Source organism: Wenzhouxiangella sp. XN79A, assembly GCF_012272825.1.
Lineage (GTDB): Bacteria > Pseudomonadota > Gammaproteobacteria > Xanthomonadales > Wenzhouxiangellaceae.
This window is the reverse complement of sequence record NZ_JAAWWS010000153.1, coordinates 1-56586: the sequence shown is the minus strand read 5'-3', so window position 1 is coordinate 56586 and position 56586 is coordinate 1. Positions and strand designations below refer to the sequence as shown.

53 protein-coding genes (1 of these 53 only partly in view) are annotated in these 56586 nt (G+C 67.7%); 43 read left to right on the top strand and 10 right to left on the bottom strand.

All coding sequences use genetic code 11. The features are described 5' to 3' along the window. The 3 genes from HFP89_RS10105 to HFP89_RS10095 form a co-directional block, all read left to right on the top strand. On the top strand, nt 1-2113 hold the 3' portion of the coding sequence (locus tag HFP89_RS10105) for an NAD-glutamate dehydrogenase (protein WP_168717540.1). 2759 nt of this gene lie to the left of the window's left edge; the window shows 2113 of its 4872 coding nt (coding positions 2760-4872); its start codon lies off the left edge, out of view; it ends in the stop codon at nt 2111-2113. Between the two features lie 4 nt (nt 2114-2117). Next, a complete protein-coding gene (locus HFP89_RS10100) occupies nt 2118-2891 on the top strand; it encodes an NAD kinase (RefSeq protein ID WP_168717539.1) in 774 nt (257 codons plus the stop codon). Nucleotides 2892-3232: 341 nt separating this feature from the next. Beyond that, nucleotides 3233-4225, top strand: coding sequence for a hypothetical protein (locus tag HFP89_RS10095; RefSeq protein WP_168717538.1), 993 nt, complete (start codon nt 3233-3235; stop codon nt 4223-4225). Between the two features lie 254 nt (nt 4226-4479). Here HFP89_RS10095 and HFP89_RS10090 read toward each other — a convergent pair whose 3' ends face one another. The 3 genes from HFP89_RS10090 to HFP89_RS16325 are packed head-to-tail and all read right to left on the bottom strand — an operon-like array spanning nt 4480 to nt 6427. Beyond that, nucleotides 4480-5301, bottom strand: a complete 822-nt coding sequence (locus tag HFP89_RS10090) for a sterol desaturase family protein (protein WP_168717537.1) — start codon at nt 5299-5301, stop codon at nt 4480-4482. After that, nucleotides 5298-5972 carry a DUF2064 domain-containing protein gene (locus tag HFP89_RS16170; RefSeq protein ID WP_168717536.1) on the bottom strand — a complete coding sequence of 225 codons (675 nt, stop codon included), beginning with the start codon at nt 5970-5972 and terminating at the stop codon, nt 5298-5300. Before HFP89_RS16170 ends, HFP89_RS10090 begins: the two co-directional genes overlap by 4 nt. Beyond that, a complete protein-coding gene (locus HFP89_RS16325) occupies nt 5969-6427 on the bottom strand; it encodes a hypothetical protein (RefSeq protein ID WP_168717535.1) in 459 nt (152 codons plus the stop codon). The genes HFP89_RS16170 and HFP89_RS16325 overlap by 4 nt, the downstream gene beginning before the upstream one ends. A 329-nt stretch (nt 6428-6756) precedes the next feature. Here HFP89_RS16325 and HFP89_RS10075 point away from each other — a divergent pair, with 329 nt between their 5' ends. After that, the gene (locus HFP89_RS10075; protein WP_168717534.1) at nt 6757-7338 is read left to right on the top strand and encodes a lipocalin family protein; all 582 of its coding nucleotides are present in this window, start codon (nt 6757-6759) and stop codon (nt 7336-7338) included. Between the two features lie 13 nt (nt 7339-7351). Here the strand turns inward: HFP89_RS10075 and HFP89_RS10070 are convergent, their stop codons facing one another. Then, nucleotides 7352-9517 (bottom strand): bifunctional TVP38/TMEM64 family protein/FAD-dependent oxidoreductase, encoded by a 2166-nt coding sequence (locus HFP89_RS10070; RefSeq protein WP_168717533.1) that lies wholly within the window; start codon nt 9515-9517, stop codon nt 7352-7354. A 156-nt stretch (nt 9518-9673) separates the two neighbouring features. Beyond that, the gene (locus HFP89_RS10065; RefSeq protein ID WP_168717532.1) at nt 9674-10723 is read right to left on the bottom strand and encodes a hypothetical protein; all 1050 of its coding nucleotides are present in this window, start codon (nt 10721-10723) and stop codon (nt 9674-9676) included. Between the two features lie 132 nt (nt 10724-10855). Here HFP89_RS10065 and HFP89_RS10060 point away from each other — a divergent pair, with 132 nt between their 5' ends. Genes HFP89_RS10060 through ruvA form a run of 3 tightly spaced genes read left to right on the top strand, consistent with a single transcriptional unit; the run spans nt 10856 to nt 12703 of the window. Further along, complete coding sequence (locus HFP89_RS10060) at nt 10856-11596, top strand: YebC/PmpR family DNA-binding transcriptional regulator (RefSeq protein ID WP_168717531.1); 741 nt, start codon at nt 10856-10858, stop codon at nt 11594-11596. Beyond that, a complete protein-coding gene (ruvC, locus tag HFP89_RS10055; protein ID WP_168717530.1) occupies nt 11596-12084 on the top strand; it encodes a crossover junction endodeoxyribonuclease RuvC in 489 nt (162 codons plus the stop codon). The genes HFP89_RS10060 and ruvC overlap by 1 nt, the downstream gene beginning before the upstream one ends. Nucleotides 12085-12109: 25 nt before the next feature. Then, nucleotides 12110-12703 (top strand): Holliday junction branch migration protein RuvA, encoded by a 594-nt coding sequence (gene ruvA / locus HFP89_RS10050; protein WP_168717529.1) that lies wholly within the window; start codon nt 12110-12112, stop codon nt 12701-12703. Here the strand turns inward: ruvA and HFP89_RS10045 are convergent. Continuing rightward, a complete protein-coding gene (locus tag HFP89_RS10045; RefSeq protein WP_168717528.1) occupies nt 12666-13808 on the bottom strand; it encodes a hypothetical protein in 1143 nt (380 codons plus the stop codon). The two genes, ruvA and HFP89_RS10045, sit on opposite strands and share 38 nt — an antisense overlap. 216 nt (nt 13809-14024) lie before the next feature. On the opposite strand from HFP89_RS10045, the gene ruvB reads away from it, so the two are divergent. From ruvB to queE, 9 genes are all read left to right on the top strand, one after another. Beyond that, nucleotides 14025-15095 carry a Holliday junction branch migration DNA helicase RuvB gene (ruvB, locus tag HFP89_RS10040; protein ID WP_168717527.1) on the top strand — a complete coding sequence of 357 codons (1071 nt, stop codon included), beginning with the start codon at nt 14025-14027 and terminating at the stop codon, nt 15093-15095. Beyond that, entirely contained in the window at nt 15092-15550 is a 459-nt protein-coding gene (gene ybgC, locus HFP89_RS10035; RefSeq protein ID WP_168717526.1) for a tol-pal system-associated acyl-CoA thioesterase, read from the top strand. The genes ruvB and ybgC overlap by 4 nt, the downstream gene beginning before the upstream one ends. Nucleotides 15551-15696: 146 nt before the next feature. Next, nucleotides 15697-16383 (top strand): protein TolQ, encoded by a 687-nt coding sequence (gene tolQ / locus HFP89_RS10030; RefSeq protein WP_168717525.1) that lies wholly within the window; start codon nt 15697-15699, stop codon nt 16381-16383. Nucleotide 16384: 1 nt separating this feature from the next. Then, nucleotides 16385-16813 (top strand): ExbD/TolR family protein, encoded by a 429-nt coding sequence (locus HFP89_RS10025; protein ID WP_168717524.1) that lies wholly within the window; start codon nt 16385-16387, stop codon nt 16811-16813. Further along, on the top strand, nt 16810-17742 hold the full coding sequence (locus HFP89_RS10020; protein ID WP_168717523.1) for a cell envelope integrity protein TolA: 933 nt from the start codon (nt 16810-16812) through the stop codon (nt 17740-17742). Before HFP89_RS10025 ends, HFP89_RS10020 begins: the two co-directional genes overlap by 4 nt. Continuing rightward, nucleotides 17708-19027: a Tol-Pal system beta propeller repeat protein TolB gene (gene tolB, locus HFP89_RS10015; protein ID WP_346775224.1), complete on the top strand. Its 1320-nt coding sequence runs from the start codon at nt 17708-17710 to the stop codon at nt 19025-19027. The genes HFP89_RS10020 and tolB overlap by 35 nt, the downstream gene beginning before the upstream one ends. Nucleotides 19028-19167: 140 nt before the next feature. After that, the gene (gene pal, locus HFP89_RS10010) at nt 19168-19701 is read left to right on the top strand and encodes a peptidoglycan-associated lipoprotein Pal (RefSeq protein ID WP_168717522.1); all 534 of its coding nucleotides are present in this window, start codon (nt 19168-19170) and stop codon (nt 19699-19701) included. Between the two features lie 28 nt (nt 19702-19729). Next, nucleotides 19730-20653, top strand: coding sequence for a tol-pal system protein YbgF (ybgF, locus tag HFP89_RS10005; protein ID WP_206212314.1), 924 nt, complete (start codon nt 19730-19732; stop codon nt 20651-20653). A 124-nt stretch (nt 20654-20777) separates the two neighbouring features. Then, nucleotides 20778-21449: a 7-carboxy-7-deazaguanine synthase QueE gene (gene queE, locus HFP89_RS10000; protein WP_168717521.1), complete on the top strand. Its 672-nt coding sequence runs from the start codon at nt 20778-20780 to the stop codon at nt 21447-21449. 326 nt (nt 21450-21775) lie between these two features. Here queE and mutS read toward each other — a convergent pair whose 3' ends face one another. Then, the gene (mutS, locus tag HFP89_RS09995; RefSeq protein WP_168717520.1) at nt 21776-24367 is read right to left on the bottom strand and encodes a DNA mismatch repair protein MutS; all 2592 of its coding nucleotides are present in this window, start codon (nt 24365-24367) and stop codon (nt 21776-21778) included. A gap of 89 nt (nt 24368-24456) precedes the next feature. On the opposite strand from mutS, the gene pncC reads away from it, so the two are divergent. The 7 genes from pncC (at nt 24457) to HFP89_RS09960 (ending at nt 32039) form a co-directional block, all read left to right on the top strand. After that, nucleotides 24457-24966, top strand: coding sequence for a nicotinamide-nucleotide amidase (pncC, locus tag HFP89_RS09990; RefSeq protein ID WP_168717519.1), 510 nt, complete (start codon nt 24457-24459; stop codon nt 24964-24966). After that, nucleotides 24963-25493, top strand: a complete 531-nt coding sequence (gene thpR, locus HFP89_RS09985; protein WP_168717518.1) for an RNA 2',3'-cyclic phosphodiesterase — start codon at nt 24963-24965, stop codon at nt 25491-25493. Before pncC ends, thpR begins: the two co-directional genes overlap by 4 nt. Before the next feature lie 169 nt (nt 25494-25662). Then, on the top strand, nt 25663-26706 hold the full coding sequence (gene recA, locus HFP89_RS09980; protein ID WP_168717517.1) for a recombinase RecA: 1044 nt from the start codon (nt 25663-25665) through the stop codon (nt 26704-26706). An 8-nt stretch (nt 26707-26714) separates the two neighbouring features. Next, nucleotides 26715-27209, top strand: a complete 495-nt coding sequence (locus tag HFP89_RS09975; protein ID WP_168717516.1) for a regulatory protein RecX — start codon at nt 26715-26717, stop codon at nt 27207-27209. Nucleotides 27210-27953: 744 nt separating this feature from the next. Next, nucleotides 27954-30605 (top strand): alanine--tRNA ligase, encoded by a 2652-nt coding sequence (gene alaS, locus HFP89_RS09970; RefSeq protein WP_168717515.1) that lies wholly within the window; start codon nt 27954-27956, stop codon nt 30603-30605. Nucleotides 30606-30679: 74 nt separating this feature from the next. Continuing rightward, on the top strand, nt 30680-31252 hold the full coding sequence (locus HFP89_RS09965; RefSeq protein ID WP_168717514.1) for a DUF1043 family protein: 573 nt from the start codon (nt 30680-30682) through the stop codon (nt 31250-31252). A 145-nt stretch (nt 31253-31397) separates the two neighbouring features. Continuing rightward, nucleotides 31398-32039 (top strand): response regulator, encoded by a 642-nt coding sequence (locus tag HFP89_RS09960; RefSeq protein ID WP_168717513.1) that lies wholly within the window; start codon nt 31398-31400, stop codon nt 32037-32039. A 57-nt stretch (nt 32040-32096) separates the two neighbouring features. Here HFP89_RS09960 and HFP89_RS09955 read toward each other — a convergent pair whose 3' ends face one another. Next, nucleotides 32097-34742 (bottom strand): Rne/Rng family ribonuclease, encoded by a 2646-nt coding sequence (locus HFP89_RS09955; RefSeq protein ID WP_168717512.1) that lies wholly within the window; start codon nt 34740-34742, stop codon nt 32097-32099. 478 nt (nt 34743-35220) lie between these two features. Between HFP89_RS09955 and HFP89_RS09950 the strand changes: the two genes are divergently transcribed. The 13 genes from HFP89_RS09950 (at nt 35221) to HFP89_RS09890 (ending at nt 49440) form a co-directional block, all read left to right on the top strand. Then, nucleotides 35221-36126, top strand: coding sequence for an RluA family pseudouridine synthase (locus HFP89_RS09950; RefSeq protein WP_168717511.1), 906 nt, complete (start codon nt 35221-35223; stop codon nt 36124-36126). A 36-nt stretch (nt 36127-36162) separates the two neighbouring features. Next, entirely contained in the window at nt 36163-37407 is a 1245-nt protein-coding gene (locus HFP89_RS09945; protein ID WP_168717510.1) for a lipoprotein-releasing ABC transporter permease subunit, read from the top strand. Continuing rightward, complete coding sequence (gene lolD / locus HFP89_RS09940) at nt 37400-38083, top strand: lipoprotein-releasing ABC transporter ATP-binding protein LolD (RefSeq protein ID WP_168717509.1); 684 nt, start codon at nt 37400-37402, stop codon at nt 38081-38083. Before HFP89_RS09945 ends, lolD begins: the two co-directional genes overlap by 8 nt. Next, nucleotides 38083-40434, top strand: coding sequence for a DNA internalization-related competence protein ComEC/Rec2 (locus tag HFP89_RS09935; protein ID WP_168717508.1), 2352 nt, complete (start codon nt 38083-38085; stop codon nt 40432-40434). Before lolD ends, HFP89_RS09935 begins: the two co-directional genes overlap by 1 nt. Before the next feature lie 81 nt (nt 40435-40515). Continuing rightward, nucleotides 40516-41154: a MotA/TolQ/ExbB proton channel family protein gene (locus HFP89_RS09930; RefSeq protein ID WP_168717507.1), complete on the top strand. Its 639-nt coding sequence runs from the start codon at nt 40516-40518 to the stop codon at nt 41152-41154. Nucleotides 41155-41167: 13 nt separating this feature from the next. Then, the gene (locus HFP89_RS09925) at nt 41168-41593 is read left to right on the top strand and encodes a biopolymer transporter ExbD (RefSeq protein ID WP_168717506.1); all 426 of its coding nucleotides are present in this window, start codon (nt 41168-41170) and stop codon (nt 41591-41593) included. Then, on the top strand, nt 41590-43347 hold the full coding sequence (gene msbA, locus HFP89_RS09920; RefSeq protein WP_168717505.1) for a lipid A export permease/ATP-binding protein MsbA: 1758 nt from the start codon (nt 41590-41592) through the stop codon (nt 43345-43347). Before HFP89_RS09925 ends, msbA begins: the two co-directional genes overlap by 4 nt. Continuing rightward, nucleotides 43344-44333 carry a tetraacyldisaccharide 4'-kinase gene (gene lpxK / locus HFP89_RS09915; protein WP_206212312.1) on the top strand — a complete coding sequence of 330 codons (990 nt, stop codon included), beginning with the start codon at nt 43344-43346 and terminating at the stop codon, nt 44331-44333. The genes msbA and lpxK overlap by 4 nt, the downstream gene beginning before the upstream one ends. Beyond that, nucleotides 44330-45106, top strand: a complete 777-nt coding sequence (gene kdsB, locus HFP89_RS09910) for a 3-deoxy-manno-octulosonate cytidylyltransferase (protein ID WP_168717504.1) — start codon at nt 44330-44332, stop codon at nt 45104-45106. Before lpxK ends, kdsB begins: the two co-directional genes overlap by 4 nt. 288 nt (nt 45107-45394) lie before the next feature. Then, nucleotides 45395-45886: a low molecular weight protein-tyrosine-phosphatase gene (locus HFP89_RS09905; protein WP_168717503.1), complete on the top strand. Its 492-nt coding sequence runs from the start codon at nt 45395-45397 to the stop codon at nt 45884-45886. Then, nucleotides 45883-47706, top strand: a complete 1824-nt coding sequence (gene uvrC, locus HFP89_RS09900; protein ID WP_168717502.1) for an excinuclease ABC subunit UvrC — start codon at nt 45883-45885, stop codon at nt 47704-47706. The genes HFP89_RS09905 and uvrC overlap by 4 nt, the downstream gene beginning before the upstream one ends. Before the next feature lie 65 nt (nt 47707-47771). Then, the gene (pgsA, locus tag HFP89_RS09895; protein ID WP_168717501.1) at nt 47772-48335 is read left to right on the top strand and encodes a CDP-diacylglycerol--glycerol-3-phosphate 3-phosphatidyltransferase; all 564 of its coding nucleotides are present in this window, start codon (nt 47772-47774) and stop codon (nt 48333-48335) included. A gap of 283 nt (nt 48336-48618) precedes the next feature. Further along, nucleotides 48619-49440 carry a class I SAM-dependent methyltransferase gene (locus HFP89_RS09890; protein WP_168717500.1) on the top strand — a complete coding sequence of 274 codons (822 nt, stop codon included), beginning with the start codon at nt 48619-48621 and terminating at the stop codon, nt 49438-49440. 112 nt (nt 49441-49552) lie between these two features. Here HFP89_RS09890 and HFP89_RS09885 read toward each other — a convergent pair whose 3' ends face one another. Beyond that, nucleotides 49553-50290, bottom strand: a complete 738-nt coding sequence (locus tag HFP89_RS09885) for a PhnD/SsuA/transferrin family substrate-binding protein (RefSeq protein WP_168717499.1) — start codon at nt 50288-50290, stop codon at nt 49553-49555. Between the two features lie 250 nt (nt 50291-50540). Then, entirely contained in the window at nt 50541-51356 is an 816-nt protein-coding gene (locus tag HFP89_RS09880; protein ID WP_168717498.1) for a folate-binding protein YgfZ, read from the bottom strand. Between the two features lie 41 nt (nt 51357-51397). Here HFP89_RS09880 and HFP89_RS09875 point away from each other — a divergent pair, with 41 nt between their 5' ends. The 7 genes from HFP89_RS09875 (at nt 51398) to HFP89_RS09845 (ending at nt 55918) form a co-directional block, all read left to right on the top strand. Then, nucleotides 51398-51619: a succinate dehydrogenase assembly factor 4 gene (locus HFP89_RS09875; protein ID WP_168717497.1), complete on the top strand. Its 222-nt coding sequence runs from the start codon at nt 51398-51400 to the stop codon at nt 51617-51619. A 103-nt stretch (nt 51620-51722) separates the two neighbouring features. After that, complete coding sequence (gene sdhC, locus HFP89_RS09870) at nt 51723-52127, top strand: succinate dehydrogenase, cytochrome b556 subunit (protein ID WP_168717496.1); 405 nt, start codon at nt 51723-51725, stop codon at nt 52125-52127. Continuing rightward, nucleotides 52124-52507, top strand: coding sequence for a succinate dehydrogenase, hydrophobic membrane anchor protein (gene sdhD, locus HFP89_RS09865; protein ID WP_168717495.1), 384 nt, complete (start codon nt 52124-52126; stop codon nt 52505-52507). Before sdhC ends, sdhD begins: the two co-directional genes overlap by 4 nt. Nucleotides 52508-52583: 76 nt before the next feature. After that, a complete protein-coding gene (gene sdhA, locus HFP89_RS09860; RefSeq protein ID WP_168717494.1) occupies nt 52584-54374 on the top strand; it encodes a succinate dehydrogenase flavoprotein subunit in 1791 nt (596 codons plus the stop codon). Nucleotides 54375-54413: 39 nt separating this feature from the next. Continuing rightward, nucleotides 54414-55199 carry a succinate dehydrogenase iron-sulfur subunit gene (locus HFP89_RS09855; protein ID WP_168717493.1) on the top strand — a complete coding sequence of 262 codons (786 nt, stop codon included), beginning with the start codon at nt 54414-54416 and terminating at the stop codon, nt 55197-55199. Nucleotides 55200-55276: 77 nt separating this feature from the next. After that, nucleotides 55277-55531: a succinate dehydrogenase assembly factor 2 gene (locus HFP89_RS09850; protein ID WP_168717492.1), complete on the top strand. Its 255-nt coding sequence runs from the start codon at nt 55277-55279 to the stop codon at nt 55529-55531. Between the two features lie 3 nt (nt 55532-55534). Next, a complete protein-coding gene (locus HFP89_RS09845; RefSeq protein WP_168717491.1) occupies nt 55535-55918 on the top strand; it encodes a protein YgfX in 384 nt (127 codons plus the stop codon). Nucleotides 55919-56586 lie beyond the last annotated feature (668 nt).

Sequence of the window (56586 nt, the reverse complement as noted above, 5' to 3'; positions counted from 1 at the left end):
CTACCTGGTCGTGGCTGCCGACAAGGGCACGGCCACCTTCTCCGACATCGCCAACGCGATCTCGGCCGAACACGAATTCTGGCTCGGCGACGCGTTCGCCTCCGGCGGCTCGAACGGCTACGACCACAAGGGCATGGGCATCACCGCCAAGGGCGCCTGGGAGTCGGTCAAGCGTCATTTCCGTGAGCTGGGGCTGGATACCCAGAGCGAGGGCTTCGACGTCGTCGGCATCGGCGACATGTCCGGCGACGTGTTCGGCAACGGCATGCTGCTCTCGAAACACATCCGCTTGAAGGCCGCCTTCAATCACATGCACATCTTCCTCGACCCGGATCCGGACCCGGAGGTCTCGTTCGAGGAGCGCCGGCGGATGTTCGCGCTGCCGCGCTCGAGCTGGAGCGATTACGACCGCGAGAAGATCTCGGCCGGCGGCGGCGTGTTCTCGCGCCTGTCCAAGACCATCCCGCTGTCGCCGCAGGTGCGCGAGTGGCTCGGTGTCGAGGTCGGGGAACTGGCGCCGCAGGCCCTGATCCGACTGCTGCTGACTGCCGAGTACGACCTGTTGTGGAACGGCGGCATCGGGACCTACGTGAAGGCCGCCAGCGAGTCGCATTCCGACGTCGGCGACCTGGCCAACAACCCGGTCCGGGTCGATGGACGCGATCTGCGTTGCCGGGTGGTCGGCGAGGGCGGCAACCTGGGGCTCACCCAGCGCGGCCGGATCGAGTTCGCCTTGAACGGCGGCCGGATCAATACCGACTTCATCGACAACTCCGCCGGCGTGGACTGCTCGGACCACGAGGTCAACATCAAGATCCTGCTGAACCAGGCCGTCGGCGCCGGTCGTCTGGACGTCGAACAGCGCAACCGGCTGCTGCGAGAGATGACCGACGAGGTCGAGGAGCTGGTGCTGCGCTCCAACTACCTTCAGACCCAGGCAATCAGCATGATGGAGTCGATGACTTCCAAGCGCCTCGGCGCGGAGGCGCACTTCATCACCATGCTCGAACACCAGGGCGTGATCGACCGCGACCTCGAGGACCTGCCGGACGAAGAAGAACTGCGCGAGCGCGTGGCCCGCGGCCTGGGGCTGACCCGGCCGGAACTGGCCGTGCTGTTCTCGTTCAGCAAGATCACCCTCTATCAGGACCTGGTCGCCTCGGAGGTGCCCGAAGACCCCTACCTGTCGCGCGAGCTCGAGGACTACTTCCCGAAACCGCTGCGCGAATCCTACGCCGAGCTGATGCAGCAGCACCGGCTGAAGCGCGAGATCATCGCCACGCGTGTGACCAACAACCTGGTCAACCGCATGGGCGCCTACTTCGCGACCCGGATCAAGGAAGACACCGGTGCCAGCTCCGCGATCGTGGCCAAGGCCTTCACCGTCGCGCGGGAGATCTTCGAGGCCCGGCCGATCTGGCACGCGCTGGAGAAGCTCGACAACGAGGTCGACGCCGAAGTCCAGAACCGGGTCTATCTCGAGCTGTGGAACCTGTTGCGCCAGACCACCCGCCGATTGATCATGCTGCCCGGCGGCTACGACCTGGACATCTCCAGCAAGGTCCATCGCTTCGCGCCGGGCATGGCGGATTTCCGCAATGCGCTGGAACGCATGCTGACCGAAGAAGAGCTCGACGCCATGCGTACGCGCACCGCCGAGTACGAGACCGAGGGGTTCGAGCCGGAATTCGCGCGCCGCTGCGCCTCGCTGGGCTGGATGTATTCCTCGCTGGACGTCGTCGACGAGGCGCGCAATCTCGACCTGGACGTCGAGCGCGTGGGCCGGATCTACTTCTGCCTGTTCGACGAGTTGTGCCTGCGCTGGCTGCGCGACAGCGTCGAGGACCTGTCGGTCGAGAAGCAATGGCACGCCCACGCCCGCGGCAACCTGCGCGACGAGTTGTTCAGCCACCACCGAACGCTGGCCCGACGCATCCTCACCGAGCACCGCGACGCCGACGACCCGATTTCCGCGTGGTTCGAGCAACACCATGAAGCGGTTGCTCGCACCCGCGTGATGCTGGAAGAAATGCAGGCCACCGCGGTGCAGGACTACCCGACCCTGCAGGTCGCCATCCACGGCCTCGGCCAGCTGCTCAACGCGACGGACTGATCGAATGCCCTCCGACCGGCCCCTTCGCATCGCGTTCCTGAACAGCGAGCGACCGGCCGCGCGCGATGCGGCCCAGCGCCTGGTCGATCGCTACGGCACCTGCCCGCGCGAGGAAGCCGACGTGCTGGTCGTGCTCGGCGGCGACGGCTTCATGCTGCACACGCTGCACGAGAACAGCGACCGCAAGGTGCCGGTGTTCGGCCTGCACTTCGGCGAGGTCGGCTTCCTGATGAACCGATTCAGCGAAGACGACCTGGTCGAGCGCATCCGCAAGGCCGCGTCGTTCACGCTGAAGCCGCTGCGGATGCGCGTGACCACGCTCGACGGCGCGGTCCACACGGGGCTGGCGATCAACGAGGTCGCGCTGCTGCGCCAGTCCAGCCAGGCCGCGCACCTGGTCATCCACGTCAACGGCCGCCAGCGTGTCGCGCGCCTGATCGCCGACGGCGCGCTGGTCGCCACCGCCGCCGGCTCCACCGCCTACAACCTCTCGGCCCACGGTCCTATCCTGCCGCTGGGCACGGACGCCGTCGTCCTGACCCCGATCAGCCCGTTCCGTCCCCGGCGCTGGCGCGGCGCCGTTCTGCCGTCGGCGGCGACGATCGAGTTCGAGGTCCTGAACCCGGAACGCCGCCCGGTCAGCGCAACGGCCGATTACGACGAGGTCCGCGACGTCGTGAAGGTGGAGGTCGAACAGGCCGACGACGCCGAGCACGTGCTGTTGTTCGACCCGGAGCATTCGCTGGACGAACGGATCCTGGCCGAGCAGTTTTTGTAGGCCGCGCCCTTGGGGTGCTGCGCTACTGCGGCGACGCGCTCGTCGCTGTCTCCGCCAGCGCATTCTTGTTGGGTCAGCCTTTTCGTTTTGCTGCCTTTTGTAAGTCGATGCTCAAGTGGGCTGCTGCCAGAAATTCGATGCCGGCTATGGCTGGATGGCCAAAAATAGCCTGATCATCACTTTCCTGTCTGTGTTGTAGGAAATTTCCTACAGAAGAAAAATCCGATTTCCTACCCATTCGCGTTCTTGGAGATCTTGACCGCGGTTATTTTTTTGGACTAGCCTTTTGGTTGCGCATAACCAATAGCGCGGTTGGCGAACTTGCAATGGAGGAACCTGTAATGAGAGTGGTTTTGTTTGCTTTATGTGTTGTCAGTTTTATCGGGTGGACCAATGGCGATTCCTTGGCTCAAGAATCGACCTGGACGGATTCAAGTGAGTTGGTGCAGGGGCTGTTCGATTCTGCCTATGATCGATCTCACGCAGAGAGGGTCGTAGTTGTTGATCGGAGTTTTTTTTCCGAAACAGAAAGCGTGGATGTGGCCGTCATTCTTGGTTTGGAATCGACCCGATTTTGTGATTCTTTGAATGTGCAGTTGCTCTCCGACCTGATTCATCAGGGCAGAGTTTCCGGACGCTTGGAGGGCTGCCGGGTCAAGTGGATTTCTATGGTTGCGTCGGAGTCTGAGCTGGAGCTAGGCTCCAGTGCTGTGATGGATGATGCCAAAGTCATTGCAGACCCTCTCTTGGGAATGTTGTTCATTGATTACGGGTCGGCAGGAAAATCTCCGTATTTTCTTCTGGACGAAAGATCTCGGCGAGTGAACGCTATGGATTTGATCGCAGATGCGTCAATCGGAGCTGGTGTCAACTTCGCGGAAGCAGACCTGCAGCAGGTGGTTTTTGCCCATCACCGTCAAGAGTGGCTGGAAGATGAGCGTCCGCCTCTGAAGGGCATCCGCAATCTGATTCAAGGTTCGTTAAACGCTCTTTTTGGAAAAAGGCCCTCGTCTTCTTCTGATGTGAAGGTGGGCCAGTCAGGCGAAAACTGCGACAAGGAGTCGGGCTCGGAAAAGCTGTTTGGTTTTTGTAATAGCTGTCGAAATGGTGGGCCAGGCACTGAGTCATGCGCTTGTACGAATTCAGCTGGTGCTTCTTGTGTCGCGTCGTGTTTTTCGCATATGTACGCTTGTTGCGAGTGCGGCCCGATTATGCAACCTCGTTGTACTTGTTGCACCAGTGGTGGTGGAGGTGGTGGCGTCGGCAGCCCGAGCCTTCCACCCCTTCCAGGAGGCCCCGGAGATGACGATGATGATGACGAAGATGGTTATTAGCTGCGGGCGCTACTGAGCGCTGACTGTTATTCGACTGGGGCAACTCTATGCCCCAGTCTTGCAAGATTCAACTATCGTTGGGTTCGATACGACAGTGATTCTGGGTTCCGCCATAATGCTGGATTTTTCAGAGCGCCAGAGATGCGGAACAAAGTTCTTGCTGCCTGCCGGATACTCCGACAGTCATCCTTGGGCCTGGAAGGCGAGAAGGTTCCAGAAACGTATTCTGCAATCAGATGAAAGCCCGTCAGCGCTTATTTTGGAGTCGTCTTGCGATCAGTGGCGAATCGGAACGGGTTTGACAGCAGTGCGAGCAATCTCTGGTGCCGATCGTCCATGTACTCGTCAAGCCCGATCGGCATGTCGGTCTCCGGCTGCTTCGGTTCGCTGCGGTAGCTGCGGAAGACGCGGTCCCAGATCGACAGGTGGAAGCCGTAGTTGCTGTCGGTTTCCGGCTGCCATGTCGAGTGATGGATGCGGTGCATGCTCGGGGTGACCAACAGCCAGCGGGCGGCGCGGTCGATGGGTTTCGGCAGGGCGATGTCGGTGTGGGTCCACAGCGATCCGAGGCTGAGCATCAGCTCGAAGGTCAGCACGGCCAGCGGGTCGGGGCCGAGCAGGCGGATCACGACCAGCTTCAGGCCCATCGACAGGGCGATTTCCAGCGGGTGGAAGCGCACGGCGGTGGTCACGTCGAAGCCACGGTCGGCGTGGTGGACGCGGTGCATGCGCCAGAGCAGCGGAATGCGGTGCATCAGCCGGTGCTGCCAGTAGATCACCAGGTCCAGCACGAGCACGGCCAGTACGAAGCCGAGGAGCGGATGCAGGTCCAGCCGGCCGAGCAGGCCGGCGTCCCGGCCGGCGACGTCGACGGCCCAGGCCACGGCCAGCACCGGGAAGCCGAAGCGCAGCACCAGCGTATCGATGACGCCCATGGCCAGGTTGACGCCCTGGCGCCGGGACAAGCGCCCGTCTCCGCGCAGCGCGAAGCGCCACTGCAGCACCAGCAGCAGGCCACCGACCGCCAGGAAGGCGATCAGCCGGATCGGTCCATCGTTGGCAAGCACATCGGTCATCCGTCGATGATGCCCTGCAGGCGGTCACGAAATCGTTGCTGTGCGGCGGTCGGCGCGTCCAGCGCGGTCAGTTCCCGACAGACGGCAGCCAGGTCGGTCGATTCGTCCAGATCGGTCCGGGTCGGCAGCTTCAGCCAGGCCTCGGCCGATCCGCCGATGGTTGCGCGGAACTGCGCGGCAGTGTCCGGTCGGCTGTAGGGCAGGCCGGGCCAGCCGCTGGTCGGGTTATGGGCCGAGCTGCCGTACAGCCAGAAGCCGCCGTCGGCTGCGGGACCCATGACGTGGCGATCGGGAACGGTGAGCCAGTCGGCGGCGCGACCCAGCAGGGCCGGATCGAGCTGGGGCAGGTCGCCACCGATCAACAGCACGGCCGGCGCGCGGGCGCGCAGCGCGATGAACACGCCGGCCATGCGCGTGCCCAGGTCGCCGGCCGGCTGCGCCTGGCACGGTGCGTCTGCCCACGGTGCACGATCGGCGGCCCCGGATTCGGCCACGGCCCAGGCGCGCGGGAGTCGGGACCGGTCGACCGATTCGCGCACGCAGTCCACGGCATCGAGATACAGCGACTCGGCCCGTTCGCGGCCGAGATCGCGGGCCAGGCGGGTCTTGATCGACGATCGGCCGGGCGTCTTGACGAAGATCGCGACCACGGGCCGGGTCCACGAAGTCACGACGCGAGTCTTCGCCGGCTGTCTCGCCACAGCGTCCAGGTCAGGCCGACGTAGCGCACGGTGGTCGGCCACCAGCCGGCGTCGGCATAGCGTCTGGGCGAGGTCGCCAGGGGCGGGCGACGGCGCGCAAGGCGGACGCCGGCGGCACGGGCGCGGACGACGAAGTCCAGGTCTTCGCCGGGGCGCACGCCGGGATCGAAGCCGCCGAGGCGCTCGAAGGTGTCGCGATCCAGCCGGAAGCCCTGGTCGCCGAACGGCAGGCCCAGCCAGCGCGAGCGCAGGTTTGCGCCGAGGGCATTGAGGCGAACGGCCGGTGGGCGCGCCGGTTCGAAGCAAAGCGGAAACCAGGCCAACCGGTCCGGGCCGACGGGCTCGCCAGCCGCGCGCAGGACCGCCGGCGACGGTCGGCTGTCGGCGTGGAGCAGCCAGAGCTGGTCGTGGCTCGCTGCGGCCACGCCGGCGTTGAGCTGCGCCGCGCGATTCGCGGGCGCCTCGATCCAGCGGAGTCCTGGGGCCTCCGGAAGGTCGACAGGCGCAGGTTCGCAGCCGGCCAGGAGGCGTTCGTGCTCGAACGGCGCGTCATCGAGCGCCGCCAGCAGTCCGCGCCAGGCCGTCTCGCCCGGACCGCACGGAATGACGACGCTGATCGGTGGCCCGATGCGGGCGGTCTCGTTGGGCGGAATCGTGCGTTGGATGGTCGGGCTCCGTTCGCCGGGCGTGAGCGCGAGGATAGCCGAATCGATTCCGCCACCGGGTGCACCAGGGCAGGCGCTATGCTGGTGGCATGAAAGGAAAGAAACGCTGGATTCCCGTCGGGGTGCTCGTGATCGTCGGCGCGTTCGTGCTGCTGGTGCCGCGAGGCGGCGATCAGCCGCCGCTGGTCGCCGAAGCCTCGGTCGACCTCGATCGCTACCTCGGCACCTGGTACGTGATCGCCAACATCCCGTATTTCGCCGAACGCGGCAAGGTGGCTTCGCGGGCCGTGTATCGCCCGCGCGACGATGGCCGGATGGACGATCTGTATTTCTACCGCGACGACTTCGGCGCCGCCGAAGAGTCGATGGAGGGCGTGGCCTGGGTGGTGGACAAGCAGAGCAACGCACGCTGGAAGGTGCGCTTCTTCTGGCCGCTGACCTTCGATTACGTGATTCTCGATGTCGATGACGACTACCGCCACGTCGCCGTCGGTCATCCGAGCCGGAACTACGGCTGGGTGATGGCGCGCGAGCCGCGGATCGGCGAGGCCGAGTACCAGCGGCTGATGACGGTGTTCGAGACCAACGGCTACGACACGACCGAATTCCTCAAGGTGCCGCAGTTTCCCGGGCAGGTCGGCCAGCCGGGCTTCCAGTCGCCCGACGACTGACGGCCGACCGGGCTCAGCGCCGTCGCCAGGCGAAGAAGCGCTCGGCGAGCTTCAGCAGCGTCTCCGGCTTGCGCGCCTTCTTCCACTCGCCGGCGGCGAACTTGTTGGCCTCGTTGAGCGTCGGGTAGATGTGGATGGTCGACAGGATCTTGTTCAGGCCCAGCCCGTGCTTCATCGCCAGCACGAACTCCGCGATCAGTTCGCTGGCGTGCGGCCCGACGATGGTCGCGCCGAGGATCCGGTCCTTGCCCGGCTCGGTCAGCACCTTGACGAAGCCGTGCGCGGCCGAATCGGCGATCGCCCGATCCAGGTCATCGATGCCGTAGGTCGTGACCTCGACGTCGACGTCCTGCTCGGCGGCGTCCTGTTCGTTCAGCCCGACGCGTGCGACTTCCGGGTCGGTGAAGGTGGCCCAGGGGATCACCCGGTAATCGGCGCGGAACGACCAGAACGGCGCCAGCAGGCCGTTGACGCTGGCGAACCAGGCCTGGTGCGAGGCGACGTGGGTGAACTGGTACGGGCCGGCGGCGTCGCCGCAGACGTAGACGTTCGGGAAGGTCGTGCGCAGGAAGTCGTCGGTGGCGATCGTGCCGCCGTCGGCGATCTCGATGCCCAGCTCTTCCAGGCCGAAGCCCTTCGTCCGCGCCCGGCGGCCCAGCGCGACCAGCACCCGGTCGAACTCGAAGCGGACCTCGTCACCGCTTCCGTCACCGGTCCGCTGGCAGACGGCCACGCCGCCGACCTCGGCGCGCTCGAAGCGCACGGCGCGATGACCGGTGGCCACGGTGACGCCCTCGGCCTCGAGGCGTGCGGTCAGCGCGCGCGACGCCTCGACGTCTTCCTTCTGCAGCAGCCGCTCGCCCATCTCGACGATCGTGACCTTCGAGCCGAGGCGGGCAAAGGCCTGGCCCAGCTCGCAGCCGATCGGTCCGCCGCCGAGCACCAGCAGGCGTTCGGGTTGGGTGTCCAGGTCCCAGAGGGTGTCGGAGGTGCAGCTCGGCACCTGGTCCAGCCCGTCGATCGGCGGCACCAGCGGCTCGGCCCCGGTGGCCAGCACGATGCTGCGCGCGGTGATGGTGCGCGTTCCTTCCTCGTCGGTGACTTCGACCGCCCACGGCGAAATCAGCCGGCCCTCGGCCAGCATCACGTCGACGCCGAGACCCCGGTAGCGCTCCGGCGAGTCGTGCGGTTCGATGGTCTCGATCACCGAGTGCACGCGCTGCATGACCTCCTGCCAGTCGAACTCGGCGGTCATGCTGCGGATGCCGTAGTCGCGGCTGTCACGGGCCTCCTGGACCAGCCGCGCGGTGCGCAGCAGGGCCTTGGACGGCACGCAGCCGGTGTTCAGGCAGTCGCCGCCCATCCGGTGTTTCTCGACCAGAGCGACCTTTGCCTTGACCGTCGAGCCGATCAGCGAGGAGACCAGCCCGGCCGAGCCGGCGCCGATCACGATCAGGTTGTAGTCGAACGATGTCGGTTTGTCGTGGCCGGCATAGACCTTGCGGTTGTTCAGCAACCGCAGGATCCAGCGGGTGATCAGCGGCAGCAGGCCGAGCAGCACGAAGGCCCCGATCAGGCCAGGTGACAGCACGTCGCCGACCGTGTCGACCCGGGCCAGCTGGGTGCCGGCGTTCACGTAGACCACCGTGGCCGGAAACATGCCGACCAGGCTGACCCAGGCATAGGTCCAGGTCCGGATCGGCGTCAGCGCCATGACCAGGTTGATGACCCAGAACGGAAAGATCGGTACCAGTCGCAGGGCCAGCAGGTAGAACGCGCCGTCGCGTTCGACGCCTTCGTTGATCCGCTTCAGCCGCTTGCCGAAGCGATTCTGCACCGCGTCGTGGAACAGGAAGCGTGCGGCCAGGAAGACCAGTGTCGCGCCGATCGTCGATGCAAGCGATACGGCAACCGTTCCGGCCAGCAGTCCGAACAGGGCACCGCCGGCCAGGGTCAGGATGGCCGCACCCGGCAGGGACAGGGCCGCCATCAGGATGTACGCGCCGACGTAGATGACCAGCGCCAGGAGGAAATTCCGGTCGATGTAGGCCAGCAGCTGGTCGCGCCGGGCGCGGAGCTCGTCGAGGCTGAAGTACTGACCGAGGTCGAGCCAGAAGAACACGCCGATCAGGGCGGCCAGCGCAGTCAGCAGGAGCAGGCGGGGTAGGGTGCGGTTCATCGGCGGGCTCGGCGAGGGGTCGGGAGAGGATACCGGGTCGCTGCCGGGTTTCTTTCGCCCGTTTCGCGCGCGGCCGGTTCACGGCCTTCGAGATCCGGAACGATCGCGGCCCGGCGAGGGCCGGGCCGCGATCGGGTCAGGCGGTGGATACGTCCATCATTCCCAGGGGTTGCAGTCGTAGCCGGCGATCCGGATCAAGCGCTCCAGGTCGAAGCTGCCGGTCCCTTCGCCCAGCGGCGAGAAGTCGTAGTCGACGTCCAGCGTGTTGCAGTCCTTCGCCCGGATCGTGATCTGTCCGGCGTCGCTGAAGGGCACATCGCCGTCGGCGGGCTGGTTGGGTCGGCTGATGAATTCACCATTGAACGACTCCAGCATGTCGATCGTCACCGGGCCGGGCTGGGTCAGGCCGGAGGAGGTGTTGCCGACGATCCAGAACGGCTCGCCGTCGCGATAGGTGAAGAAGATCGCGAAGACGAAGTTCTCGTCGCCATTTTCGGCGATCTGCAGCACCAGCCCGGTCTTCGGCGTGCCCGGCAGGACCCACTGGCCGCTGTAGCGGCCGTTCAGCACGGTGTCGGCGAACTGCGGCGGATCCAGACTGGGCTCGAACCGGTCGAGCAGGACCGGGAAGTTGACCGTCTGGGCGCCGGAGAAGGCCTCCCAGGTGAACTCGACGGTGAACTGCTCGTTGTAGTCCTCGGGCAGGAAGGTGGTCTGGCCGTCGATCGAGGTCGGCTCCACGGCCAGCATGAACGTGGTGCCGGCGTTGGTCACGATACCGCCGGTCGCGCCGACGTTGCCGGCGGCCGGAATGGTCAGCAGCTGGGCCTCGTGGAACGGACGATCGACGTCGCCGGCCTCGGCGTAGACCTGCGGAATGACGACGGGGTTGCCGGCGAGCTGCTCCAACCGGACCAGCACCACGGAGTACCCTTCGTCGGCGCAGGCCACCCGCCAGACCTTGACGTTCACGGTGGCATCGTTGCTGTTGCTGAGGGCGGCCGGCACGTCGATGTCGTTGTCGACCAGCAGACTGTCGGGATCCGACGGCTGCTCGGGCAGGTCGATCGACAGGCAGCCCGGCGGGAACGGCGTGCCGAGGTCGGTCAGCAGGTTCAGTTCGCCGGCCTGGGCGGCGGCGAGGCCGGGGGCGACAGCGGCGAGCAGGGCAGTGGTCGCGACAAGGCGGCGAAGGCGGTTCGTCATGGTCATGGCTCCGGGTTCGATTCTGACTACAACGCCATTCTAGCGCTCGAGGATGACTCGAAGCTGAACCGGGCCGCGCGGGCGCTGCATGATAGACTTTTCACCCTGTTCAATCGCGGGATTTCCAGACCCATGGCAGGGCATTCCAAGTGGGCCAACATCCAGCACCGCAAGAAGGCGCAGGACGCCAAGCGGGGCAAGATCTTCACGCGCCTGGTGCGCGAAATCACCGTTGCCGCGCGCGAAGGCGGCGGTGATCCGGACAGCAATCCGCGGCTGCGGCTGGCCTGGGACAAGGCCAACGCGGCCAACGTGCCGAAGGACAACATCGAACGCGCGATCAAGAAGGCCACCGGCGACCTCGAAGGCGTTGCGTACGAAGAGATTCGCTACGAGGGCTACGCGCCCGGCGGCGTGGCCGTGATGGTCGACACCGTCACCGACAACCGCAACCGAACGGTCGCGGCGGTCCGCCATGCGTTCAGCAAGCACGGCGGCAACCTCGGCACCGACGGCTCGGTGGCCTACCTGTTCGAGAACAAGGGCGTGATCAGCTTCGGCCCCGGCGCCGACGAGGACCGCATCATGGAAGCCGCGCTCGAGGCCGGCGCCGAGGACATCGAGACGGCCGATGACGGCAGCGTCGAGGTGCTGACCACACCGGAGCAGTTCGCCGAAGTGCTCGGCGCGATCCAGGCCGCCGGCCTGGAGCCGGACGAGTCCGAGGTCACCATGCGCGCCTCGACCAGCGTGCCGCAGGATGCCGAAGGCGGCAGGAAGCTGGTGACCTTTCTCGACATGCTCGAGGACCTCGACGACACGCAGAACGTCTGGCACAACGCCGAGATTCCCGCCGAAGCCTACGAGGACTGATGCGCGTCCTCGGCATCGATCCGGGGTCGCGGGTCACGGGCATCGGCGTGGTCGACGGCCACACGCTGGTCGCGGCCTTCGACCTGAAGCTGGGCGATGGCGACATGCCGGGCCGGCTTTCGGCCATCTTCGACGGCGTTCGCGAGGCCGTCGAAACCCACCGGCCCGAAATCGTCGCGATCGAAACCGCCTTCATGAGCCGCAACCCGCAGGCCGCAATCAAGCTGGGCCAGGCCCGCGGCGCGGCGATCTGCGCGGCCGTGCAGTGCGGCCTGGACGTCCACGAGTACGCACCGCGCCTGATCAAACAGGCCCTGGTCGGGCGGGGCGGCGCCGACAAGGAACAGGTGCAGCACATGGTGCGGATGCTGCTGAAGACCAAGGCCCCCTTCGGCGCCGACGCGGCCGACGCGCTGGCCGTCGCACTGTGCCACCTGCACACGGCGCAGACCGCGTCGCGGCTGCCGGCCGGCGTCCGCCTGCGATGAAGGCTGCAGCAACGAGGAGCAAGCAATGATCGCCCGACTGTCCGGAACCCTGATCGAGCGCCAGCCCCCCTTCGTGGTGATCGACTGCCACGGCGTCGGCTACGAGGTGGAGTGCCCGATGACCGTGTTCGACGGCCTGCCCGCGGCCGGCAAGGACGTCACCCTGGTGATCCACACGGTGATCCGCGAAGACGCGCACCTGCTGTTCGGCTTCGCCCGTGCCTCCGATCGTCAGCTGTTCCGGACCTTGTTGAAGATTTCCGGGGTCGGGCCGAAGCTGGCGCTGGCCATCCTTTCGAGCGTCTCGGCGAATGATTTCGCCCTGATGGTCGAATCGGGCGACAGCAAGGCCCTGACGCGCCTTCCCGGCATCGGCAGGAAGACCGCCGAGCGGTTGATCCTGGAAATGAAGTCGCGGCTCGACGACCTGGGGCTCGAGGCGACCGGGCTGGGCGGCGGCGAAGCTTCGGCGCCGGACGCCAGCGCGGAAGCGAGAGCCGGTCTCGTGGCGCTGGGCTACTCACCGGCCGAAGCGCTGAAGATGGTCAAGGGCGTCGATGGCGCCGAAAGCGCCGAGGCGATCATCCGCCAGGCGTTGAAGAACCGGATGGCGAAGTAGGGCGGCGCCGCGCGACCGCGACGCTGCCGGCCAGCGCCAGAACGATCGCCAGCACCGTCAGCCCGCCCAGCGGCAGGGTCGGGATCGGGAGGGCCTGCCGCGGCACGCCGCGGATCGTCGTGGTGCCGACCCCGACCCAGCCGCCCTTCCAACGAGCGAAGCCGCGAAACGTGCCGCTGGGAACGACCGACTCCTCGAACCAGTCGGTTCCGTCCCGGCTCGTCCACAAGCGATGGGCATCGTCATCCAGTTGCTGGACAACGAGACCGTCCGGACCTCCGTGCAGCGTTCGAAATTTCCCGACCCGATCCGGGTACTCGAAAACATCGCTGTTGCCGTCCGGCGTTCGTTGAACGATCTGCAGCGGCGTCGGGGAGCCGTCGAGGGGAGGGGCTGCAAGCCCAACGAACGCGCTGCCGTTCCACGCCAGGCCGCCGGGGCTCACGGGCGGCCCTGCGGGGGGATTGTTGCTGCTGAAGCTCAGCCAGTCCGGGCCGTCCGAGGACAGCGCAAGAGCCGCGCCGGTCGTCACCGCCGGTGGGGGCGACATCTTCGTCAAGGCCAACGCGCCGTCACCGGCGGTCAGATTGCCGAGGATCGGGTCGAAGAGAACGCCAATGGCTTCGGAGGAGTATTCCGTCGTCCAATCGATGAAATCCGCGCTCGAGACCAGCTCCGCAGCAGCTGGGCCGAACCGCCACGTCGCCAGCATCCAGACTCGACGCTCGTGTTCGACCACCCCGCGGATACTCGCGGACGGGTCGACGGCGGCGGGTCGCGTGGACCAGCTGGCGGCGTCGTCGTTACCGAGCAGCAACTCGCCGTCTTCCGTGATCACGACGAAGTGATCGAGCGCGAAGCCGATGGCGTCGACGCTTCGACCGGCCAGGCCCGGGTCGATCGGCGTCCAGTCGAGGCCATTGTCGCTGATGAACAACAGGCCCGGGCCGAACGGTTCGTCGATGTCGAAACCGCGTGCCAGCAACATCGTGCCGGAGCTGGCGACCTGCAGGAACTGGACATCGGGCGTCGGCAGCGGCCGCTCCTGCCAGATCAATGCCGTGCCGTGCGCAATCGTTGCTGACGCCAGCAGCACGATGGCCATCAGTGCGGCCGCGACCCCGCCGACGGGCGAAGCCGGGCATTTCCCCATCGATGATCGAATCATGAAAACTCCCCGTCCCGTGCCAATCCGCCTCGATCAGCGTAGCGGACGCGTGGGAAGGGCGCAATCCGTCGCATGCGCTGTCGGCTTGCTCCGGATGGGCTACCATTCTCGAATTGCCCCGTCAGGACCGGCGCGTTCCGGTGCCGAATCCCGATGAATGACCTTCCTTCCGCCGATGACCACGCGCGCCTGATCGGCGCCAGCGCCGAGGGCGACGAGGCCCGCGTCGAGGCCAGCCTGCGGCCGACCCGGCTTGCCGAGTACATTGGTCAACGGGCGATGAAGGACCGACTCGGCATCTACCTGGAGTCGGCCCGCAACCGCGCCGAGGCGCTCGATCACGTGCTGATCTTCGGCCCGCCCGGGCTCGGCAAGACGACGCTGGCCAATGTGATCGCCGCCGAGATGGGCACCCAGCTGCGCCAGACCTCGGGCCCGGTGCTGGAGAAGGCCGGCGACCTGGCGGCGATGCTGACCAACCTCGAGCCCGGCGACGTGCTGTTCGTCGACGAGATCCACCGCCTGTCGCCGGTGGTCGAAGAGGTGCTGTATCCGGCGATGGAGGACTACCGGATCGATATCATCATCGGCGAGGGGCCGGCGGCCCGATCGATCCAGCTCGACCTGCCGCGCTTCACGCTGGTCGGCGCGACCACCCGGGCCGGCCTGCTGACTTCGCCGCTGCGCGACCGCTTCGGCATCGTCGAGCGGCTGGAGTTCTATGACGTCGACGACCTGGCGAAAATTGTTTCGCGCTCGGCCGGCATTCTCGGCATCGAGTGTGACGCGAAGGGCGCCGCCGAGATCGCGCGGCGCTCGCGCGGAACCCCGCGGATCGCCAACCGCCTGCTGCGCCGCGTGCGCGACTTCGCCGAGGTGCGCGCCGAGGGCCGGATCGGCGGCCAGGAAGCCGGCGATGCGCTGGAGATGATGCAGGTCGACGCCGAGGGCTTCGACCAGCTCGACCGCCGCCTGCTGCAGATCCTGGTCGAGCATTTCAACGGCGGGCCGGTCGGCGTGGAATCGCTGGCCGCGGCCCTGTCGGAAGAACGCGGCACGATCGAGGACGTGATCGAGCCCTACCTGATCCAGCAGGGCTTCCTGGTCCGCACCGCACGCGGCCGCATGGCCACGGACCGGACCTGGCGCCACCTGGGCCTGAAGCCGCCGTCGGGGCAGGGCGCGCCGGTCGGCGACCTGTTCCAGCGCGGCGACGAGAAATGACGGCCGCGCCCGATGCATGTAACGGAGTCTTCCGCTACCGCGTCTACTGGGAAGACACGGATGCCGGCGGCGTGGTCTACCACGCCCGCTACCTGCAGTTCCTCGAGCGCGCGCGCTCGGACTGGCTGGCGTCGATCGGCGTCCACCAGGTACCGCTGCGCAAGGAACACGGCGTGCTCTTCGCGATCACGAAGATGCAGCTGGATTTCCGCCGGCCGGCGCGGCTGGAAGATGAACTCTCGGTCACCGTTGGCGTCCTAGCGATCGGCCGGCTGAAGATGGAGTTCGAACAACGGATCGAGCGCGACGGTGAACTGTTGCTGACCGCCACCGTGCAGGCGGCCTGTCTCGATGCGGAACGCTTTGTGCCGGCTCGGACGCCGCACGAGGTGCGGACCCGGATTCTCGAGGCGGTCGAGACGATGATGCAGGAGGGGAAAGGGGCCAGGGACTAGGGGCGAGTGTTCTGTTCGATTTTTCACTCGTCCCTTTCCCCTCACCCCTCGTCCCTCGAGAAATTAACGCACCCTGAAGCCCGAATGAACAACACTCGTCCCTCACCCCTCGTCCCTCGCCCCTCCAAAAACAACGGGAAGACCGAATGAGTACCGACATGAACGTCTGGAGCCTGATCCTGGAAGCCACGCTGGTGGTCCAGCTGGTCATGGCCCTGCTGCTGGCCGCCTCCGTGGTGTCCTGGATGATCATCTTCGCCAAGCGCACGATGCTCAGGCGGGTCGACAAGCGCTCGAAGGAGTTCGAGGACAAGTTCTGGTCCGGCGCCGATCTCGGCCAGCTCTACGACCGCATTGCCAGCGAGAAGAAGGTCAACGAGGGCCTGGAGACGATCTTCGAGGCCGGCTTCCGCGAGTTCACGCGGCTGCGCGAGGAAAAGCGCGTCTCGCCGGACACGCTGGCCGAAGGGGCCCAGCGCGCCATGCGCGTGGCGCTGACCCGCGAGGTCGACCGGATGGAGCACCGGCTGGACTTCCTGGCCACGGTCGGCTCGACCAGCCCCTACGTCGGCCTGTTCGGCACGGTCTGGGGCATCATGCACGCGTTCTTCGCCCTGGCCGGCGTGCAGCAGGCGACGATCGCGATGGTCGCGCCGGGGATCGCCGAGGCGCTGATCGCCACGGCCATGGGCCTCGTGGCCGCGATTCCGGCGGTCATCGCCTACAACCGCTTCTCCAACCAGGTCTACCGGCTGGAAGTCCGCATGGACAACTTCAAGGAAGAGTTCGCCGGCATCCTGCACCGCCAGGCGCGCCGCCTGCAGGAGGGCTGAGATGGAGGCCGATTCTCCGCTCCGCCGGCGCAAGCGCCCGATGGCCGAGATCAACGTCGTGCCGTACATCGACGTGATGCTGGTGCTGCTGATCATCTTCATGGTCACCGCGCCGCTGCTGAATCTCGGTGTCGAGGTCGAGCTTCCGCAGGGCAACGCCGAGTCGATGGGCGACATCGACGAGCCGCTGATGGTCACCGTCGACCGCGACGGCAACCTGTACCTGAACACCGGCGATGCCCCGGAACTGGTCGATCCGCAGACCCTGGCCGAGCGGGTCGGGATCATCGTCGGGCGCAACCCGGACGTCCAGGTGCTGGTCGGCGGCGACCAGCAGACCGACTACCGGCACATCTACGGAACCATGGTCACGCTGCAGCAGGCCGGGGTGGCGTCGATCGGGTTCATGGGTGATCCGCCCGAGCAGTGAACACGCGCCGCATTCCCCAATCCGGGCCGTCGCCGGCGCGCGAGTCGCTTCGTGCGCTGGGCCTTGCCATGCTCGTCCACGTCGCTGCGGTCGGCCTGCTGTGGCTGGGCAGTCTGGGCTGGAAGGCGCCCGAGCCGGTCCGGCCGACGCCGTCGTTCACGCTGGTCGACGCCGCACCGTTCGTCGAGCAACGCGCCGACGAGCGGCGCGCCGAGCAACAGGCCGAGCAGGCCCGGCAGCTGCTGGAACAGCGCCAGGCCGAGGAGGCCCGACGTCAGCGCGAGCTCGAAGAGCGTCAGCGGCAGCAGCGCGAACGCAGCGAGGCCGAGGCCGAGCGCCAGCGCCTGCTCGAACAGCAGCGCCAGGCCCAGCTGGCCCGCGAGCGCGAGGCCGAGGAGGCCCGGCGTCAGCGCGAGCAGGCCGAAGCGCTGGAGCGCCAGCGCCGCGAAGCCGAGGCCGAACGACTGCGCGAGCTCGAGGATCTCCGGCGCCAGCGCGAGGAAGCGCAGCAGCGGCGCGAAGAAGAAGAACGGCGGCTGGCCGAACTGGCCGAACGGCGCGTCGAGGACGAGCGCCGGCGCGCCGCCGAGGCCGAGGCCGAACGCCTTCGGCTGGCGCGCGAACAGGCGCAGGCCGCGGAGCGGCGCGCGACGCTGTTCGAGGAATACATCGCCACCATCCAGGAACAGGTCACCCGCAACTGGCGCCGGCCGCCGACCACGGAACCGGGGTTGCGCTGCGCGGTCCGTGTTCTACAGATTCCCGGCGGCGAGATCATCGACCAGTCGATCGTTTCGCCCTGCAACGCCGATGAACTGACTCGCCGCTCGATTCTTTCGGCCGTCGAGCGCACCGAAAACCTGGCCTATCGAGGCTACGAGGAGGTCTTCCAACGTGAAATCGAATTCGTTTTTCGCTACGACGGCTAGCGTCGTGCTGGCGCTGGCGCTTCTCGCCGCGGTGCCGGCCCGGGCCCAGCTCCAGATCGAGATCGTCGACGGCGTCGAAGGTGCGCTGGCGATCGCGGTCGTGCCGTTCGCCGAGGGTCCCGGGGTGCTGCCGCCGGAAACCCCGATCCACGAAGTCATTGCCGCGGACCTGCGGCGCTCCGGCCTGTTCGAACCGATGGACGTGGCCGACATGATCGATCGGCCGACCCGACCGGCCGAAGTGCGGCCGAACACCTGGAACCTGCTCGAGGTCGATTACGTGGCGATGGGCCGGCTGGTGGCCGGGCCGGACGGCCTCCGCGAGGAGATCGAGTATCACCTGGTGGCCGTGCCGTCGGGCCGCACGCTGTTCTCGCGCGCGATTCCGAGCGGGCCCGGCGAGCATCGCCTGCGGGCCCACCAGATCGCCGATGCGATCTACGAGGAGCTGATCGGCGTGCCCGGCGCGTTCGCCAGCCGGATCGCCTATGTCCAGGTCACCGGCGCCGGCACCGACGCCGAGCAGTTCGAGCTGATCGTTGCCGACTCCGACGGCTACAACCCGCAGACCATCGTCCGCCACAGCCAGCCCATCCTGTCGCCGAACTGGGGGCCGGAAGGTCGCCGGCTGGCCTATGTGTCCTTCGCCACCGGCACCTCGCACGTGATCGTGCAGGACATCTTCACCGGCCAGCGCGAGACGGTGTCGTCGGAGCGCGGCATCAACGGCGCACCGGCGTTCTCGCCCGACGGTCGCTCCCTGGCGATGAGCCTTTCGCGCAGCGGCAGTCCTGAAATCTGGGTCAAGGACCTGGAGACCGGCCGCATGGAGCAGTTGACCCAGCATTATTCGATCAACACCGAGCCGGCCTGGTCGCTCGACGGCCGGCACCTGTACTTCACCTCCGACCGCGCCGGCCAGCCGCAGATCTACCGGGTTCGGCGCGACGGGCGCAACATCGAGCGGGTGACCACGGAAGGACGCTACAACTCTCGCGTATCGGTCGATCCGGAGACCGGAATGCTGGCGATGGTGCACGGCGATGGGCGGGACTTCCGGATCGCCGTGCTGGATCGCGAATCCGAGCGTTTGCGTGTATTATCTCCGGGTCGCATGGACGAGTCGCCGAGCTTTGCGCCGAACGGCAGCATGGTGCTCTACGCCACGCGCGAAGGCGAGCGGGGCGTACTGGCCGCGGTCTCGGTGGACGGCCGGTTCCGGCAGCGACTGGTGCTGACCGACGGCGACGTTCGCGAGCCGGCCTGGTCGCCGCGCATTCGCTGACCGCGTGCCGCCGGATCGGTCACGCGAAAACGACAATAATCATCACTCGAGCACGAACGAACCCGAACGAACCCGAACCGAACATCGTCGTCGAGCTCGAGCCGACCCCGACCCTACGATCCGTATCCCCTGGAGGAAGCATGAACACTGCAGTCCGCATTTTGAGCCTCGTTGTGCTGAGCCTGCTGCTGGCCGCCTGTGCGCAGCCGACGCGCGAGACGCCGCCGGAAGCCGAACCGACCGATCCGGGCCCGACCACCACCGAGCCGGTCGAAGTCGATCGCGTCGACCCGGCCGACTTCGCCGACTCGCGCAATCTCGACAACCCGGACAGCCTGCTGAGCCAGCGCGAGATCTACTTCGAGTTCGATCGCTCGAACGTCCAGCCGCAGTACCTGCCGATCATCCGCGCGCACGCCGAGTACCTGAAGGCCAACCCGAGCGGCCGGGTGCTGCTCGAAGGCCACGCCGACGAGCGCGGTTCGCGCGAGTACAACCTGGGCCTCGGTGAGCGTCGCGGCAATTCCGTGCTCGACCTGATGCGCGCCGAAGGCGTGTCCGGCAACCAGGTGGAAGTGGTCAGTTACGGCGAAGAACGCCCGGTCTGCCGCCAGACCAGCGAAGCGTGCTGGGAGCGGAACCGCCGGGTGGAGATCGTCTACACCGCGCGCTGACGGCAGCATGTCCTCCACGATGACCCCAATGCCGCCCGCCGCCCGCTCGCAGATTCGCTGGCCGCTGGCACTGCTGGCCTCGACCCTGTTGCTGGCGCCCGTCGTGGCGCCGGCACAGGTCGAGCAGGATGGTGCCGACGACATGACGGCGCGGTTCGTGCTCGAACTGCAGCAGATGCGCGAGGAAGTGCGTGAGCTGCGCGGGCTGGTCGAAGCGCAGGCGCAGGAGATCGAGAACCTCAAGCGCCGACAGCGCGATCAGTACCTCGATCTCGATCGCCGCATCGGCGGACTGGAAGGGGCTGCCGGTGCATTGTCCAGTTCACGGGCGTCGGCCGATCCGGTCAACGATCCGGTCAACGGTCCGGCCAGCGACCCGGGCCGGCAGCCGACCGGCATCGATGCCGACGGCCCGGTGGTCGAGCCAGGCGCCGAGGCGATCGGCCGCGTGCCGCCGCCCTCGGACCTGCCTGAAGTCCGTGAGCCGCTGGATGCCGAAGCGGAGATCGCGACCCTGGCGACGCCGACCCGGACCGATGCGCGCGAGCTCCAGCAGCCGACCGAAGCCGAAACCCAGGCCTATGACCAGGCCTTCCTCGCGCTGCGTGAAACCCGCTATGCCGACGCCGCGGAAGGCTTCGACCGCTTCCTGCAGGATCATCCGCAGTCCAGCCTGGCACCGAATGCGCTGTACTGGCTCGGTGAGGTCTACTACGTGACCCGCGACTTCGAAACGGCGTTGGGCCAGTTCAACGATCTGCTCGAGCGCTACCCGGGCAGCGGCAAGGAGCCCGACGCACTGCTGAAGATCGGCTTCAGTCACTACGAACTGGAGCACTGGATCGAGGCCCGCGCGGCTCTGCAGCAGGTCGCCGAGCAGTTCCCCGGCACCAACTACTCGCGCCTGGCCGAAAACCGCCTGCGCACCATGCGGCTGGAAGGTAGGTTGTGATTCGCTAGGGACCAGGGGCAAGGGACCCGGGACGAGTGGCGACGTCGAAACCTCGTCGAACGCGCCGTCCGACGTCGATCAGTCGTCCCTTTCCCCTCGTCCCCCGCCCCTGAGCCCCGCTCTCATGTCCTCGCCCGCAGACTCCACCCATCGCTCGGCCACCGAGCTCAAGATCACCGAGATCTTCCATTCGGTCCAGGGTGAGTCCGATTCGGCCGGCTGGCCGACCACCTTCGTTCGCCTGACCGGCTGTCCGCTTCGCTGCAGCTGGTGCGATACCGCCTACGCCTTCCATGGCGGACAATGGATGACCATCGACGCGGTCCTCGATCAGGTGAGGGACCACGGCGCGCGGCACGTCTGCGTGACCGGCGGAGAGCCACTGGCCCAGCGCACCTGCCTGCCGTTGCTGGAACGCCTGTGCGAGGCCGGGTACCGGGTATCGCTGGAAACCAGCGGGGCGCTGCCGGTGGCCGACGTCGATCCGCGCGTGGTCAAGGTGCTCGACCTCAAGCTCGCGGCCTCCGGCGAGGCCGCGCGCAACGACTTCGACAACCTCGAACATCTCCAGCCGCACGACCAGATCAAATTCGTCGTCGCCGACCGCAAGGACTTCGATGAAGCCGCCGCGCTGGTCCGCGCACACGGCCTCGAACGATGGACCGTCTGGTTCTCCCCGGTCTGGGAAACCCTGTCGCCGGCCCAGCTGGCCGAATGGCTGCTGGACAGCGGGCTGAACGCGCGGCTGCAGGTCCAACTGCACAAGATCCTATGGGGCGATCGGCCGGGGGTGTAGGCCGTCGGGGCGACGTGGCGGTCCGGGTGACGTGGCGCTGTTCGCGGTTCCGGGCGTGCCCGAGTGAGCGGGACGTTTTCAGTACGCAGTTTTCAGTTTTCAGTGATCCGCTGGCGCGTGCGTCAGGAGAGAAGCGTCGCGAACCCGAACCTTGAAGCTGTCCGCTTTCACTGACAACCGGCAACTGACGACTGAGAACTGAGAACTGAGAACTGAGAACTGAGAACTGAGAACTGAGAACTGAGAACTGAGAACTGAGAACTGAGAACTGAGAACTGAGAACTGAGAACTGAGAACTGAGAACTGAGAACTGAGAGCTCCCTCCCTCAATTCTCTCCGCTCTCCAGCGCCTCCTTCAACGCATACAGCGTTTCCAGCGCTTCGCGCGGCGACAGCGCGTCGGGATCCAGCTCGGCCAGGGCATCGATCACGGGATGGGCCGGGGGCGGGCCAGGTTCCGGTTCGGCGGCGCTGGGCGCGTCGAACAGACCGAGCTGCGGGGAATCGGCGGCGCGGGCCTTCTTCTCCAGCTGGTCGAGGTGGCGGCGGGCACGCTTCACGACCGGGGCCGGCACACCGGCCAGCCGCGCGACCTGCAGGCCGTAGCTCTGGCTGGCCGGCCCCTCGCGGACGGCGTGCAGGAAGATCACACGCTCGGCGTGTTCCTTCGCATCGAGATGCACGTTGACGATGCCGTCGTGGTCGGCCGACAGCTGGGTCAGTTCGAAGTAGTGGGTGGCGAACAGGGTGTAGGCCTGGAGTTGCATGGCCAGTTCGGTGGCCACCGCCCAGGCCAGCGCCAGCCCGTCGAAGGTCGAGGTGCCGCGGCCGATCTCGTCCATCAGGACCAGCGACTGTGCGGTCGCGTTGTTCAGGATGTTGGCGGTCTCGACCATTTCCACCATGAACGTCGAGCGGCCGCGGGTCAGGTCGTCGCCGGCGCCGATCCGCGAGAAGATCCGGTCGATCGGCCCACAGCGCATCGCCCGGGCCGGTACGAAGCTTCCGGCGTGGGCCAGCAGGACGATCAGCGCGACCTGCCGCATGTAGGTCGACTTGCCGCCCATGTTCGGGCCGGTGATCACCAGCATCCGGCGTTCCGGATCCAGCCGGCAGTCGTTGGGCACGAACGGCTGATCCTGGAACGGCTCGACGACCGGGTGGCGGCCCTGCTCGATCTCGAGACCGGGCGCATCGTCGAGCGTCGGCCGCGACCAGTCGAGCGCCTCGGCACGCTCGGCGTAGGTGACCAGCACGTCCAGCCGGGCCAGCGCGTCGGCGATGCCGGACAGCGCGGCATGCTCTTCGGCCAGGTCGCGGACCAGCTGCTCGTACAGCGCCTTCTCGCGCGACAGTGCGCGCTCGCGAGCCGACAGCACCTTGTCTTCGTGGCGCTTGAGCTCTTCGGTCACGTAGCGCTCGGCGTTCTTGAGGGTCTGGCGCCGGGTGTACTCGGTCGGGACCTTGTCGCCGTGGGCTTTCGAGACCTCGATGAAGAAGCCGTGCACGCGGTTGTAGCCGACCTTCAGCGTGCCGATGCCGGTCCGCTCGCGCTCGCGCTGCTCGTATCGCTGCAGGAAATCGTCGGCATTGCCGCTGAGGCTCCTGAGTTCGTCGAGTTCGGCGTCGAAGCCGTCGCGGACGACGCCGCCATCGCGGATCAGCACCGGCGGCTCGTCGACCAGCGCGCGGGACAACAGGTCGACGAGGTCGGCGCGCTCGGGCAGGGCCTCGACCAGCTCGGCCAGCAGCGGGTCGTCGAGATCGGCCAGTTGGCCGGCGATCGTCGGCAGGCGCTCCAGTCCGCCGCGCAGCGTGGTCAGGTCGCGGGGCCGGGCGCTGCCCAGCCCGATCCGGGTGAGGATGCGCTCGAGATCGCCGAGCCCGGCCAGCGTTTCGGCCAGGCGCGGGTGGCGCTGGGCGTCGAGCAGCGCGGCGACGGCCTGGTGGCGACGCGCCAGCACCTCGCGATTGCGCAGCGGATGGGTGATCCAGCGCCGGAGCTTGCGGCTGCCCATCGGGGTTCCGGCCCGGTCCAGCAGGCCGACCAGCGTGTGCTCGGCGCGGCCGTCGGGGTGGCGGTCGATCTCCAGGTGGCGGCGGGTCGCTGCGTCCATCTGGAGGTGTTCGTCGGCGACCTCGCGCTTCAGGCCGACCAGCGGCGGCAGCTCGCCGGCCAGCATGGTCCTGGCGTAGTCGATCAGCGCGCCCGCCGCACCGATTTCCGGACCGGCCTCGTCGACGCCGAAGCCCGACAGGTCGCGGACGCCGAACTGGCGGGTCAGGGTCCGGGCGCCGGCCTCGATGTCGAAGGTCCAGTCCGGTCGGCGGGTGGTGCAGGTCTCCAGCCCCACGCTCACGCCGCCCAGGCCGGTTTCCGGCATCAGCAGTTCGGCCGGCCTTAGTCGCTCCAGCTCGGCGTTCAGCGCTTCGCCGCCCTCGGCACGGGCGCAACCGACCCGTCCGCCGGCCAGGTCCATCCAGGCCAGCCCGTAGCCGCCGCCAGCGCCGCACACGGCACACAGCAAGCGGCTGTCGCGGGCCTCGAGCAGCGATTCGTCGGTCAGCGTGCCCGGCGTGACGATGCGGACCACCTTGCGTTCGACCGGTCCCTTGGCGGTGTCCGGGTCGCCGACCTGTTCGCAGATCGCCACCGACTCGCCCTTGCGCAGCAACCGGGCCAGATACGACTCCACTGCGTGCACCGGCACGCCGGCCATCGGAATCGGCTGGCCGGCCGACTGGCCGCGCGTGGTCAGGGTGATGTCGAGCAACTCGGCCGAGCGCCTCGCATCGTCGTAGAACAGTTCGTAGAAGTCGCCCATCCGGAAGAACAGCAGGATGTCGGGATGCTCGGCCTTGATCCGCAGGTACTGGGCCATCAGCGGGGTGTGGGCGGAGCGGTCGCGTTCGGGCATGGCGGCGTCGGAATCGGAGGCGGTTGGCGTGATCGGGTCGGAGACGGCGGGACCGTGCAGCATCGACACGGGCAGGGCATCATACCGTCATGACCGATCGGGTGGACGATGCGTCGCTGCTGCACCGGGCCGAGGCCCTGGCCGCGGAGCTGCGCGCGCACGGACGGACCATGGCCACGGCCGAATCCTGTACCGGCGGCTGGATCGCCAAGGTCTGCACCGACCTGGCGGGAAGCTCCGACTGGTTCGACCGCGGCCTGGTGACCTATTCCAACCGGGCCAAGGCCGAGGCGCTCGGCGTTCGTGCTGCAACAATCGATCGCTACGGCGCGGTCAGCGAAATGGTGGTCGCCGAGATGGCTCGCGGCGCGCGTTCCGCGGCCCATGTCGACTATGCAGTCGCGGTCAGCGGCATCGCCGGGCCGGGCGGCGGCCGCCCGGACAAGCCGGTCGGCACGGTCTGCTTCGGCTGGGTCGGGCCGGACGACGAGCCTGAAACCGAGACGGTGCGCTTCGACGGCGATCGCGATGCGGTCCGCCGGCGTACGGTCGCCTACGCCCTGGACGGTCTGCTCGAGCGCGTGTCGACGAGGTCGTGAGCGCCACCCGCCGGCTGTTCCTTGCGCTGTGGCCGGACACGGCCCTCCGAGCCGCGATGGTCGAGCGCACCGAACGGGCCCGGCTGGTTCGCGAGTTCGGCGGGCGCCGGGTGCCTGCGCACAATCTTCACCTCACGCTGGTCTTTCTCGGCAACGTCGCCGCCGAGCGCGTCGATGCGCTGATCGACGAGGTCGGTCAGTCGACTCCGCCGGGGCCGTTCACGCTGCGACTCGACCGGTTCGGCACCTTCCCGCCGGCCCGGGTGGCCTGGCTGGGCGCCGCGCCGGTTCCCGCCGCACTGGCGCTGGTCGAGATGCTGATCGGCGTGGCCTGCAGGCAGGGTCTGCGCATCGATGCCCGTTCGTGGCGACCGCACGTGACGCTGGTGCGCGGGATCGACGCACGCCCGTCGGGCCTGCTGCCGGCGCTCGACGAACCGATCGACTGGGCGGTCCGGGACTTCGCCCTGATCGAGTCGATCCCCGGCCGGCCGTATCAGGTTTTGAGAACCTGGCCCGTAGAATGATGCCGAGCACCCGGAAATCGCTCCGGCCGAGTGCCGATCCGTAGGAAATCGGACCGGATCGGGGTAGGAAATCGCTGCGATGGCTCGTGCCGTAGCGCGAAATCCCCGTGGTGTGTGCGATACTCGAACTCCGGGTAAACTACTGAACAAATACACAGCGAGACGCAACGTGGACGACAATCGAAAACGAGCACTTTCGGCGGCACTGAGCCAGATCGAAAAGCAGTACGGCAAGGGCGCCATCATGCGCATGGGCGACGAGACCGGCGCCCGGGATGTCCCGGTGGTCTCGACCGGTTCGCTGGCCCTGGATGTCGCGCTGGGGATCGGCGGCCTGCCGCGCGGCCGGGTCATCGAAATCTACGGCCCGGAATCCTCCGGCAAGACCACGCTGACGCTGCATGCCGTGGCCGAGGCCCAGAAGGTCGGCGGCACGGCCGCGTTCGTCGACGCCGAGCACGCCCTCGATCCCTCCTACGCCGGCAAGCTGGGCGTCAATGTCGATGACCTGCTGGTCTCCCAGCCCGATACCGGCGAGCAGGCGCTGGAGATCACCGACATGCTGGTGCGCTCGGGCGCCGTCGACATCGTCGTTGTCGACTCGGTCGCGGCGCTGACGCCGAAGGCCGAGATCGAAGGCGAGATGGGCGACTCCCACGTCGGCCTGCAGGCCCGCCTGATGAGCCAGGCCCTGCGCAAGCTGACCGGCAACATCAAGCGCACCAACTGCACGGTGATCTTCATCAACCAGATCCGCATGAAGATCGGCGTGATGTTCGGTTCGCCGGAAACCACCACCGGTGGCAACGCGCTGAAGTTCTACAGCTCGGTGCGCCTGGACATCCGTCGGATCGGCGCGCTGAAGCGCGGCGACGAGGTCATCGGCAACGAGACCCGGGTCAAGGTCGTCAAGAACAAGATGGCCCCGCCGTTCCGCCAGGCCGTGTTCGAGATCCTCTACGGCGAGGGCATCTCGCGCGAGGGTGAGCTGGTCGAGCTCGGCGTCGAACACAAGATCATCAACAAGTCCGGCGCCTGGTACAGCTACGGCGATGACCGGATCGGGCAGGGCAAGGACAACGCTCGCCAGTTCATGAAGGACAACCCGGAGATTGCCGCGGACATCGAGAAGAAGCTCCGCGACATCCTGTTGCCGAAGGAGCCGCCTGCGGAAGACAGGACTGCAGCGGACTCCGAAGAAGCGACCGGCTGATCTCGATCGTGACCGACCACGGCGGCCGAGGCGGCTCCGACCGGTCGACCCGCTCGGTCGGACCGGGCGAGGTCCGCGAGGCCGCGATTCGGCTGCTCGCCCGGCGCGAACACGCCGCACGCGAATTGGGCGACAAACTCGTTCGCAAGGGTTGGCCGGCCGAGCTCGTCGACGGAGCGGTGAACGAACTGGCGTCCGAGGGACTGCAGTCGGATCGCCGCTTTGCCGAGAGCTTTGCCCGGCAGCGGGTGGAGAAGGGCTACGGACCGGTTCGGATCGGGGCAGAGCTTCGCCAGCGCGGCATCGATGAGGGCACGGCCGAAGGTGCGCTGGAGTCGCTTGGAGTCGATTTCTTCGAGCTGGCGGCGAGCGTGTACCACCGCCGCTACCGCGGCCGGCCCGCGCCGGGCGACATCAAGGAGCGCTCGCGGCGCTACCAGGCCATGCTGAGGCGCGGATTTTCCAGCGAACACCTGCGTGAAATCAACGCGCTGTCGTTCTAGTGAACCCCGCCGCTCATCGTGTGACCTATGGCGTGCACCCGAATCGATTGTGCAAGGCGCGGCCCGCAGTGAATGGCCCGCCCTCGACAAGGGGCCCAACGCCGCGATGTCGGTTCAGGCGCGCTCCTCGAAGGGCGAGCCGGAGCGCATTCATCTGCTGCGTTCTGTTGGCTGGAAAGGACGCTGCCATTCCCTGCGAGACCGACCTTGCAGCCAAACGCTCTCCGACTCGTCCTACGTCACACAATGAGTGGCGGGGTTCACTGGAACTCCGCTGAACGAACCATTCGAGGCGCGTCCGGCTCGGAGCGGGCTCGACATCCAGGTCGCCCGGTCCGAGTGAGCGAGGAAACGAGCGCCTGCAGGCCCCTCTGCGCTGCTCGAGCGTTCCGGTTCGGCCAATCCTCGGCGCCGATGGACAGGACGAGCGGAGTCCGGGCCTCGTGACACGCCCTTCGCTTCGCTCCTGCAGCACGGCCCAGCGCCTCGCGGGCCGGTTCCAGGCCGGGTCGGCGCCCTGCAGGCCGGCCGTTCGGCGCTTCCGCTGCTTGCGCGTGCGAGCCGCCGTTCCGGCGTGTCGATCCTTCGCGGCGGGGGTCGTTCGAACGCCGTTTGCACAGGAAGCGGTCGATTCCGTCGTGCCCGGGACGGTAGGCAGCGGGCGACGGAGTGCACCGGTCCTGTCACGCTCGGGAAGGCGCATCCGCTATAGTTGCGGGTTTACGAATGCGCCCGAGCCGGACCATGAAGACCACCGCCGAAATTCGCCAGGCGTTCCTCGATTTCTTCGCGGAACACGACCATCGCATCGTCCGCTCCAGCCCGCTGGTGCCGGGCAACGACCCGACCCTGCTGTTCACCAACGCCGGCATGGTCCAGTTCAAGGACGTCTTCCTCGGTGCCGAAAAGCGCGACTACAGCCGCGCGACCACGGCTCAGCGCTGCGTGCGCGCCGGAGGCAAGCACAACGATCTCGAGAACGTCGGCTATACCGCACGGCACCACACCTTCTTCGAGATGCTGGGCAACTTCAGCTTCGGCGACTACTTCAAGCGCGAAGCCATCCAGTACGCCTGGATCTTCCTGACCGAGCGCTGTGGCCTGGCCCCGGAAAAGCTCTGGGTGACGGTGTTCGAGGACGACGACGAAGCCGCATCGATCTGGCTCGACGACATCGGCATCGATCCCGACCGGTTCTCCCGGATCGGCGCCAAGGACAACTTCTGGGCGATGGGCGACACGGGGCCGTGCGGCCCCTGCACCGAGATCTTCTACGACCATGGTCCGGACGTTCCCGGCGGTCCGCCCGGCACGCCGGACGAAGACGGCGATCGCTACATCGAGATCTGGAACCTGGTCTTCATGCAGTACGACCGCAGCGAAGACGGAACGATGACGCCGCTGCCCAGGCCCTGTGTCGATACGGGGATGGGGCTGGAGCGGCTGGCCGCCGTGCTGCAAGGCGTGCACTCCAACTACGAGATCGACCTGTTCGAGGCGCTGATCCGCGCAGCGGCCGAGAGGACCGGTACCGAAGACCTTCAGGCCGCGTCATTGAAGGTCATCGCCGATCACGTCCGGGCCTGCGCCTTCCTGGTGGCCGACGGCGTGCTGCCGTCGAACGAAGGGCGCGGCTACGTGCTGCGCCGGATCATCCGTCGCGCCATCCGGCACGGCTACAAGCTCGGCTGCGAAACGCCGTTCTTCGCGGCCATGGTCGGGCCGCTGGCCGATGTCATGGGCGAGGCCTATCCGGAGCTGGTCGAGAAGCAGCAGGCCATCACCGATGTGCTCGCGCGCGAGGAGCATCGGTTCGGCGAGACGCTGGACCAGGGCATGAAGCTGCTGGACGGGGTGCTCGAAACGCTGGAGGGAAACACCATTCCCGGCGAGGTCGCGTTCAAGCTGTACGACACCTACGGCTTTCCGCTCGATCTGACCCGCGACATCGCGCGCGAGCGCGAGCTCGGGGTCGATGACGCCGGGTTCGAGGCGGCGATGCAGGCCCAGCGCGAGCGGGCCCGCTCGGCCGGCCAGTTCTCGGTGCGCGATGGCATTTCCTCCGACCTCGTGGCCGATCTGCCTGCGACCGAGTTCGTTGGCTACGACCAGGCCTCACTCGACGATGCAAAGGTCGTCGCGATTCTCGTCGACGGCCGGAAGCGCGACATCCTGAGCGCCGATGAAGGGGCCGATGAATCGAACGATGAGTCGGCCCGTTCATCGGTGATCGTGATCCTGGACCGCACGCCGTTCTATGCCGAAAGCGGCGGTCAGATCGGCGATACCGGCACCTTGTCGACCGATCGCTCGTACTTCGAGGTTTCCGATACCCGCAAGCTCGCCGGCGTCTATCACGGTCACGAGGGTCGCCTGGCCCAGGGCACGCTGAGGGTCGGGGACCGCGTGACCGCACGGATCGACGACGACCGTCGCGCCGAGATCGTTCGCCATCATTCGGCAACCCACCTGATGCATGCCGCGCTGCGCGAACTCCTCGGAGAGCACGTCCAGCAGAAGGGCTCGCTGGTCGCACCCGACCGGCTGCGCTTCGACTTCTCGCACCCCGAACCGGTGACGCCGGAGCAGATCGAGGCCATCGAGAATCGAGTCAACGCACAGATCCAGGCCAACGTGGCCGCCTCGGCACGGGTCATGGAGTTCGACGACGCGATTGCCGCCGGTGCGCTGGCCTTCTTCGGCGACAAGTACGGCGACCGGGTCCGGGTGCTCCAGTTCGGCGCCTATTCGACCGAACTGTGCGGCGGCACCCACGTCGATCGGGTCGGCGACATCGGGGCGTTCAAGATCGTCTCCGAAGCCGGCGTTTCTTCCGGCGTGCGGCGGATCGAGGCCGTCGCCGGTCGTGCCGCGGTGGCATGGATGCAGCAGGCCGATCGCTCGCTGCGCTCGCTGGCCGCCCGCCTCAAGGCCTCGCCCGAGCAGATCGGCGAGCGCGTTGACGGCCTGCTGGATCGCAACCGCGAGCTGGAAAAGGAGCTGGAACGCCTGAATCAGAAGCTGGCCGCGTCGCGCGGGGCCGATCTCGGCAGCCGAGCGATCGAGGTGGCCGGCGTGCGGCTGCTCGCCGAGAAGCTCGACGGCGTCGATCCGAACAGCTTGCGCGATACCGTGGACCAGTTGAAGAACAAGCTCGGGTCAGCGGTCATCGTGCTCGGCGCAGTGGCCGGTGACGGCGTGCGGCTGGTGGCCGGCGTCACGCCCGACCTGACCGATCGGGTCAAGGCCGGCGAACTGGTCAACCACGTGGCGGCCCAGGTCGGCGGCAAGGGCGGTGGGCGACCGGACTTCGCACAGGCCGGCGGCAGCGAGCCCGAAGCGCTGGAACCGGCCCTGGCATCGGTTGCGGGCTGGTTGGCCGAACGGCTCGGCTGATTCGCCGGACCGCCGTCCGATGACGGCCTCGAACCTGTTAGGCTCGTGGTTCGATCGGCATGATGGAGGACGACATGGAGTTGTGGATCGGTGTTGCGATCGCGGGTGTGATCGGCTTCGGACTCGGTGCGCTGGTGATGTGGTGGACGGACCGCAAGCGCGGCGGCGGCACTTCGGTCGCCACGCTGAAGAAGGAGCACGAGCAGTTCCGGGAACAGGTCACCGAGCACTTCGTCGAGACCGCGCAGCGGATCAACCGGCTGACCGACAGCTACAAGGACCTGTTCGACCACCTGAGCCAGGGCGCCGAAACGCTGATCGACGATGCCAGCCTGCGCGAACGCATGCCGCGCGTCAGCGACCAGGAAGTTCGCCTGAAGCGGATCGGGACGCGCGGCCCGGCCGTCGAAGCGAACGGCCCGTCGTCCGGAAAATCCACCCCGACGGTGTCTTCGGCACCGACCGAGGCCGCCGCTGCCGGCTCGACCGGGCCGACGTCCGGCGCCAGGGGAGGGGCCGTCGGGAGCCGACCGGAAGCGACCGGGAAGAACGACGGCAAGAGCGACGGCAAGAGCGACGACCGGGCAGATGCAAAGCCGACCCCGGCCCCGGCATCTTCGGCCAAGGCCGGCAAACCCGCCGACTGAACCGCCGGGACGCAGAACCGTCGACGCCGGTCAGGCGCCGTCGACGCATTCGAATGCCCGCAACGGGCCCGGATTGTGTACAGTAGACGACCGCGGCGGTAGGGCGCCGTGTTCGTTCGACTGTTGGCAACCTGGGGACTCGAGAATGATCAAATTGCTGGTCGTGGAAGACCATCACCTGGTCCGCGTCGGTCTGCGCGGCATCCTTGACGATGCGCCGGGCATCGACGTGGTCGGCGAGGCGGAAAACGGTGAGCAGGCGCTTGCCATGACCCGTTCGCTGAAGCCGGACGTGATCCTGATGGACATCAGTCTGCCGGGGATGTCGGGATTCGAAATCAGCGATCGCATCCTCCGCCAGGATCCGGAGGTCAGGATCATCGTCCTGACCGCCTACACCCAGCCGCCGTATCCGGCCCGTTTGCTGGACATGGGCGTATCGGGCTTCCTGACCAAGGCCTGCGAGGCCGAAGAGCTGGTCCGGGCGATCCGGACCGTTCATGTCGGTGGGCGTCACATCGGCAAGGACGTCGCCCAGCAACTGGCCATGGCGCTGCTGCCCGGGGCGCCGAGGTCGCCGTTCCAGTCGCTGACGCCGCGGGAAATGGAGGTGGCGCTGATGCTGGCCGATGGCCGGCGAGTCAACGACATCGCCAGTCTCATGAACGTCAGCCCGAAGACCATCGCCACCCACAAGTACCGGATCTACGACAAGGTCGGGGTCGACAGCGAGGTGGCGCTGCTGCGCGAAGCGATCCGGCATGACCTGATCGAAGCCGGCACCTGAGCCGCCGGCCGGTGGCCGGACAGAACGCGGCCCGCCCTCGGCGGGCCGCGCTGTAGGTCAGTTCTTGTCGCCGTCCTTCTTGCCGTCGTTCAGCGTGAACAGGCCCGGCTGCTGACCGGAAGGTTTCGCGGTCGGCTTCGATCCGCCGTCGTCGCCGGACGCGGAATCGTTTCGGCGTGCTTCGGCGGCACCTGAGCGGGATGCCGGCTCGGGCTTCCGCTCGGACTTCCGCTCGGACTTCGGCTCGGACTTCTGCTCGGGCTTCGGCTCGGGCTTCGGCTCGGACTTCGGCTCGGACTTCGGCTCGGACTTCGGCTCGGGCTTCGGCTCGGGCTTCGGCTCGGGCTTCGGCTCGGACTTCGGCTCGGGCTTCGGCTCGGGCTTCGGCTCGGACTTCGGCTCGGACTTCGGCTCGGACTTCGGCTCGGGCTTCGGCTCGGGCTTCGGCGTAGGCCCGGGCTCGGACTTCGACTCGGACTTCGGTGCAGGTCTCGGCTCGGACTTCGGCTCCGACTTCGACGCGGGTTTCCGCTCTGCTTTCGGCGTGGACTCGGCGTCGGTCGAGGCCTGCTGTCCCCGGCCGGCGTTCGATCCATCCTTCGCACCCCCATGGCCTCCATCGGCGCCGCCATCCTGCGGGGCCGAAGAACCACCGTGATCGTTGCCGTCCTGGCCGCCGGTGCCGAACTTGTTGCGGCGCTTCTTGCCCCCGCGACGGCGACGCTTCTTCTTTTTCTTGCTCGGCGCATCGTCATCGCCGGAGGGGCGGCCGGACCGGGGCGGACCATGGTCCTGTGCCGGGTCCTTTGCTTCGTCCGCGCCCTGCTTGCGACCGCGATTGCCGTGCGGCTTGGCGCCGGTGCGGGCCGAAGTGGTCTTCTTGGTCCGCTTCTTGCCGCCTTGCGAGTTCGCGCGTTTGCGCTCGGGCTTGCGTTCGTGCTTGCGCTGCTCGGTCGACTCGTCGCGTGCAGGGTCCGGTTCGTCGCCGGCGAACAGCCCGCGCCACCAGGCCGCAAGCGCGGCAAGCAGGCCGGGACGGCCCGGCGGAGCCTCGCTGACCTGCGGCGGCTCCGGGCGCACCGGGGCCGGTTGTGAAGGTCGCATCGTGCTGACGGCCGGTTCTTCGCGCTTCTGAACGGCCTGTTGTTTCTCGCTGGGCGAGACGACCTGCTCGGCCGCTTCGGCGCGGGGCATCGCGTAGCTCGGCTCCTCGATGTCTTCGCTGGCCTTGAGTCGCTGGATCTCGTAGCGCGGTGTTTCCATCAGGTGGTTGGCGACCACGGTCACCGGTGTACCGGTGCGGTTCTCGATGTTGCGGATCGCCTTGCGCTTTTCGTTGAGCAGGAAGTTGGCCACGGCCACCGGTGCCTGGATGATGACCCGGCCGGTGTTTTCCTTCATGGCCTCTTCTTCGGACAGGCGCAGCAAGGCAAGGGCCAGCGATTCGATCGAGCGGATCGATCCGTAACCGTCGCATCGGGGGCAGGTGATGTGGCTGGATTCGCCGAGCGACGGGCGCAGTCGCTGACGCGACAGCTCGAGCAGTCCGAAACGTGAGATCCGGCCGATCTGCACGCGGGCCTTGTCGGCCTTCATCGCTTCGCGCAGCCGGTTCTCGACCTGGCGCTGCGCGTCGCGGCTGCTCATGTCGATGAAGTCGATCACGACCAGACCGCCGAGGTCGCGCAGGCGCAGCTGGCGGGCGATCTCGTCGGCAGCCTCCAGGTTGGTCTGCAGAGCGGTTTCTTCGATATCCGCACCCTTCGTCGCCCGCGCGGAGTTGATGTCGATCGACAGCAGCGCCTCGGTGTGATCGATGACCACCGCGCCGCCGGACGGCAGACGGACCTCGCGCGAGAACGCCGACTCGATCTTGCTCTCGATCTGGAAGCGGGTGAACAACGGCGTGTCTTCGTTGTAGCGCTTCAATTTACGCAGGTTGTGCGGCATGACCTGCTGGAGGAACTCGCGGGCGTCCTCGAACACGTTCTCGGCGTCGATCAGGATCTCGCCGATGTCGTCGCGCAGGTGATCGCGCAGGGCACGGATGATGACGTTGCTTTCCTGGTAGATCAGGAACGGGGCCTTCTTCGACAGCGCCGCTTCGCAGATCGCCTCCCACAGCTGCATCAGGTAGTTGAGGTCCCACTGCAGGTCCTCGGCCTCACGGCCGACGCCGGCCGTCCGGACGATCAGGCCCATGTCTTCGGGCACCTCGAGCTGCTTGAGCGCGCCGAGTACGTGCTTGCGATCGTCGCCGGTGACCTGACGCGACACGCCGCCGGCACGCGGATTGTTGGGCATCAGCACCAGGTAGCGGCCGGCCAGGCTGATGAAGGTGGTCAGCGCGGCGCCCTTGGTGCCGCGTTCTTCCTTCTCGACCTGGACGATGACCTGCTGCCCGCCCTGGACGGCATCCTTGATGTCGACCTTCTCGCCGGCATCGAGCGCCTTCTGGGCGGTTTCGGAGAAGTATTCGCGAGCGATTTCCTTCAGCGGCAGGAAGCCGTGGCGCTCGGACCCGAACTCGACGAAGCAGGCCTCGAGGCTCGGTTCGACGCGGGTGATCCGCCCCTTGTAGATGTTGGATTTCTTCTGTTCCTGGGCGGGAACCTCGATATCGAGGTCGATCAGGTTCTGGCCATCGGCGATGGCCACACGCAACTCTTCGGGTTGAGTCGCGTTGATCAGCATTCGTTTCATTGTCGATTCTTGTCCTCGTGGACGCACCCGGCCGGCCAGGGGCCGCCAGGATCCTCGTTCGGCGCACGCCTTCGGTGCGCTCGGACCCGGCCCGTTTCTGGTCTTGTTCGTCTGGCCGGGAGCGTCGTGTTTGTCGATCCGTCCGGACCGGCGAACGGGTCGCGGTCGACGGGCGGGTCCTGTCGTTCAAGCGTCGCGCAAGCGCGATTCGCGTCGTCCGGGTTCCGGTCGAGCGGGGCTCGGGTCGGAGGCCGGGAATCCGGTGTCGGCGTGCCGGCCGGGACGTCGAAGTCCGGCCGCTCGATACCGCGCGAGGTCCGACCGAACGGGTCCGGGTCGGGCCGGTCGCGCTGCTATCATTGAGTGCGTTGACCGGTCGAACGGCAGCGAATCCGGCCTGGGCCGGTAACGTACCGCTCAACCGTCGTAGTATACGCTGCCGGCCCCGGGTCCGGCAATTTCCTCAGGAGCTCTTCAGATGACCACGCCTCGCGCGCGCGATGTCGAGATCGGTCCCGATCGTTCCGGGCAGCGGCTGGACAATTTCCTGATGCGCGAACTCGGCAACGTGCCGCGCGCGCTGGTCTATCGGCTGATCCGGACCGGCCAGGTGCGGATCAACGGCGGACGGGCCAAACCGATGAAGAAGCTCGCGACCGGCGATCGGGTGCGGGTTCCCCCGGTTCGCGACCAGGCCCCGGCAGCAAAGCTTCCTACGGCGCGGATCGAACAGGTCCGGGCCGCGATCCTGCATCGTCAGAAGGAGTTCCTGGTCCTGGACAAGCCGTCCGGACTGGCCTCGCAACCCGGCAGCGGCCTGGCCTGGGGGCTCAACGACCTGGTCGCCGCGATCGACGAACAGGCCGTGCCGGTCCACCGGCTGGACCGGGAAACCAGCGGCGTGATGGTCTTCGCGCTGGGCCGACGGGCGGCCCGTGAACTCCAGCAGGCGTTTCGCCGTCATACCGTCGACAAGCGCTACCTGGCGCTGCTGACCGGCCACCTGCCCGAGGATCGCGTGGTGATCGACGCTCCGTTGAAGAAGATTCGCGACGCCGGCGGCCAGCATCGCGTCGTCGTCGACCCGGACGGCCAGTCGGCGCGGACCACCTTCAAGGTCCTGGAGCGGTTCCGCGACCACGATTTCGTCGAAGCCGAGATCGAGTCGGGCCGGACCCACCAGATCCGCGTCCATGCCGCCGAGGCCGGTGCACCGGTGGCCGGCGACGACCGCTACGATCCGGGCGGCGACCTCCCGGGGCTCGAACGGCTGTTCCTGCATGCCGCCTACCTGCGCCTGCCGTGGCCCGACGACCAGGTCTTCTCTGCGCCGTTGCCGGACGAGCTGACGGCCGTGCTCGACGCGCTGCGCACGCGCCGCTGAACCCATCGCCGTCATCGATCCGGAGAAACCGATCCCGTGTTCCAGCCCCTGACCGTCGCCATCGGCCTGCGCTATCTGCGCGCGAAGCGGCGAAACCACTTCATTTCGTTCATCTCGCTGATCTCGATGGCCGGCATTGCCGTCGGCGTCGCGATCCTGATCACCGTGATCTCGGTCATGAACGGCTTCGAGAAGGAACTGCGCGAGCGCATCCTGGGAATGGTGTCGCACGCCACGGTCTCGACCTGGGATCGCTCGTTCTCCGACTGGCCCGACCTGATCGAACGCGCCCGCGAGCATCCCGACGTGATCGGCGCCGCGCCGTTCGTCGAGAGCATGACGCTGCTCAAGGGCCGTGGCGTGGAGGGCGCGCTGGTCCGCGGCGTCGACCCGGCGCTGGAATCGGACGTCTCGGAACTGGCCGACCAGATGGTCGTCGGCTCGCTGGCCGCGCTCGACGACGAGCGCTGGCAGGTGGTGCTCGGTGTGGAGCTTGCGGCGATGCTCGGGGTCGGCCCCGGCGACCCGGTGACGATCTTCGCGCCCGAGATCCGGGCCACCGCGGCCGGTGTCGTGCCGCAGGTGCGGCGGTTCACCGTGGCCGGCGTGTTCGAGGCCGGCGTGCACGAGTTCGACGCCGGGCTGGCCGTCATCCACTGGCGTGACGCCCAGGCGCTGTTCCGGCTCGGCGACGACATCAGCGGCGTGCGGCTGGCGTTCGAGGACCTGTTCCGGGCCCGGTCGATCGCGTTGGAGCTGGCCGACGAGCTGCCGGGGTTCTATCGGGTGCGCGACTGGACCCAGCAGCACGCCAACTGGTTCCGCGCCGTGCAGATGGAAAAGACGGTGATGTTCATCATCCTGTCGCTGATCATCGTGGTGGCTGCGTTCAACATCATCTCGACGCTGGTGATGCTGGTCACCGACAAGCAGGCCGACATCGCGATCCTCAAGACCATGGGCCTGAGTCCCGGCGGGGTAATGGTGGTGTTCATCGTGCAGGGCATGATGATCGGCGTGATCGGCACCCTGCTCGGCGCGCTGGGCGGGACGCTGCTGGCACTGAACGTACAGGACATCGTCGCCGGGCTGGAGTCGCTTCTGAACACCGAATTCCTGTCGGCCGACATCTACTACATTTCCGATCTGCCGTCGGACCTGCATAGCGGCGACGTGGTCCGATTCTCTTTGCTGGCACTCGCGCTGTCGCTGATCTCGACGCTGTATCCAGCCTGGCGGGCCGGCCGCACCCGACCGGCGGAGGCGCTGCGCTATGAATGACGTGGTGATCCATTGCAGGGCCGTGACCCGGGCGTTCGTCCAGGGCGATGTCCGGCTCGAGGTGCTGCGCGGCGTCGATCTCGACGTCCGGCGCGGCGAGCAGGTCGCGATCGTCGGTGCCTCGGGGGTCGGCAAGAGCACGCTGCTGCAGATCCTCGGCGGCCTGGACGATCCGACCGAGGGTCGTGTCGAGGTCGCCGGTCACGACATCGGACGCGCCGGCGAGCGCGAACGAGGGCGGCTCCGCAATCGCTACCTCGGCTTCATCTACCAGTTCCACCACCTGCTGCCCGAGTTCACGGCGGTCGAGAACGTGGCGCTGCCGCTGATGATCGCCGGCCAGTCGACCGACCGGGCACAGCGCGAGGCCGCGGCGCTGCTCGAGCGGGTCGGGCTCGGACAACGGCTGGGCCACAAGCCGGGGGAGCTGTCCGGCGGCGAGCGCCAGCGCGCGGCAGTCGCACGTGCACTGATCCGTCGTCCGGCCTGCGTGCTCGGCGATGAACCGACCGGCAACCTCGACGAACGGACCGCGGCCTCGGTCTACGGGCTGATGCTGGAACTCAACCAGGAACTCGGCATCAGTTTCGTGGTGGTGACCCACGACACCGGCCTGGCCGGCCGGATGGACCGCCGCCTGGAGATGCGCGAAGGCAGGTTGCACGCCGTGGACTGATGGGGCAGCCGGGGCGAGCGTTGGCCTGGGGCCTGGCCGGCCTCGTCACGGGCGTGCTCGGCGCGGCCGCCGTCGGCCTGTCGGTTCGCTCCGTGCTGGTGCTGGCCGGACTTGCCGCCGCGCTGCTGCTGGCGATTCGGCGTTGCCGGGGTCGGCGACGGCCCACGTCCCGTTCGACCGATCGCTCGCTGTCGGGATCGAGGATGCTGTTCGCGGCGGGCCTGGTGTTCGGTGCTGCGCTGTTCGTCGCCGCGGTCGAACGCCAGGCGGCGGACCGCTGGCCGGCCGAACGGGCCGGCGAGGTCGTCACCTTCGACGCCCGCGTGATCGGCTTGCCGGAGCGGCGCGGAGAGCGCACGCGACTGGTCGTGTCGCCGCGATCGCCCGGATTGCCGGGACTGCCTTCAACGATCGAACTGGACTGGTTCCGACCTGACGGCTGGCCGCGGCCCGGAGAGACCTGGCGGCTGCGCGCCCGGCTGATGCCGCCGACCGGTCTGCGCAATCCGGGTGGCTGGGATCGCGAGCGAAGCCTGTTCGCGGCACGGATCGGCGCGGTCGGTCGTATCCAGTCGGCCGAACGACGTTCCCCGGGCGGGGCCGGAGCCGCACTGGGTCGGCTACGCCAGGATCTGGGTGACTGGCTGCAGGCCAATGTCGACGACCTGCAGGCCGCGGCACTGCTTCGCGCTCTGGTGGTCGGCGATCGCTCCGGCATCGATCCCGAACTGAACGAACGCCTGCGGGCCACCGGCACCGCGCACCTGCTGGCGATTTCCGGTCTGCACGTCAGTCTGGTCGCCGGATTCGGTGCACTGCTCGGCGGACTGCTGGCCTCGTGGCGCGCGCTGCGCTGGATCGGCCCCGACCGCCGGCGTCACGCGCTGGTCGTCGGTCTGGCTGCGGCAGCGTTGTATGCGGCACTGACCGGCTTCGCGCTGCCGGCGCAGCGCGCGCTGCTGATGCTGACCGTCGGGCTCGGCGCGGTGTTGCTGCGGCGAGCGATCGGGCCGGGCCGCGCGTTGCTGGTCGCACTCGGTGCGGTGCTGCTGTTCGATCCGCTGGCACCGCTGGCGGTCGGATTCTGGCTGTCGTTCGCGGCCGTCGCCGTGCTGGTCTGGTGCTTCGCCGGTCGGCCGCCCGGCGGTGGTCGCGGCGCCCTCGGGCTGATTCGCGCCCAGCTGGTGCTCGCCGTCGGCATGCTGCCGCTGAATCTCGGCGTGTTCCGCCAGCTGGCCCCCTCGGCCCTGCCGGCCAATCTGGTCGCCATCCCGCTGGTCACCTTCCTCGTGCTGCCGTTCGGCCTGCTGGCCGCCGCCGGGTTCGCGCTCGGCCTGCCGGGACCGCTGCCCGGCCTGCTGGCCGGGATGGCCGGGCAGGGCCTGAGCGCGCTGGTGGTCGTGCTGGAGTGGGCCGCCGCCCGGGCCCCGGCGGTGCAGCGTCTGGGTGCGGCCGACTGGACCGAAATGCTGCTGGCCGGGATCGGCGCGCTGTGGCTGCTGGCGCCGCGCGGCTGGCCGGCCCGGCCGCTCGGCCTGGTGCTGCTGATCCCGCTGCTCAGCGCCACGCCGGAGCGCTTGCCGGCCGGGGCGTTCGACGTCCATGTGCTCGATGTCGGGGACGGCCAGGCCGTGCTGGTCCGCACCCGCACCAGCAGCCTGCTGTACGGCACCGGATCCGGCGACGGCGCGGCCTCCAGTCGGATTCCCGGGACCGTCGGCCCCGCGCTGCGCACGCTCGGAGTCCGGGCGCCGGATCGGGTGGTGGTGCCGGGGGCGGCGCGCGGGCAGTCGGGCGGGCTGGCCGTGGCCCGGGCGCGCTGGCCGGAGGCGGCCTTCATCGGCCGTCACCCGCAGCTGGATCGGGCGTGCCGGGCCGGACAGGGATGGACGATCGACGGCGTGCGGTTCAGCGTGCTGCATCCCGGTCCGGCGCTGCCGGAACTGGGCGGCGACGACGATTGCGTGCTGCTGATCGCCTCCGCGGCCGGCCGCGTCCTGCTGAGCGGCCGCGTGTCGGCCCGGGTGCTGCGTCGGATCGGCGACGAGTACGGTCCGCTGACCATGCTGGTCGTGCCGCGCCAGGGACATCGCGACTCGCTCGACCTGGCGTGGCTGTCCGCGGTGCGACCGACCCACGCGGTGGTTTCGGTCGACGCGGTCAATCGCTGGGGGCTGCCGCACACGGAATGGTCCGATGCGCTCGAAGCCGTCGGGGGACGATTCTGGTCGACGGCCGAGTGCGGTGCACTTGCGCTGACGCTGGTGCCGGGACGTGCGCCGGCGTTCGCGCACCGATCGGCGGAGCAGCGCGGCGCCTGGCGAAGTGCCACGCAGTGCCCGGACCCGTGATTCGAAGCCGTGCTTCGATGCGGGCAGCGGAGCGGGGACTTGGTTATCATCGTGGTTTGGTCGGATTCGCAGGTTCCCCCGATGCTCGAACTCGTTCTTGCCGGCGGTTGGCTGATGTCACCCATCGTGCTCTGCTCCGTACTCTCGTTGGCCATCATCATCGAACGCGGCTGGACGCTGCGCCGTCAGCGCGTGCTGCCGAGCGGGGTGGTCGAAAAGGTGTCCGCCTGGGCCCGGCAGCGGGAACTGGACCGCAAGCACATCGAGTCGCTGCGTCAGTCCTCACCGCTGGGGCGGGTGCTGGCGGCTGCGCTGGACAACCGCGACCGGGCCCGCGAGGTGGTCAAGGAAGCGGTCGAGGATACCGGCCGTCACGTGGTCCACGACCTGGAGCGGTTCCTGAACACGCTCGGCACCATCGCCGGCATCACGCCGCTGCTGGGCCTGCTCGGCACGGTGATCGGCATGATCAAGGTGTTCTCGGCGATCATGGAAGCCGGCGTCGGCGATCCGGCACCGCTGGCCGGCGGCATTTCCGAGGCGCTGCTGACGACCGCCGCGGGACTGACCGTGGCCATTCCCAGCTACTTCTTCTACCGGTACTACCGCGGCAAGGTGCGTGCCTACGTGGTCGGCATGGAGCAACAGGCGCTGGACCTGATCAATACCATCGAGCACGGCAACCGCGAACTGCGGCGGTCCGAGCTCGGCTGGGGCTGATCGGAGCGCGCCGATGCAACTGCAGACCGAACAGGACGAGGAGCCGGAAATCAACCTGACGTCGTTGATCGACGTGGTCTTCCTGCTGCTGATCTTCTTCATGGTCTCGGCGACCTTCGAGCGCCAGGCGCTGCTGCGCGTCGTGTTGCCCGAGGCGTCGACTGCCCGCCAGGAAGCGGTGGCCGACCGGATCGACCTGGTGGTGACCGAAACCGGCGAATACTTCCTCGGTGAGTCGATGCTGGCCGATACCCGCAAGCCGACGCTGGAGCTGGCCCTGCGCCAGGCCTTCGACGAGGCGCCCGACGCGGCGCTGGTGATCCGCGCCGACGCCAATGCCCGCCATCAACTGGTCGTCCGTGCACTGGACGCCGCGGCCGCCCAGGGGATTTCGCGACTCAGTATCGCGACCGTCGAAGAGGACGGGTCGGAGCCGTGAGCGAGCAGCCGGCGGCGGCGACGATCTACCGTCGGCTGCTCGGTTTCCTGCGCGGCCATCCCTGGGTGGTGGCCGGATCGCTGCTGGCGGTTTCGCTGGACGCCGCCGGCCAGGCGATGTTCGTCTACCTGCTGCGCCCGTTGATCGACGACACGCTCGGGGCCAGCGGCCCGGCGTTCTCGCCGGTTCTGCCGGCGCTGGTGCTGGTGGCCGTGGTGATCCGTGTGTCGGGCAACTTCGGCGGCGTGTTCGGCATGGAATGGCTGGGCCGGCGACTGATCGCCGACCTGCGTCGCGATCTGTTCGGCCGCTACCTGGACCTGCCCATCCATGCCTTCGATCGCGAAGGCAGCGGCTCGATGATCTCGCGCCTGACCTACAACACCGAACAGGTCGCCCAGGCCGCGACCACCGCGCTGATCGGCACCGTCCGCGACCTGCTGACCGTGGTCGGCCTGTTGACCGTCATGCTGATCCAGTCGTGGCGGCTGACGCTGACCATGCTGCTGCTGGTGCCGGTGATCGCGTTCGTGGTGTTCGTCGTCAGCCGTCGGTTCCGGACCATCGCGCGGCGCATCCAGGATTCGATGGGGGCGGTCACCCACCGAACCGAGCAGGCCGTGCACGGCCAGGAGATCATCCGGGTGTTCGGCGGCCAGGGCCGAGAGGCCGGCGATTTCGAGCGGATCAACGAATCGAACCGGCGGCTGCATCTCAGGCTGCGCGCGACCCAGCTGGTTTCCTCGTCGATGATCCAGCTGGCCGCCGGGGTGTCGGTGGTCGTGCTGCTGCTCGTCGCCGGCAGCCCGTTCATGCGCGCCGATGTCTCGGCCGGCATCTTCATGTCGGTGCTGGCCGCGATGGTCGCGACCATCCCGCCGCTGAAGCGGTTGACCAACATGCACGTGCTGATCCAGAAGGGCATCGCTGCGGCCGATTCGATCTACGACGTGCTCGACCGGGAGCCCGAGCCTCGCGGCGGCAGCCATGCGCCGGAGCGGGTGCGCGGCGAGGTGGTGTTCGATCAGGTGACGTTCCGCTACCCGGACCACCGGCCGCGCGTGCTCGAGGACATCGATCTGGTCCTCGAACCCGGCACCGTCACCGCTCTGGTCGGCCGCTCGGGCTCGGGCAAGACCACCCTGGCGCGCCTGCTGCCGCGCTTCCATGCGCCGGTGGCCGGTCGAATCCTGATCGACGGCGTCGATCTGGTCGACTTCGATCTCGAGGCGCTTCGCCGCCAGATCGCACTGGTCGGCCAGCAGACGGTGCTGTTCGACGACACCGTCGCGGCCAACATCCGCTATGGCCAGCGCGACGATGTCGATCGAGCGGCGATCGAGCGGGCTGCCCGGCAGGCCCACGCGACCGAGTTCATCGACGCGCTGCCCGACGGTCTGGATACCCGGCTCGGCGCCGGCGGCGTGCAGTTGTCGGGCGGACAGAAGCAGCGCATCGCGATCGCCCGGGCCCTGCTGAAGAATGCGCCGATCCTGATCCTCGACGAGGCCACCTCGGCGCTGGATGCCGAATCCGAACAGGCAGTCCAGCGCGGCCTGGACCAGTTGATGGCCAATCGCACGACGCTGGTGATCGCGCACCGGCTGACTACCGTCGAACGGGCCGACCAGGTGGTGGTCATGGATCGCGGTCGGATCGTCGAACAGGGCCGGCACGCCGACCTGCTGGCGCGCGACGACGGCGTCTATCAGTCGCTGTATCACGCGCAGTTCCGCCACGCCGACCCCGTATGACGACTCCCCGGACGCTGCGCGCGCGCCTGGAACGGCGGGCCCACCGCTGGTGGTACGAACGAGCCCGACCGCCGTGGCCGCTGCGGCCGCTGGCCGCGGTCTACGGTCGGCTGTCGTCCGGCCGGCTCGGCCGTCCTTCCGGCCGTCCACCGGTGCCGGTGATCGTGATCGGCAACCTGACTGCCGGCGGCAGCGGCAAGACGCCCGTTGTCGAAGCGCTGGTCCGTGACCTGGCCGAGGCCGGCCATGCCGTGGCGGTGATTTCGCGCGGGTACGGTGGCCGGCCGCCGAAGCATCCCCACCGGGTCGAAACCGGCGACCGAGCGAGCGTGGCCGGCGATGAAGCGCTGGCCGTGCATCGGGCGACCGGCGTGCCGACCTGGATCGACCCCGACCGGCGCGCCGCGCTGGACGCTGCGGTGGCAGCGGGTGCGGAGGTCGTCGTCAGCGACGACGGGCTGCAGCACCGGGCACTGCCGCGCAGCTTCGAGATCTGCGTGATCGACGGCCGTCGCGGCTTCGGCAACGGCGCGCTGTTGCCGGCCGGGCCGCTGCGCGAACCGCTGAGCCGACTTGCCTCGGTCGATGCCATATTGGTCAAGGCACCGCAGCGTGCCGCGATTCCGGTCGACGGCGAGTCATTCACGCTGCGGCCGACCGGCATCCGATCGTGCGCCGATCGGTCCGAGCTGGGTTCGTTCGGGCAGACCATCGACGCCGTGGCCGGGATCGCCGATCCGGCCGGCTTCTTCGAGTCGCTGCGAACCGCCGGCTTCGAGCTGCGTCGCCATCGGCTGGCCGATCACGCGCCGATCGACCCGGACTGGCTGGCCGCGCTGCCCGGGCCGGTGGTCATGACGACCAAGGATGCCGCCCGGCTCGATCGGATGGTTCGCGATGACCTGTACGTTGCGACCGTTCGAGCCGAGCTGCCCGATGCGCTGCTCGGGCGGGTTCGGGCCCATGTGCGAGAATTCGGGGCATGAGCGAGTTGCAGCATTCCGATCGCGGCGTGTTCCACGTCATGATCCCGGCCCGGCTGGAATCCACGCGTCTGCCGCGCAAGGCGCTGGCCGACCTCGGCGGCCGGCCGCTGATCGTGCGTGTGGTCGAACGCGCCCTGACCGCCGGTGCAGCGTCGGTGCATGTCGCGACCGACAGCCAGGCCATCACCGAGGCGGTCGAAGCCGCCGGCGGCCGGGTCGTGCCGACCGCGACCGATCACGATTCAGGCACCTCGCGCCTGGCCGAGGCGGTCGAGCGCCTGGCCCTGGACGATGCCGCGGTGGTCGTCAACGTCCAGGGCGACGAGCCGGCGGTGCCGGTTGCCTGCATCCACCAGCTGGCGGCACTGCTGGAGTCGCGTCCCGATGCCGAAATGGCCACGCTGTGGACCCGCATCGAAGCGGTCGAGGAATGGCGCGATCCGAACGTGGTCAAGCTGATCGCCGATGCCTCGGGCAACGCCTTGTACTTCAGCCGGGCCCCGGTGCCGGCCGTCCGCGACGGCGACTGGCCGGCCGGCACGGCTCGTCGGCACGTCGGCCTGTACGCCTACCGCGTCGGCGCACTGCGACGCTGGAATCGCCTGCCGCGCAGCCGGCTGGCCGAGCTGGAGTCGCTCGAACAGCTCAGGGCGCTCGAAGCAGGCTGGCGGATCGTGGTCGCTGAGGGTGTCGAGCCGATGCCGCCCGGTGTGGACACGCCGGCCGACCTCGAAGCGATGCGCACGCGATTTGCGAGCCGAGGCGATCTCTGAGAACCCATGCAGGGTGCGAATCGATCGAGGCAACGATGAAGTCGACCTCGACCCGAGGTCACCGGGAGGTCGAAATCGCCACCGGCTTGCATTCACGAACGGCGGATTCCCCAGCGCTGGCCACCACGCGCCTTCGTTGCCGCTCCCGGGCCGGGGGCGGGGCATATTGCGCGGGGCGGTCGGGTCGGGTCGGGTCGATCGGAATGCCCGATCCGCACGGGCCGTGACCAGCGCTCCGGAGCGCCGCGTAGACTTGTCCAGCGTGTTCCCAGTACACGGAGATTGACGATGACCCGAATTCTCTACGTCTGCATGGGCAATATCTGCCGCAGTCCGACGGCAAAGGGCGTGTTCGACGCCACGTTGCGCGAGCGCGGGATCGCGTTCGAGAGTGCATCGGCCGGCACCCATGAGTACCACGTCGGCCGGCGGCCCGATGCCCGGGCGATTCGCGCCGCATCGGCGGTCGGCATCGACATCGCCGACGACATCGCCCGCCAGGTGGCGGAGAACGACTTTCACGCCTTCGACCGGATCTTCGTCATGGACCGGGCGAATTTCGAGGTGCTGGCCCGCATCCGTCCGGCCGATGCGCGCGCCGAGGTGCGCCTGATCATGGAACTGGTGCCGGAGTACGGGCTCGACGAAGTGCCCGACCCGTACTACGGCGGCGACGACGGGTTCGTGCGCGTCATCGACATGCTGCAGGCTGCCGCACTGGCGCTGGCCGAAGAGCTGGCCTCCGCCGCTGGTCGGGAGCGCGGCACGACGCCGGAATGAGCGGCTCGAAGACCGAATTCGACGGCCGCGCGTTCGCGCGCAACCTGGCCCAGGCGCCGGGCGTCTACCTGATGCGCGACGAGCAGGGCCGGCCGCTCTACGTCGGCAAGGCGCGCAACCTTCGCAAGCGCGTCTCCAGCTATTTCGACCGTCGCGACAAGGGCCCGCGGATCGGTCTGATGGTGTCGAAGATCCGGGCCATCGAAGTCAGCATCACCCGGACCGAGGCCGAGGCGCTGCTGCTGGAGAACGAATGGATCAAGGCGCTGCGGCCGCGCTACAACATCAACCTGCGCGACGACAAGAGCTATCCGTGGATCCGCCTGACCACGCAGCAGGAGTTTCCGCGGATCGGCTTCTATCGCGGTGGCCGCTCGCGGCCCGGCGAGTACTTCGGCCCGTATTCCAGCGCCGGGGCGGTGCGCGAGGCGCTGAACCAGGTCTACCGCCTGTTCGGCGTCCGCCAGTGCCGCGACAGCGTGTTCAAGAACCGCACCCGTCCGTGCCTGCAGTACCAGATCAAGCGCTGCACGGCGCCCTGCGTGGGGCTGATCTCCGAGCGTGACTACGCGGCCGACGTCGACGCGGCCCGGGCGTTCCTGAAGGGCGAGAACGAGACGGTCGTCGAGCACCTCGGCGAGCGCATGCAGACGGCCTCGAAGGCCCTGGACTTCGAAGCCGCGGCCCAGCTGCGCGACCGCATCCAGGCGATCCGGAAGATCCAGTCCAGCCAGTTCGTCACCGACGGCGCCGAGGAGCTCGATGTCATCGCTCTGGCCGCCGAGGGCGGAACGGTCGCGGTGCAGGTCGTGGAGTTCCGTGCCGGCCGTAACGTCGGCGGGCGCAGCTTCTTTCCGACCAATGTCGAGGCCGACGCCCACGAGCCCGACATCATGGCTGCATTCCTCGGCCAGTACTACGCCGAGCGGCTGCCGCCGGCCGAGATCCTGGTTTCGGTCCGGCCGGCCGATGACGAGCTCCTGACCGAGGCACTCAAGAGCCGGCGGCAGCGGCCGCTGAAGATCGCCAGCCGGGTCCGCGGTGACCGGCGGCAGTGGATCCAGATGGCCGAGTCCAACGCGCGCGATGCGCTGCGCCGCCGGCTGTCGGAGCGCGACCAGGTCGGACGCGAACTGGCCGCCCTGGCCGAGCTGCTGAAGCTCGATGCGCCGCCGGCCCGGATCGAGTGCTTCGATATCAGCCACATCTCCGGCACCGAGACGGTGGCCTCCTGCGTCGTCCACACCGATCGGGGCATGCAGAAGAAGTTCTACCGGACCTTCAACATCGAGGGCATCACGCCGGGCGACGACTATGCGGCCATGGAGCAGGCGCTGCGCCGGCGGTATCGGCGCGTGCTCGAGGAGGATCCCGCTCAGCTTCCCGACCTGGTGCTGATCGACGGGGGGCGCGGCCAGTCCGACCGGGCCCGTGCCGTGCTTGCCGAACTGGGGCTGGATGCGCTGCCGGTGGTCGGCATCGCCAAGGGGCCGGCCCGCCGGGCCGGCCACGAGACCTGGGTGATGGCCGGGCGCGAAGCCGTGCCCGGGCCGAACCATCCGGCGTCGCTGCTGGCCCAGCGCATTCGCGACGAGGCGCATCGCTTTGCCGTGCGCGGCCATCGGAAACGCCGCCAGAAGCGTGCCACCGCCTCGCCGCTGGAGGCCGTCCCCGGGGTAGGACCGAAGCGCCGACAGCAGTTGCTCAACCATTTCGGCGGCCTCAAGGGCGTGCGCGCCGCCGGGGTCGAGGAGCTGATGCGCGTCGACGGCATCAATGCGCAACTGGCCGAGGCGATCTATCGTCAGCTCCGGGACTGACGTACGTGGCCACGGCGCGACCGAACCGCGTACCATATCGGGACCGCTCCAACTCTCCACCGGCCTTGACCCTCAACCTTCCCACCGTCCTGACCCTGCTGCGCATCGTGATCATTCCGGTGCTCGTTGTCGTGTTCTACCTGCCGTACGGTTGGTCGAACGAAGTCGTCGTCGGCCTGTTCATCGCCGCGGGGATCACTGACTGGGCCGATGGCTGGATCGCGCGCCGCTACGAGATGATGAGCCCGTTCGGGGCCTTTCTCGACCCGGTCGCCGACAAGCTGCTGGTCGCCGTGGCGCTGGTTCTGATCGTGCAGAAGCACCCCGAGATCCTGCTGGCGCTGGCCGCGGCGATCATCCTCGGTCGCGAGATCACGATTTCCGCGCTGCGGGAATGGATGGCCGAGATCGGCCAGCGGGCCCGCGTCAGGGTCTCGGCGGTCGGCAAGTCCAAGACCGTCTTCCAGATGGTCGCGATCGGCTTCCTGCTGTATGGCGAGCCGTTGCTGGATCTTCCGGTCATGACGATCGGGCGCGTGCTGCTGGTGATTGCGGCGGGGTTGACGATCTGGTCGATGGTGATCTACCTGCGCTCCGCCTGGCCTGCAATCACGGCCGAGCGCTCGTGAGGTCCTCTGTGCGCGGGCTCGGCGGTGCTCGGGTTCCTCACGCACACGAAGTGCGCTCCGGACACCTGCGCGCCGGCGATCCCACGCACAGAGGACCTCACGAACGCTCGGCCCGGACCTGCTCTTCGAGCATGCCGGTCGGGCTCGGCGGTGCTCGGGTTCCTCACGCACACGAAGTGCGCTCCGGACACCTGCGCGCCGGCGATCCCGCGCACGAAGGGCCCGGGCTCCCCGGCCCGGAATCGCAGGCGTTCTCCACCTCATCGGAACCCTAGGGAACAACATGGCGAAAGCGAAGAAGAACAAGCAGACCACGATGGCCGAGCGGGCCGATCGGCATGTGCTGTACGAGGCCAGCGTGCAAGACCCGGAATCGGAAATGGAGTTCGTGTCCGAGACCTTCGAGGCCCTCGCCGGGCGACCGCTGGCGTCGATCCGCGAGGATTTCTGCGGCACCGCCCATACCTCGGCGTACTGGGTCGGGCAGGGCGAGGCGCACCGGGCGATCGGTGTCGATCTGGATCGGCCGACCCTGGACTGGGGGCGCGAACATCATCTTGCTCGCCTGTCCGCCGATGCGCGTGCGCGCATCGAATTGGTCGAAGGCGACGTGCTGGAGGTCGAAACACCGAAGGTCGACGCGGTGCTGGCGATGAACTTCAGTTATTACCTGTTCACCACTCGCGACAGGCTGCGCCGCTATTTCGAGCGGGCGCGCGCCGCACTGGTCGACGACGGCATCCTGTTCCTCGACGCCTTCGGCGGCTACGAGGCCCACCAGGAGCTGGAGGAACGCACCGAGCACGACGATTTCACCTACGTCTGGGATCAGGACGCGTTCAATCCGATCAACCAGCACATGACCTGCAGGATCCACTTCGAATTTCCGGACGGATCGGAACTGCACGACGCCTTCGTCTATCACTGGCGGCTGTGGACGCTGCCCGAGGTCCGCGAGCTGTTGCTCGAAGCCGGGTTCTCGTCGGCCGAAATCTACTGGGAAGGCACCGACGAAGAAACCGGCGAGGGCGACGGCATCTACACCGCAACCGAACAGGGCGACGCCGACGCGGGCTGGATCGCCTACCTGGTCGCTCGTCGCTGACCGTCGGATCGGGACGCTCGGGCGTCGCTAACGAAAACGGCAGCCGCCAGGGCTGCCGTTTCGATCGTTGAAGCCGGCGCGGGGTCGAAAAACCCCGGGGCGACGACTCGCCTCAGAGCGCGAAGATGTTGTTCAGCCAGCGATCGAGGTCGGTGTAGTCGGCCGGATCGGCCTGCACGAACCGGTCCACGTCCAGTTCGAACAGCGCCGCGTGGTGGTCGGGATTCTCGTGCAGCACGCTCATCGCCTCGACCAGCGCTTGCCGCACGCTTTCCGGTACGCCCGGGCCGGCCGACAGCGTCATGCCCGGCAGTTCTTCGGATGTCGCCACGGTCACCAGGTTGGGGTACTTCTCGGCGATGCCGCGCGGCACGATGGCCGCGTCGGCTTCCATCGAGAACACGATCTCCACGGCGTCCAGCCACGAGCTGGCATTGGACAGGATCACCGGTTGCTGCAGCGGATTGTCGTACCAGGAACTGAGGATGAGAAAACCGAGGCTTGGCGACGGCAGCGTGGAGACCCGCTTGCCGACGAATTCGTCGAGCGAGGGCTCCATGCTGGCATTGCTGGCCAGCAGCGAGAACGTGATCGGACGCTGCGTGGTCACCAGCGGCGTGTAGCCATGGTTGTTCATTCGCCAGGCGGCCATGTGCGAATCTTCGAGGATCAGCGGCGCGGCATCGTCCCGGCGGGCTTCCAGCCAGTATCGATGGAAGTTCCGGACCGTGGCCAGGCGAAGATCCAGCCCGGTGACTTCCCGCAGGTAGTCGATCAACGGCTGGTAGACCAGTTCGGCCTGGTCGGGCAGGTAGATCGGGTTGACCAGCAGTTCGATCGGGCCGGTCACGTCCTGGATCGGTACCTCGACGCGTTCGGCGCCCGCTTCGGCAGCCGCAGCCTGCGGTTCTGTCGGCTCGTCCTGCGCAGCTGTCGTGTTCGAGACCAGCACGAACAGGACAAGAAGCGGAGGGAGCAGGAATCGGAGGACGGATTCGGTCGATCGCGACGACCTGTTCGAGCGGATGTTCATCGTTGTCTGACCCCGTTGCAGATTTTCATCGAGCAGTTGTTGTTCGCTTCTTGAATGAAAATGCAATTTACGGGCCGGATGGTAGCACAGCGTGATTCGGCTCAACCAACGCCCATCGAAGCGTCCGGGAATGCGAGTCGCCGCTGCCGCCGGGTTCCGGCCGAGCGTTGGCGGGAACGACCATCAACCCCCGGCTGGTCGGAACCGCCGCCCGGATGTCGACCGCGTAGAGAACCGTTCCGGCACAGTCACCGAGATCGAGGGCCTGGCCGGCGCCGGGTGCCGGGCCGAGGAGTTCGAACCGCGCCAGGCGCTGGGTGACCCGGCCCCGATAATGGACGCGGGCGACGACTTCCTGGCCGGGATAGCAGCCCTTGCGGTAACTCAGGCCGCCGAGCCGTTCGAGACCCAGCATCTGCGGCAGGAACCGGCCTGCGGTGTCGGGCAGGATCCACGGCATGCCGGCATCGACCTCGGCCGCCCACCAGGCGGCCCGGTCGGCCTCGCTCGGCGGCGAGTCCGGAATGCCGAGACGGCGGTCCGGATCGTGGGCGAGCGGGGCACCATTGCCGCCGGGGCCGGCCTCCTTGCCGACGGAAATCGTCACTTTCCGACCGATCCTGAACATGTCCATGCGGGTGCGCACCTGTTCGGCAACAGGGCCGGGCAGCGCAACAAGGAACGTCGGTGGACCCGGCAGGACCAGCATCACGGCGAGCACGCGACCCCTGGGGTCGCACCAGGCGGCGGGTGACCAGCGATCCGGTGGCATGGCCGCGACGTCGGCGGTCAACTGGGCCTGGAGAAACGCAGCGGCATCGGGGCCTTCGATCGACAGCGATGCCAGCTCCGGCAAGGGCGGGCAGTCGGATTTCGGGTGCATCGTCATGACATCCACTCACGGCATGGCGGTAGAATGCAGACATGGTAGAGAACAGCGAAGTTCCTCGCGCGCCCGACGCGAGTCGGAGCGATCGCCGCGGCCGCAGTGTGCCGAACGACCCGTCCGACCGCGTGGCGCGGGAGAGGGCACCCGAGCGCAGCGTCGATGGCGACGAGCGGCCCCGCGAATACGGCGGTCGGAAGGGCCCCGAGCCCACCCGGTACGGCGATTGGGAAAAGAACGGGCGCTGTATCGATTTCTGACCTTGCGCACGCCGGGGCCGGTCTCGCGTTCGCGTCGTCGAGCCGATCCTCAGGTCCCGGACTGCATCAGACCCTGGAATCCACCGAAACCCGGCAGGCAAGAATGACCACGCGTACCACCGAAGACCAACGACCTCTTTCCCCGCATCTGCAGATCTATCGTCCGCAATGGACGTCGGTACTGTCCATCCTGCATCGGATCACCGGGCTGCTGCTGTCGGCAGGAACCCTGCTCGTGGTGGCCTGGCTGGTTGCGCTGGCGTCCGGCCCGGATGCCTTCGCGACCGTGACCGGGTGGCTGTCGGCGCCGCTGGTCGTCGCCGTGCTGGTGGGGTGGACGCTGGCGCTGTTCTATCACCTGCTCAACGGCATCCGTCACCTGTTCTGGGACGCCGGGATGATGCTCGAACTCGGCCCGGCCAAGGCGTCGGGAGTCGCAGTGGTCATCGGCGCGTTCGTGCTCACCGCCATCGTCTGGCTGGTTCCGATGCTGGGAGGTGCTGCATGAAGCCGCTGAGAAATCCGCTTGCCAACGCACACAACCACGGCGCGGCCGGAGACGGTGTCGATCACTGGTGGTCGCAGCGGTTCAGTGCGATTCTGCTGGTCCCGCTGGTGCTGTGGCTGGTGTGGGCGCTTTCGGTCCTGGCGGGGGCCGATTTCGAGACCGCCTCGGCCTGGCTGGCGTCGCCGTGGAATGCTGCGATGGCCATCCTGTTCGTGCTGGCCTCGTTCTACCACGGTCGACTCGGGCTGCAGGTCGTGATCGGCGACTACATCCACCATCGCCCGACGGAGCTTGCACTGCAGGTTCTCGTGGCCGCCGGCGCGATTTTCGGTGCACTGATCGCGGTGGTGTCCATTCTCGACGTCGCGTTCGCCAACTGACGCGCCGCTGCGCTGCATCCTCCCCGCGCCGGAAGCGCTGCTCGACAAGAAACGCTGCAAGGATTCGAATTCCCCGATGTCCAAGAACTACGAGATCGAAACGCATGAATACGACGTGGTCGTCGTCGGCGCCGGTGGTGCCGGTCTGCGCGCCACCATGGGCCTGGCTGCGACCGGCCTGAATACTGCCTGCGTCACCAAGGTGTTCCCGACCCGCTCGCACACCGTCGCCGCGCAGGGCGGGATGAGCGCAGCCCTCGGCAACATGGGCGAGGACGACTGGCGCTGGCACATGTACGACACCATCAAGGGGTCGGACTGGCTGGGTGACCAGGACGCGATCGAATACATGTGCCGCGAGGCCATCCCGTCGGTGATCGAGCTCGAGCATTTCGGTGTGCCGTTCTCGCGCACCGAAGAAGGCAAGATCTATCAGCGTCCGTTCGGCGGCATGACCACGCATTTCGGTGAGGGCACCGCACAGCGCACCTGCGCGGCGGCCGACCGCACCGGTCACGCCATCCTGCATACGCTCTACCAGCAGTCGCTGAAGCACGACGCGCAATTCTTCATCGAGTTCTTCGCCATCGACCTGATCATGGACGAGGAAGGGGCCTGTCGCGGCGTACTGGCCTGGGACCTGTCCACCGGCAAGCTGCATGTGTTCCGCGCCCATGCCGTGATCCTGGCCACCGGCGGCTACGGTCGTGCCTGGCTGTCGGCGACCTCGGCCCATACCTGCACCGGCGACGGCAACGGCATGGTGCTGCGCGCAGGCCTGCCGCTGCAGGACATGGAGTTCGTCCAGTTCCATCCGACCGGGGTCTACGGCGCCGGTTGCCTGATTACCGAGGGCGTTCGGGGCGAGGGCGGCTACCTGACCAACGCCGAGGGCGAACGCTTCATGGAACGCTACGCGCCGAACGCCAAGGACCTGGCCTCGCGCGACGTGGTGTCCCGCTCGATGACGATCGAAATCCGCGAGGGACGCGGCGTCGGTGCCGACGGCGACCACATCCACCTGAACCTGCAGCACCTCGGACCCGAGGTCATCAACGAACGGCTGCCCGGCATCGCCGAGACCGCGAAGATCTTCGCAGGCGTCGATGTGACCCGGGAACCGATCCCGGTACTCCCGACCGTGCATTACAACATGGGCGGCATTCCGACCAACTACCACGGCGAAGTGGTCACGCTCAAGGACGGCGATCCGGATGCCGTGGTCCAGGGGCTCTACGCGATCGGCGAGGCCGGCTGCGTGTCCGTCCACGGCGCGAACCGGCTGGGCTCGAACTCGCTGCTCGACCTGATCGTGTTCGGCCGTGCCGTCGCGAAGCGATGTGCCGCGACCATGAAGCCGAACCAGTCGCACAAGACCCTGTCGGCCGACATCGTCGATGGCCTGATCGGTGAATTCGACCGGATCCGTCACGCCGACGGCAGCAGCGCAACGGCCGAGATCCGCAATCGCATGCAGCGTACGATGCAGGAAGACGCGGCGGTGTTTCGCACCGACGAAACGCTGGCCCAGGGGCTGGAGAGGATCCGCGAGATCAACGCGGCCTTCGATGACGTCAAGGTTTCCGACCGCGGCATGATCTGGAACTCCGACCTGGTCGAGACCCTGGAGCTGCGCAACCTGCTCGGCAACGCGGTCACGACCATGGCCTCGGCCGAGAACCGCAAGGAATCGCGCGGCGCGCATGCCCACGAGGACCATCCGGATCGCGACGACGAGAACTGGATGAAGCACAGCCTGATCTGGATGGACGACAAGGGCGGCACCACGATCGATTACCGGCCGGTGCACATGTACACGCTGTCCGACGACGTCGACGTGATCCCGCCGAAGAAGCGGACCTACTGATCCTCGCCACCCGCCCACGAACGAGACGGAACCGTATCCATGGCTGAATTCCGACTTCCGAAGAACTCCCGGATCCGCGAAGGCAAGCAGTTCCCGGCCCCGGACGGGGCGTCGCGGACCAAGACCTTCCGCATCTACCGCTGGGATCCCGATTCCGGCGAGAACCCGCGCATCGACCGGTTCGACGTGGACCTGGACAAGTGCGGGCCGATGGTGCTCGACGCGCTGATCAAGATCAAGAACGAATACGACCCGACGCTGACCTTCCGACGCTCCTGTCGCGAAGGAATCTGCGGCTCCTGCGCGTTCAACATCGACGGCACCAATACGCTGGCCTGCACCAAGGGCATCGACGAGATCAAGGGCGATGTGAAGATCTACCCGCTGCCGCACATGCCGGTGGTCAAGGACCTGGTGCCGGACCTGACCCACTTCTATGCGCAGTACGCCTCGATCCGCCCGTGGATCCGCACCCAGAGCCCGGCGCCGCCCGACAAGGAGCGCCTGCAGTCCCGCGAGGACCGCGCGCAGCTGGACGGACTCTACGAGTGCATCCTGTGCGCCTGCTGCACGACGTCCTGCCCCAGCTACTGGTGGAACGGCGACCGCTATCTCGGCCCGGCGATCCTGCTGCAGGCCTATCGATGGCTGGCCGACTCGCGCGACGAAGCCACCGGTGAGCGCCTGGATGCACTGGAAGACCCGTTCAAGCTCTATCGCTGTCACACCATCATGAACTGCGCGAAGACCTGCCCGAAGGGCCTCAACCCGGCCAAGGCCATCGCGGAGATCAAGAAGATGATGCTCCAGCGTCGTGGCGTCTGAACCGCTCGGCACGGCTGCGCCGGACCTCCCGGTGGTGCCCGCGCCCCGATCGGCAGTGCAATCGACTCGACCCGGCGATGGCTGACCCGGCCTCCGTAACGATCTCCCAGCTGCGCTGGCGCTGCCGCCGTGGCATGAGAGAACTCGATACGTTGCTGACCGGCTGGGTCGAGCGGCACTGGGATTCAGCCGATGCCGGGACCCGCGCAACCTTTCTCCAGCTGCTCGATGCCGAGGACGATGCCTTGTGGGACTGGGTGACGGGTCGCGCGACGCCGGCCGATCCGGCACTCGTCGACCTGGTCGGCCGAATCGTCGCGCGCAGGGCCTGAAACGTGGCGGGACCCTCGGCCCGCGCCTGGCTGGTCACCCTGGTCGGCGCGCTGGCCGTGCTCGCCGCCGTTACCGCACCGATTTCACCCTGGGCCGCACTGCCGGCGACGCTGTTCGTTGTTGCCGTTGTCGTTCACGCGCTCCTCGGCTCGCCCGGACGCCACCACGTCGAGCGAATCGAGGGCGGCCGGATCCGGCTCCGGACACCGTCCGGCCAGTGTCTGCAGGGTGCCTTGCAGCCGGCCTACTGCAGCGGCTTCTACTGCGCCTTCACCGTGCATGACCCTGTCGCCGGTTCGAGCCGATTCGGCCTGTTCCGCGACGAACTCGATCCCGACGGCTGGCGCCGCCTGCGGGTGGCATTGCGGTCCGGGGGAGGAGGGTGACTGTGCTGTCGCGTGGTCGTTGTTTTCTGCAGGGCTCGTTGGAGCCGGGTCCGGCTGTTCATGCCGGGGTTCGGACTACAAGCGTTTCGCCACGCGCTTCGCGCGTTCCGGCGACCTGCTTTTGTCAATCGCGACAGAAGTAGGCAAAAGCGCTCTTCGAAGGCGGCGGAACGCGATGGGGCTTCCGGACTGTGTCGGTGGGCCGGTGTCTGCGAAGCGCCCTGGCTCACTCCGGCTGCGGTTTACAGTGGCCCCGGATGCATCCTCGAAGCCAGGGCCAGGCCGGTGTGTCGCTGGTCGGCCACAAGCGGCTGAGAGGTGGTTTGCTTTCTTCGCGTCTTGCCGGAGCCGTGTCCGGCGGCTGTGCCGGGGTTCTGGCTACAAGCGTTTCGCCACGCGGACTTCGTCCGCTTTCTGGCGACCTACTTTTGTCAGTCGCGACAAAAGTAGGCAAAAGCGCTCTTACAGGCGGCGGAACGCGAAGGGGCTTCCGGATTGCGTCGGTGGGCCGGTGTTCGGCCCGCGCCCTGGCTCGCTCCGGCTGCGGTTTACAGTGGCCCCGGATGCATCCGAGAAGCCAGGGCCAGGCCGGTGTGTCGCTGGTCGGCCACAAGCGGCTGAGAGGTGGTTTGCTTTCTTCGCGTCTTGCCGGAGCCGTGTCCGGCGGC

Bases quoted from the DNA above. Each gene is read 5' to 3' on its own strand.
- sdhD (WP_168717495.1), top strand. From the start codon at position 52,124: ATGAAGCCGCTGAGAAATCCGCTTGCCAACGCACACAACCACGGCGCG.
- HFP89_RS10045 (WP_168717528.1), bottom strand. From the start codon at position 13,808: ATGGCCATCGTGCTGCTGGCGTCAGCAACGATTGCGCACGGCACGGCA.
- mutS (WP_168717520.1), bottom strand. From the start codon at position 24,367: ATGCCCGAACGCGACCGCTCCGCCCACACCCCGCTGATGGCCCAGTAC.
- HFP89_RS09955 (WP_168717512.1), bottom strand. From the start codon at position 34,742: ATGAAACGAATGCTGATCAACGCGACTCAACCCGAAGAGTTGCGTGTG.
- HFP89_RS09850 (WP_168717492.1), top strand. From the start codon at position 55,277: ATGGCTGACCCGGCCTCCGTAACGATCTCCCAGCTGCGCTGGCGCTGC.
- pal (WP_168717522.1), top strand. From the start codon at position 19,168: ATGAACACTGCAGTCCGCATTTTGAGCCTCGTTGTGCTGAGCCTGCTG.
- HFP89_RS09930 (WP_168717507.1), top strand. From the start codon at position 40,516: ATGCTCGAACTCGTTCTTGCCGGCGGTTGGCTGATGTCACCCATCGTG.
- lolD (WP_168717509.1), top strand. From the start codon at position 37,400: ATGAATGACGTGGTGATCCATTGCAGGGCCGTGACCCGGGCGTTCGTC.
- queE (WP_168717521.1), top strand. From the start codon at position 20,778: ATGTCCTCGCCCGCAGACTCCACCCATCGCTCGGCCACCGAGCTCAAG.
- HFP89_RS10060 (WP_168717531.1), top strand. From the start codon at position 10,856: ATGGCAGGGCATTCCAAGTGGGCCAACATCCAGCACCGCAAGAAGGCG.
- ruvB (WP_168717527.1), top strand. From the start codon at position 14,025: ATGAATGACCTTCCTTCCGCCGATGACCACGCGCGCCTGATCGGCGCC.
- ybgC (WP_168717526.1), top strand. From the start codon at position 15,092: ATGACGGCCGCGCCCGATGCATGTAACGGAGTCTTCCGCTACCGCGTC.
- uvrC (WP_168717502.1), top strand. From the start codon at position 45,883: ATGAGCGGCTCGAAGACCGAATTCGACGGCCGCGCGTTCGCGCGCAAC.
- HFP89_RS10025 (WP_168717524.1), top strand. From the start codon at position 16,385: ATGGAGGCCGATTCTCCGCTCCGCCGGCGCAAGCGCCCGATGGCCGAG.
- sdhA (WP_168717494.1), top strand. From the start codon at position 52,584: ATGTCCAAGAACTACGAGATCGAAACGCATGAATACGACGTGGTCGTC.
- alaS (WP_168717515.1), top strand. From the start codon at position 27,954: ATGAAGACCACCGCCGAAATTCGCCAGGCGTTCCTCGATTTCTTCGCG.
- HFP89_RS09935 (WP_168717508.1), top strand. From the start codon at position 38,083: ATGGGGCAGCCGGGGCGAGCGTTGGCCTGGGGCCTGGCCGGCCTCGTC.
- HFP89_RS09890 (WP_168717500.1), top strand. From the start codon at position 48,619: ATGGCGAAAGCGAAGAAGAACAAGCAGACCACGATGGCCGAGCGGGCC.
- HFP89_RS10100 (WP_168717539.1), top strand. From the start codon at position 2,118: ATGCCCTCCGACCGGCCCCTTCGCATCGCGTTCCTGAACAGCGAGCGA.
- lpxK (WP_206212312.1), top strand. From the start codon at position 43,344: ATGACGACTCCCCGGACGCTGCGCGCGCGCCTGGAACGGCGGGCCCAC.
- HFP89_RS10090 (WP_168717537.1), bottom strand. From the start codon at position 5,301: ATGACCGATGTGCTTGCCAACGATGGACCGATCCGGCTGATCGCCTTC.
- HFP89_RS09960 (WP_168717513.1), top strand. From the start codon at position 31,398: ATGATCAAATTGCTGGTCGTGGAAGACCATCACCTGGTCCGCGTCGGT.
- ruvA (WP_168717529.1), top strand. From the start codon at position 12,110: ATGATCGCCCGACTGTCCGGAACCCTGATCGAGCGCCAGCCCCCCTTC.
- ruvC (WP_168717530.1), top strand. From the start codon at position 11,596: ATGCGCGTCCTCGGCATCGATCCGGGGTCGCGGGTCACGGGCATCGGC.
- HFP89_RS09950 (WP_168717511.1), top strand. From the start codon at position 35,221: ATGACCACGCCTCGCGCGCGCGATGTCGAGATCGGTCCCGATCGTTCC.
- HFP89_RS10070 (WP_168717533.1), bottom strand. From the start codon at position 9,517: ATGAACCGCACCCTACCCCGCCTGCTCCTGCTGACTGCGCTGGCCGCC.
- kdsB (WP_168717504.1), top strand. From the start codon at position 44,330: ATGAGCGAGTTGCAGCATTCCGATCGCGGCGTGTTCCACGTCATGATC.
- HFP89_RS09880 (WP_168717498.1), bottom strand. From the start codon at position 51,356: ATGCACCCGAAATCCGACTGCCCGCCCTTGCCGGAGCTGGCATCGCTG.
- HFP89_RS10065 (WP_168717532.1), bottom strand. From the start codon at position 10,723: ATGACGAACCGCCTTCGCCGCCTTGTCGCGACCACTGCCCTGCTCGCC.
- tolQ (WP_168717525.1), top strand. From the start codon at position 15,697: ATGAGTACCGACATGAACGTCTGGAGCCTGATCCTGGAAGCCACGCTG.
- HFP89_RS09905 (WP_168717503.1), top strand. From the start codon at position 45,395: ATGACCCGAATTCTCTACGTCTGCATGGGCAATATCTGCCGCAGTCCG.
- ybgF (WP_206212314.1), top strand. From the start codon at position 19,730: ATGCCGCCCGCCGCCCGCTCGCAGATTCGCTGGCCGCTGGCACTGCTG.
- sdhC (WP_168717496.1), top strand. From the start codon at position 51,723: ATGACCACGCGTACCACCGAAGACCAACGACCTCTTTCCCCGCATCTG.
- HFP89_RS09855 (WP_168717493.1), top strand. From the start codon at position 54,414: ATGGCTGAATTCCGACTTCCGAAGAACTCCCGGATCCGCGAAGGCAAG.
- HFP89_RS09965 (WP_168717514.1), top strand. From the start codon at position 30,680: ATGGAGTTGTGGATCGGTGTTGCGATCGCGGGTGTGATCGGCTTCGGA.
- HFP89_RS10095 (WP_168717538.1), top strand. From the start codon at position 3,233: ATGAGAGTGGTTTTGTTTGCTTTATGTGTTGTCAGTTTTATCGGGTGG.
- HFP89_RS10075 (WP_168717534.1), top strand. From the start codon at position 6,757: ATGAAAGGAAAGAAACGCTGGATTCCCGTCGGGGTGCTCGTGATCGTC.
- HFP89_RS09925 (WP_168717506.1), top strand. From the start codon at position 41,168: ATGCAACTGCAGACCGAACAGGACGAGGAGCCGGAAATCAACCTGACG.
- pncC (WP_168717519.1), top strand. From the start codon at position 24,457: ATGACCGATCGGGTGGACGATGCGTCGCTGCTGCACCGGGCCGAGGCC.
- HFP89_RS09875 (WP_168717497.1), top strand. From the start codon at position 51,398: ATGGTAGAGAACAGCGAAGTTCCTCGCGCGCCCGACGCGAGTCGGAGC.